A 57,671-nucleotide genomic window follows, 5' to 3' on the forward strand; every position below is an offset into this window, starting at 1 on the left:
AGGGTAAGGCAAGGATGACCAGAAGCACCACAATGACGGCAACAAATGCTGAATAGATTGTTTTGCGATTCACTATTCTCGTAATCATGGTACCCCCTTAATTCTCCCATAAATATCTGATTTCAATGGAGACTTCACGTGCGAATTGCAGGACATGATTCGTCAGGGAGAAGACGAGACCAACCGTTCCCCAGAAGGTGATAAAAGCAAATATAGACAGGAGGAGGACGCCTACCGATTTCTTAAAGGAATAATCGTTCAGCACCTTCAGCTGGATAAAGATAAGCAGCGCGACCCATAACCAGATGATGAGATTGATGCTGTTATATAGACCCAGCTCGCCTCTTGATAACACCAAGGAAATCGCAGCGAGCGGAATCGCAAATACGATATACGGAATGAGGGCGTAGGACATCGCCGTTAAGATTTGGCTGAAATACGCTTCGCCGTCCATAATCGCCGTAATCAGATAACAAGCGATAACCCCCGATATCAGCGGCACTACGAATCGGATGATTTCCAAGTTCAAATCGGCGTATTCGGGCTGCAGGGACGTAATATGGAAGCTTGTCATATAGATCGTTACGATTCGAACACATAAGGTGAGTAGAATGAGCACAAATGCCGACATGAGATGCTTCTTCTTCTGAAGCTCTTCAAAGGCATCCACCGGATGGAAGAGGATGGCTACCCCGAGCCGCAGCGAACGCTGACCGGACTGTTTCACAGCTGATGTATTCAATAGCCATACCTCCTTATGACGGTGTTCGTAATGCGAATCATGAACTTCACGATGAGATAAATAGCATAAATAATGAGAACGGCAGCGATGAGAATCCATCCGAGATATTCGCGCATAAAGTCATGCCTGTACTCGGCAAAGGCCTTGGAATACCCATCCTGATCTTCGCCCAGTTTGAATTCCTTCATGGCCTCTTTCCATTTCTCTTCCTTCATCAGCGCTTTGGCCACGCCGCGATGGGCCAACGGGTAATTCTCATCGATCTTCAAAACTTCCTTCCAAGGGATTAACGCCTCTTGATAACGTCCGTTATAATGCAGCTGACTGGCTTCATGGACGAGCTCCGCAAACCGCGTCGGCTTGAACATCTGAATATTGTTCCGATCTCGGTCAAGCACGTAGATGGTGCCTGCTTGATCGACAACGATACTCGACGGATATTCGAACCTGCTCTTCGCATCGCCTTGACCGCCGAATACGGCCAGCAAGTTCCCCTCTTGATCGTACTGATAGATCTTCCGTGACATGGCATCCAGCGCATTAATAATGCCATACTGATCGATCGCCAGATCGGCGAAATAAGGAAGCTCCAGTGTTCCGCTGTCAATCGACGATTCACCGAAGAACTTCTTCGTATAGATGTTCTCCCCCATGGCATTGAACTTCTTAAGCTGATCGGCGCTGCTCAGCACGGTTGGCGCATAGATGAATCCTTTGCTGTCAATGGTCAGATTGGAATTCTGCTGCGGAACCGCATTGTTGAGCTGCTCCCTCTGCTCGGGCGTTGCCAGTACTCGAATAAGGAGCTTCTTCCAATCGAAAGGAACGCGGTTGGCTCCGATATAACCCCGAAACCGGTTCATGGCGTCGATCATCATAAAGCCGCTGTAGTCGGTCTTATTCAGCACGTACAAATAACCGCGCCGATCCATAATGACTTTATCCGGGGCGAATTCCAAATCCTCGCTTAGCAAGGAAGACTCCGGCTTCACGAATTCTTCGACGAGCTTTCCTTCCGGCGACAAATGGATGACCTTGCCGCTGCCTGTGTCCGCCACGAACATATCGCCAAGCGTATCGACGAATATGCCGCTTGGCTGGTCAAGCTCGACACCTTGCTCCTTGCCATAGATACCCAGCACTTTTCCGTCGTTGCTTAATTTCACGATCCGATTGTTATCCGTATCCGCGACATACAACTGCCCCTTCTCGTCGATAAACAAGTCGCTTGGTTTATTTAAGCCAGGCGTGCCTACATCGAGAATGACATTGTCTACCGTGTACGTGAGCGGAATCGGAATTTTGTAGCCATACATCGGATCAAGGGTATACGACATTTGCGGTAATGCATTGGCGGCGGGTAAAGCTCCAAGCAGAACGAGCAGACAACAGCCGATTATGCTCGCTGATATACGTTTGATCATCGTGTCCGCCCCCTAAGATTTGATCCCGGAATGAACCATCGTGTTCATGATAAGCTTCTGAAACAGAAGGAAGATTAAGATCGGCGGAAGCGTAATCAAGAACGTGCCTGCGGCAAGAGCGCCCGAGCGCGCAACAACCCCCGGTCCCCCGGCAAGCGTTTGGATTGCCAGCGGCAGCGTCTTCATCGTTTCGCTTGTCGTAAAGACAAGCGCGGAGAAATAATCATTCCAGTTCCCGATGAAGGTGAAGATGACCAAGGTTGCCCAGGCCGGCTTGCTGACCGCCATAATGACGCGCCAGAAGATCTTCCATTCCGATGCGCCGTCGATATGCGCGGCTTCGATTAACGCATCGGGGATTTGATCGAAGAACTGCTTCATCAGGAAGATATTGAAGGCAACCGCGACCTTCGGGAGTATTAAAGCCCAGTACGTGTTGACTAAACCCAGCTTCGACACGATCAAGTAAGTCGGGATCTGCGTCACCTGCGGCGAGAACATCAGTGCCGACAGAATAACGGCGAAGATGAAGCCCGCCCCCGGCGGTTTGAATTTGGAGAGCACGTAGGCACCCAAGCTGCAAACGAACAAACTCGCCGCTACGATGGTAATCGAAATAAATACACTGTTGAAGATATAACGAGAGAAGGGAACAATTGAGCTGTCCGTTGCGGTCAGCAAGTCATAGAAGCTGCGCATGGTCGGCTTCTGCACGAAAAATCTTGGCGGGTAAAGAAATAGCTCATCCAGCGGCTTGAAGGCGGTTGAAACCATATAAATGATAGGCATGGCCGTAAAACCAACCAACGCGATCATGACTAGGTACAACAGTCCCCGGTTAAAGCGGGCCGCAAATTTCGCATAGTTTACCGTCACGTCCTTTGGCCCCCCTTATTGTTCTTTGGATGATAGCAGCTTCATCACGATTCGCCCTAATCCGAAGGTTAGGAAGAACAAGAAGACCGCAATGGAAGATGCGTATCCTAGCTCGAACCGAATGAAAGCATAATCAAAGAGATGCGAGATAATGGTATGTCCGGCGTAGTTCGGGCTTGGCATGCCCGCGATGGCCACGGCTATGTCGAATACGCCAAAGGCGGCTACGATGGAATTGACCGCGCCGAACAAGAGCTGCGGTTTCATCAAGGGCAGCGTAATAAACCACAGCTCTTGGAATTTGCTTGATATTCCGTCAATCGAACCCGCTTCATAGAGCTCGGGCGAAACATTCTGCAAGCCTGCAAGGAATACCAGGAAGCCGGTCCCCATGCTCATCCATAACGAAACGATGATGATCACCGGCATGATCGTATCCGGGTCGGTCGTCCACAGGATCGGTTCGCTGATCATTCCCCAGCTGAGCATCCAGTTGTTCAATAATCCGTAACGGTCTCCCGAGAAAATATAGAGCCAGACGATGGATAACGCGATCCCGCTCGTAATCGACGGCACATAGAAAGCGAGCGAGAAGAGCATTTTGGCACGCAGCGTGTTGATTATCCAAGCGAGCAGGAAGGAGAGACAGTAGCTCAGCGGTCCTGCTATGACTGCGAAGATAAACGTATTCTTCAGTGATTTGATGAAGATATCGTCTTCCAAGAACAACACGCTGTAATTCGAGAGACCGACCCACTTCGCCGGTTGAAGCATGTTGTAATAGGTGAAGCTCAGATAGACGGATTGAACGACGGGAACAACCGTAAAGACGATGAACAGAATGAGGAATGGACTCAGAAACAAGTACCCTAGCGCAGCCTTGCGGCCTGCCTGGGATAATTTGAATCGGCTTATCTTCTGTGATTTCAGCTGAAGCGGATTATTCACTTCTACACTGCTTTGCATACCGCTCCTCCTCGTGCCCTCACAATTAATCCGGCGTGAACCCGAACTCTTTTTGTTTGGCTCTAAGCTCTTTGTTAATATCCTTGACTCCCTGCTCCAGCGACTCTCTTATATTCATCCCGCCCAGAACGACACGGTTCCAAGCATTATCGATGTTCCGAGGCGTAAAATATCCGCCAAGCACATACGGCTGTTCCTTGTAATACTTCAACTGCTCCGTCAAAGCCTTCAAGTCATCTTCCGGCCAAGGCAGCTGCGAGAAGGCTTCCATATTGGCCGTATTCCAGCGGGCCTCGACGCCAAGCAACGCTTCCAGCTCTTGCGCGAATTGCACCTGACTGTCCTTGCTCGTCCACCACTTCAGAAACTCCCAAGCTTCCTTCTGATGCTTGGATTGCTTGAAGATAGCTATGGATTGCGCAACCCCGCCGCTCGTACGATCAATCTTGCCTTCTTGATTGATATGCCCCGGCGAAGGCGCTACGCCCCAGCGGCCAATCAGCTCAGGCGCTGCCGTAGAGAGCAGTACGTAGGTCAAATAGTCGCTAATCCCAATCGGCATTTCTCCTGTACGGAACCGGTTGAAGAAGTTCGCGGCAACCGGAAATTTATAATTGGTGTACAGCTCCGTCCATTCCGTAAAGGCTTGAAAGGCTTCCGGAGAATCAAGCGCCGACTTCGCTCCGCTCTCTTGATAGAATTCTCCTCCGTTCTGATAGAGGAACGGCATGAAGCCGAGCGATGAAATCGGATAATACATCTGCATGCCGTTCTGCTGCAGGATCGGCAGCATGGCATACGTGTCTTCCCATGTTTGCGGGACCTTCACGCCTAGCTCCTTCAAGATATCCTTGCGATACACCAATACGTTGAAATCCTGCGTTTCCGGCAGCGCATAATTCCCGCCGTTATAGCCGAACGGAATCAGCGAGCCCGGCAGAAACCGTTTGCTGACTTCCTCGTAATCCGGAAACTGGGCTAAATCAACGGCAGCATCCCTAATCGCAAACTCGACGGGCAAATGGGAGTCCACTCCGGTTGCGACATCCGGTGCTTTACCGGAACTGGCCGCGAGCAGCAGCGTATTGACGGAACCCGAGTTGAGCTGTCCGGCCGGGAGCGTGTTCACGTTGATCCGTATCCCGGTCTTTGGCGTGAACTCTTCCTCCGCCATTTCCTTCATGATCTCCGCCCACTCTTTGCCCCGAGACACCCATACTTCGAGTACCGGACCTGTTTCATGTGCCGGTTGGTCCTTGTCGTAGACGCTGCCAACGCCGGTGTAGTCCTTCGTAAAAGAGGCGATGAAATTCTTCAGCGTACTTACGGACTTTTGAAAGAAATTCGATTTCACCTTCGGATACTTCGTATCCGGGGAGCTGACCAACAGGTAATCCAGCACGAGCGGGACATTCTGCAAGCCCATCAGCAGCGTGCTTAAGTTGGTCTGGCTGTTGCTGAGCTCCGAGATTTGCCTTGGAATCGAATCGGGATTGTGGATCATTTTCTCGAAGGTATGATTCATCATGCGAAGACTGTTTACCGTACTCGGTTCCTTCTCCGATATGGCATTCAGTGCATCCATTTGGACTAGCAAATCATCGGCAATGATCTTCAAATCATCAATAAGCTTAGGAATCTTCTTCCCCAGCTCGTATTCGAAGTTGGGATCCGGTGTCGGTCCGGTGACCATAATAATTCGCCTGTATAGATCGGACAGCTTCTGCGTATCCGCCGTTAAGTTCTCGACAATGGACTGATAAGGCCCGACAACCGCAACCATCGTGAGGGTATGCTCGCCTGCGGTTAGATGCATGAGCAGCGGCTGCGCATCTCCGTCTTCCTTGTCTTTGTGAAGGGTTTCAATTCGCCAGTTTCGGGAGTAGGAGAACGGATACTCAGCCAGCTCTTGAAACGGAACCTTCCCATCTATGAGAATTTGGCGATAAGACGGTAACCCATCGCCCCACCATTGTCCGAATTTCATGCCAATCTTATATAATCCATCCTTCGGGACCGAGAACGTCCATGAAGCCCTCTGTCCGCCTTTTCTCCAGCGCCAGTCGCCGAATGCATTCAGTAGTTTCGTTCCGTCTCCTGCCGGTTCCATTAAGGGGTCGCCATTGGATTCTCGGCGAATCGTCGGATCGGATTTCATCGGATTGTTCTCCGCTTGCACTTTCACGTTCACTTGCCGTACCGGCTCGAAGCCTTGTGATTCGTAGCCCTTCTCGATTTCGCCATAACCGGGCAATTGCTCCGGGGACTTCACTCGTATTTCATCCAGCGCCATCGCTTCAACCAAATAATTCATGCGAATAACATGCTTGCCTGCACCGAAGTAAAACTGAAAGGGCTCTGAGTACAGACCGTTTCCGTCCGTGATCGCGGTTTCCATCCAGATCGGCTTCTCGATTTGTTTCGGCCGAACGTCGTCACCTTGATTGTTCTGAAGCGGCTTGCCTTCATCCATCCAGTTACGGGTGAAATAGATCCGCTGCGCTTCGCGGAAAGGACTCTGCCCGTCAATGAGCAGCTCACGCTGAATCGGCAGCCTCTTCCCGGCTAGCGGATAATAGCTCGCCACGAGGCTGTAAAGCCCGTCCTCCGGAACTTCAATGGTCCACTCCAGCCACTCCGTATCCTTCTCCCATATCAGCGCGGATGAGGTACTCTCGACTGCTTTGGTACTCGGCTTAACGCCTCCGAAGGCTGAATAGTGATCGGCTTTAAGGCTGGCCTCGAAGGATTCGGCGGGCTTATAGCCCTTCTCCTTATACATGCCAAGCGTTTTCCCATAGGTTGGCTTCAGAATATCGTCAACGGACATATCCGTTAAATCCGCTTGCGGAACGCCTTGATTCTGATTGCGATCCCGTAATCGCTCGCTGGCATAAGATTGCAGGTTTTCGCCAAAGGTGACCGAGAAAACAAGAAAGGTGATCGATATAAGCATGACTTTCTTCCAGTTCAAAGCATCAATCCAATGCCATTTCAACAATCCTCACCTCTTTGAATTCAAGTAGGAAGGGGTAGCACTGGCTCCTACCCCTCTCGTTCCTATGTCTCTATTTGGCTGTTAATTTCTTGAGCTCATTATCTACATTCTTCTTCGCTTCATCGAGCAGCTTCTTCGGCTCGCCTTTTCCATTGAGCGCCGCATCCGAAGCCTTGAACGATTCATCCCACAGTTTCTGACCTGCCGGGGTAACAGGACGGGTATGCGCGATTTCCATTAAATCTACAAATACCTTCAACTTTTCTTTTTCCGTAATCTTCAATTCTTCGTTTACTTTCGGCATCGCCGTTATATCGTTGCCGGCATCGGCGCGTTTACCCCAAAGCAGCGTGCCTTCATAACCGGCGATAAATTTAAGGAGCTCCCACGATTCTTTAGGATGTTTAGCTCCCTTAGGCATGACCCACGACCAGCCGCCTGCCCAAGTGGTTTGCGCGTATCCGTCTTCGGAAGGCATCGGAGCGACGCCCCACTCAAAGGTTGGTTTGACCTTGGCGTTACTGGTCAAATCGTTTAAGATCCAGTTGCCGTCGAACACGAAGCCGACTTTACCCGTCCAGAACGGGTTAATTCCCGTTTTGCCCATGACGTCGTTGAACTTGTTGATCTTGGCCATGTCGTATTTCTTCGCATAACCGGCCATCCATTCCAGCGCTTTCACGATTTGCGGATCGTTCGGCGTTAATTCCTCGCCCTTCGCCCATTCTCCGCCAAAGTTCCAGCCCTGCGTATATAAGAAGCCTTGATTCATCCATGGAATAAAGCCGACTTGTTCGTACCCGCTGCTCGTCTTCTTAAAGATCTTCTCCGCTGCCGCATCGAGCTCGCTGATCGTGGTCGGCGGTTTCTCCGGATCAAGGCCCGCCTCTTTCATCAAGGTTTTGTTATAATACATGGCGCGGTTATCCGTGCCGAACGGCATCGCATACAGCTCGCCTTTATAATTCCCTTCGGCCCACACGCTTGGATAATAATCGTCTGCGCTTACATCTGCGTCAATCTCGAGGTAGGGAGTCAAGCTCTCGATCGAGCCTTTGGCCGCCCATGCTCCGGCCATGAAGCGATCCAGCAGCGCCACATCCGGCGGCGTGCCTCCGGCAATCAGCGTCGTTAATTTCTCGATCCCTTGCTCGGCAATGTATTTCACTTTAATATTCGGGTGCAGTTTCTCAAATTCGCTGATTACGATCTTGGTGTAGTCCGTCTGGAACTTGCCACCCCAGCCCCAGAAATCGAGTGTAACTTTCTCACCGCTGTCTTCGCTCGCTGTATTGTCCGGGGTTGCTGTGTTGTCTGGGCTTGCCGTATTGTCTGGACTTGTTGAACTCGATGCGTTATTCGCTTCGGTCGTATTCGTTCCATTCTCGCCATTCGTACCCCCGCAGCCTGTCAATACCAAACTTACCGATAGTGCAGCAATGAAAAACTTAATCATGCCCGGTTTCAAAGCTAGAGCTTCCATACCTTTTCTCCTCCTATTAACTCGTTTTACTGGGTATTCGTCGCTACACGTTCTCAGTGTAAACGCTTTTATTTCTAGTGGTAACGAGACTGCTTTTGCATTTAGTGTACTATTTTGACTTGATATGGTTTTTCTCGTAAAAAAAGAGAGTCTATCTCGTTCGATAGACTCTCTTCTCTATGGTTTATAATGTGTCCGGTGTGGGATGCTCCGTCTTGCTGCGTTCCTCGGACTTCACTTCAATGAGGTGAGCATCGAGTTTCCGCTTCAATTCGTCCAGCAGCGCTTGCGGCTCGCCTTGCAAATTGACAGCCAGCTTCTGCACCCGGTACAGCTCGTCCCACATATATCCGCCTATCGGCGACACCGGACGAATATAAGCATGGTCAAGAAGGTTCACGAATACCTCTAAGTTCTTCTTCTTATCCAAGCCCAGCTGCTTATTCACTTCCGGAATACTGCTCAAATCATAGGTTTCGCCGCGGCCTGCCCAGAGATACGAGCCTTCGATCCCCGCCGCATATTTAATAAATCGCCAGGCTTCTTCTTTATGCTTCGCGCCTTTGGGCATGGCGAACGACCAGCCCCCTGCCCAAGTTACCGATTGACCGCTTTCTTGGGTAGGCATAGGCGCAATTCCCCAATCGAAACTCACGTCATTGATATCATTCAACAGCCAATTCCCTTCATAAATAAATCCGACCTTCCCGGAAGCGAATGGGTTTACCCCGGCCTGCCTGATCGTATCCGAGAAGCTTGCCAGCTTCTTAGGGTCATACTTCTTCGCATAACTCTGCATCCATTCCAGCGCCTGGACGTTCTCCGGATTGTTAGGTGTCAGTTCTCCATGGTTCTCCCATTGACCGCCGAAATTCCATCCATTCGCATATAAGAAACCTTGCGCCATCCAAGGGACGAAGCCCACTTGCTCGTAATTGCCCTCCTTATTGAGGTTGAACATTTTCTCAGCCATCGCGTCTAACTCGGCAATCGTGGTTGGCGGCTTATTGGGATCAAGGCCGGCTTCTTCCATCATCGTTTTATTGTAAAGCATCGCACGGCTGTCTACGTTCCATGGCAAGGCAAATGTTTTATTGTTATATTGCGTTTCCGGCCAAATATTCGGATAGTAGAGGCTAGCCATACCGTCATGAGTCACATCGCTCGACAAGTCCTCTAATGCCCCCATCGATGCCCATTCGCTGATTAGGAAGCGATCAATCATAGCGACATCCGGTGCCCTGCCTCCCGCGATTGCCGTTAAGAGTTTATCTGAAGCCTGCGAATTATCGGAATTCTCGACAAATCTCATTTTGACTTTAATATCGGGGTTTGCTCTCTCGAAAGGTACGACGACCGTATCGTGAAACTCTTTCTGAAATCCCCCTCCCCACGGGAACCAGAAGCTTATCGTTACAGGACTGCTGCCATGCTTCGCCGTGCTCTTGGAATCCTGCTGCAAATCAGTCAAGTCTGTGCTGGCTTCCGAACTCGAACGGGTCCCTTTGATAAATAAGGCACCCGATAACATGATGATGATGATCATGAGGACAAGCATGAACGAAACAAGCTTTTTATTGCTTAAAAGCATTTTCATCGTGACCTACATCCTCTCTTACATTCTCGCGAAATCAGTTGCTTCTACTGCCCTATTGCGTCAGGCGCTCAGCCGGCATGCTTGCTTTGATTTCTCTGTGTAAGCGGGATCGTCATCGTGACTTCGGTGCCAGCGCCATGTTTGCTTTGAATCTCGATTCCATATTGAGTGCCGTAAGCGATATGGATTTGCGAATTAATATTCCGCAGGGCAAAATTATCGTATTCCTCAGGCCCTTTGCCGCCTAGGATAAGCTGCAGATCGGAGAGCTTGTCTGCCGCAATGCCCGCACCATCATCCGTTACCTTAAACTTCAAACAGTCGGCTTCGTGGATAAAAGCTACATCTAGCCGGCCTTTGCCTGACTTTTTCTCCAGACCATGATAAATCGCGTTCTCGACAAGCGGTTGGAAAATATACTTCAATACCGTATACTGCTCGAGCGAATGATCGACATGCAAATGAAGCGAAAACTTATCCTGGTAACGAATCTTCTGAATCATGATGTAGCTGTCAAGCAGTTGTATGACCTCGCTGACGGCAACCTCGTCCCTGCCTTCATTCAAGCTTACCCGCAAATATTTAGACAGCCCGAATATCATCGTACTGATGTCGTCAACCTTGTGAATACGGGCAATCCAATGAATCGAATCCAAGGTATTGTATAGAAAATGGGCATTGATCTGAGAGCCCAGCATCTTGAGCTGAAGCCCCTGTTCAAGCAGCTTCTGCACGTATAGCTCGTTAATCAACTCCTTGATACGAGCGACCATTCGGTTGAAATGACTGAACAGATAACCAAATTCATCCTCGCGCTTGTCTTCGATGCGAGCGTTAAAGTCGCCATTCTCAGCCTTGCGCATGGCTCGAATCATCTTCTGAAGCGGTCGATGGACCGTTGAGGCAATAAAGATCGCAAGCAGTATGCCGATGAAGGCGAAAGCCAGTCCAAGAGAGAGGATGTACCACCGCAGACTGCCTGCTTCCTTCATTAAATCAGCGCCCGGAAGCATACCGACCAGCGTCCAATTACTCGTTTCCAACCGGTTGTAGACAACCAGCATCTGTTCCCCATCCACCCTAGTGCTTACTATTCCCTGACTCTCTTTACCTAGCGGAACACCAAGCTTACTGGACAGACGTACCCCATCCTTATCGCCGATAATCTGCCCTTCATCATCAACGATGACATTCATGCCTGATCCGTTGTAGTCGATTTCCGACAGAATCTCGATGATCTCCGTTGGATCGACTTCATAGACCAGCACGCCAATAATTTCTCCGCGGGTCGTAAAGTTTTTCTCCGCACGGCCAAAGCTGAATACCAAATTGGTGTCTCCGCCTCTAATGAGCGACGGTCGAATGCCAAAATATACGACCTCGCCGTCAGCCTTCCGAATCTGCTTATACCAGGATTCCTGCATAAATTCATTAGCGTAAGCGTTATAGGCGGGAAATGACGTCTTAGGCGAATAATGGAAGGAGAAACCTTCCTCGCCCAGCAGATAGATATCATTGATGTCATTTCTTGAATTTACCAAATTTGACAAGAAAGCTGTATTCGCATCATTATTCTGTATTTCCTCTGTCTCATTGGCGAACTTTCCAATCAGCTGTTTCTGAATCTCCTCGTTGCCAACGACCTGAAGGGAACGATCCTCATAACCTTCCAAGAGAATATCGATCCGCTTGCTCATCTGCTGCACATTCTGAAGAGCCATGCCTCCGATTTTGTTCTCCATCAGCTCAGCGGATTTATCATAGAAGAGATAGCCCATGACCGTAATAATAATCAGCATGCTGGCTACAAAAAGGACAAATACTTTCATACCGACAGTAGGGAGCTTCAGCTTTCCGATAAGTGACGACATGATGGTATCCCTCTCTTCTTATGTGCCGTAGTTTCGAAATTGGGCAGGGGTGATCCCTTCCGATTCCTTAAAGGTTTTGACAAAATGCCGAAAGTCTCTGTACCCTACAGATTCCGCAACCTCATAGATCTTAAGCGGCGTCTGCTCGAGCAGTTCTTTCGCTTTCGCAACTCGAATGCGAATAAGATAGCGGCTCAGCGTCTCCCCAACCTCAGCATGGAATACCCTGCTAAAGTAGGAAGGATTCATATAGATCGTTTCTGCTACTTTATTGAGGCTGATGCCATGATGATAGTTATCGTGAATGTAGCGCAGGGCGATTTCGATCGTACTTCGCTGTCCGGACCCGGCAGCAGCTCGATCTTTCTTCAGAAAAGCACTTATTATTGCGTTCTTCCAATTACCCAGCGTACAGCGGTAAAGCTCAAGCTTCTGTTGATGAGTAACAATGTAGGCTTCTGAATGCTCTCTCACCAAGCACAGCTCTTTCCACTTGGATAGAAGGGTCCCCAGATACATATTCATCTCACATCGAACGGCAAGCGCGGAAGTCTGTTTAACAAGCTCTTCAATAAGCTCCGTCTGCTGGTCAAGCAGATCGGTTAGTTTTCCTTCATCCATCAGCTTGATGGCATGAAGAACTCGATTCATCCACGCCATGTCGAGTGCATCGGCTTTCATCGCAGTGGAGGGTATGCCCGCCGTGAACATAACCGTTTCTTTTCCTTTACAGGCTCCAACAGTTGCATCTGCCGGGCCATACACAAGACCAGGGCCGTTCAATACATATCCCGCACTGTTTGTAAGCGCTTCCCTAAAAGCGACTACCAGTCGTTCCCCCTCTGCCATGCTGCTGATGCCGATGCTAATTTGAATGCCCAGCACTTCAAGCGCACCTTCTATAACCCGCTTCGCGCAGCGGTAGACTTCCATAGCAGGATCGGCTGTCTCCATCTCCCACGAGCTAATAAGCGCTGCATCCGCAAATTCATTCTCATGTAAGAGACATGCCACGCACGATATATCTCCTTCTTGAAAGACCTCCTCCATGAGGTTTCCAAGCGCGTATCTGAGTTGCGAGCAGCCTCTCTCGCTTATGTCCCGCTCACCCCAATCATGGACGACTGCAGACAGGACAATGAGTCGATTCGGGTTCAGCTCAATGCGAAGCGCCTCCCACTTCGACAATAATTCCGGACCGGCAATGGGCTGGGTTAAACACATTTCCAAATGCTTCTGCCTAGCGAGGGGCAGACTCTCTCTAACACGACCCGAAAGCTCCTCTAATCGGAGAGCAAGCTCTCTCTTCTTCGTAATTTCGCAGATGCAGCGCTCAATAATCTCCATGAGGACCTTTTCCTCGATGGGCTTGAGGATATAATCGAAGGCTCCCAGCTTCACGGCTTTCTGCGCATATACGAAATCACTGAACCCGCTGATGAAAATAACCTTGATGTCCAAGCCTCTTCGCTCGATTTCTTCTATTAATTCCATTCCGTCCATAGCGGGCATTCTAATATCCGAGATGACGATGTCCGGAACATTCGCATCGATCAGCTTAAGCGCTGCACATCCATCTTCGGCATCGCCTATGAATGTAATGCCATGCGAGCTCCAGTCAATCGTCTGTTTCAATCCTTCACGAATCCAACGTTCATCATCGACTACCATAAGTTTGATCACATTATTTGCCCCCTTCGATCAAGCATCCCGCAGTAAAGCAGACTTTGACTTTCATATTACCGAAGCAGGGGAAGTTAAATAAGGTTGTTATTTTTGGATTTGGTGTATTATTTTTACCTTGCATGAATCCTCCTCATTGTTTCCTGTAATTGAAGAAATCCCCATCGCACAATTATACATTAATCGAGCAAAGAGGCCGTTCTTTGTCGAACAGTTGAAGTGATCTTTAGCGAAAATTAAGCACAAAAAGGGCCAACCCGTATTATAAGGTTGACCTATGTCGTCTTTAGTTCCTTATGCCTCCTTCAGTCCGAAGGTCTGCAGCGGGCCGAAGGTGGTCATCCGCGTTATCAACAAGGCCATCTCTCTGGGAGAAAGCTGCATGCCGTGTTCTAGCCAGTGCTGGATGACACCTAAATTTGCAGCAGCCAAATAAGCAATGATGTACTCACGCGGCATCGCTGCCTCTTCGGACTGAATCAAGGACAGCTTACTATAGATAAGCTTTTCCATTATTCTTCTTATTTGAATGGGATAAGCCGGATCGCCTTTAGGTCCTAAGAGAACTCTGAAAAATACGGCATGCAGGGTAAAGAAATCGAACAGCTTCAGGAAAGCCGGATCAGGCTCGTTACGCGCGGCATATTTCATGAGGTGAATAGGGTCGATCTCATTCACAATTGATAGAATTTCATTAATCATATCCTCTTTGCTCAACTCTAGTAAATCGTATTTATCCCGGTAGTGTAAATAAAAAGTACTCCGATGCAAACCGGCCTGCTGCATCAAATCCCGGATGGTTATCGCTTCTAATCCTTTCTCCTCCAATAAGTCAATTAAGGCATCTCTAAGCATCAGCTTCGTTCTTATTATTCTAGGATCTGTCTTGTCCTGCATGTTCTTCCACCTCAAAGTGAACTAATTTCTCAACTAATGAACTTCCTTAAGCCGTGTGTCGGATAATCGACTTTTAAGCGCATCTTGATCATTGAATTTATCCTCCATCTCATTATAATAAACTGTGTGACGACTAATCAACACAAAGTCGATTAAATGGGAGGGATTGTATATGAGATCGGAGACGACCCGTATGCAATATACGCGAGAATTTTTAGGCCAGCATCCTATTATGTTTCTCATCTCTGTTGTCTTCATTAGCTGTTGCGGGGTCATAGCAACATTGGGCAGTCTCTGGGCTATTCCGGCCATTTGCGTTGGCGCTGTCGTATTTATCTTAATCGAATATACGGCACACCGATTCGTTCTTCATGAGTGTCCGCAATTTGCTCCCAAATCCTATAAGGGGCATGTTGCTCATCACGAGACGCCTAACGATGTGAAGCATTTATTCGGACCGGTATCAGTCGATGTGTACGGCTATTTGATTATCCTCGCAGCGGCGTATTTGGTAACGGGATTTGACTGGCATCTGTCGCTAGCCGTCGTATTCGGTACATCCAGCTTTCAGATCTATTATCAATGGCAGCATTATATCGCTCATCGCCCTATCGTACCATTGACTCCTTGGGGGAAATGGATGAAGAAAAGACATCTGCTGCATCATCATATGGATGAGAAAGCGATGTACGGCGTAACGAACCCCGTGATGGATATGGTCTTGAAGACAAATCGGCTAAAGCGTAAAAACCGCAGCCCTCAATTTCCTAAAACGAATAAGGGGGATGCTGCACATGAGCGAAATGACAAGAAAATGGCTTAGTTGGATCGGCATCGCAGTAGCAATTATCGGCTGTTTCTTTGCCACTGCCTGGATGGGCAGCATAGCTGTTATCCTCGGACTCATTTGCATGGCAACCGGTCAAACGCCAGTGCGTTGAAATAGAAGCAATTCCAGTCGGGTTGCCATGATGCGACATACCTACCTTACTTTAGTCGAAGCAAACAACTTGCTCATACAAATCTAACTAATGGAGATGTTAACGATGAATGAAACAGCAGCAAAATGGCTTGGCTGGATCGGTATTGTATTGGCTGTAATCGGGTTTTTCTATTCGCCTTTCTTGATGGGCGGAATTGCCGTTATCCTAGGGATCATTTGCTTTGCTAACCCCAAGAAGGCAATTGCATGGTGGACGACCATTCTAGGTGTAATTGCATTGATCGTTCCATTATTTCAATAACTTAAAATAAACGTACGTTAAAAGTCTTTATAAATTAGGTAGGTATGTGGCATCATGGCGACCCCCACGATAGGTGGATTTACGATAAAGGATACCCTATTTTGTGAATAGGCATGCTATTATGGAATATTTGAAAAGACCCGATCATGTGAGCATGATTGGGTCTTAATCTGAGTGGCACTAGTTCTCCGCGTGATCCTTGTTCAACTTCTCGAGAATTCTGCGCTTCCGATACATCATTTTACCGGTTTCAGCGACATCCTGAAGGGTGGATCGGTTCAGATAGGCACCGAACAGCATGCCTGCGATCGGAATCATTTGGAACAGCTTCTTCCATCCGAAATTGTCTCTGTACGTGAGCATGACCTCGCGCCAGCCTTGCAGCTGGGACATGACCTGACCGCTCCGCTCACCGGATTGGAACACAGCCAGATCATCCAGAATCGCTTTCTTTCCGACGATATCAGCGGAGGAGAACTGCAAACATTTGACGATAAAGACCCGCTCCGCCTGTTCCGTCGGGTCATAGCCGTAGCTAATCGCCACCTCCTGCAAAGCTTTAAGTGAAATGCCGAGCAGGAGCGGAATATCAATGGCAAGTGTGAAAATACCCCCGATTCCCGTTGTCGCACCTTGCACCGTCGCCGTCTTGCTGCTTGTTTGGATAATGCGATCGGCGATCTCATCCATTCTACCTAGCGGAAGCTGACCGATTCGCACTAAGTCAGCTGTTTCATCCCGCTCCGCATTCGGAAAGAATTTGCGGTACATCTGATCCTTGCTGATCAGATATCGTCCGCCGCTCTGAACATAATTGCCGAGCTCGTCAAGCGCTGTGCCAATCTTATCCTGAATGAACTTTGGGGTGATTCGGTCCAAGATAGCAAAGGGCAGTCTGCCGAGCTTCTCCCAGAAGAACAGCCCTTTCTGATCTTGCTCCCATCGTTCGATTAGCTTTAATTCTGCTCTTAAATATTCGGTAGTTTCTGTATTCGTCATCATGGCGTGCACACCTCATCTGGAATTTTCCTTTTGCCCTACATACTGTAAAAAGCACCTTTACGTTTCATCTTATTCGAATCGAGGTGTTACTCCTAATTGAACAGAGAAACAGGCTGCCGATTGGCAGCCTCAGCCCGCAGTCTCGACAGCCACTATGTTGCCGAAACAACATGAGCAAAACTTTAGCGGTTGTCAGCGTGGCTATTTCATGAAAATAAGCCCGTTGGAATCGCTAACGGTTGTGACCCTGCCTGCTGATCATTTGTTGCGAAAGGTGGACAAGTACAACCAAAAGAGAAACCCGACGTTTGAAACAACGTTGGGTTTCTCGAGATTCTGACGCTGCTGAATTGGAAGAAGACAGCCGATTTGAAATCAGCTGTCTGTCTCTCTAACCGTTCTCGTATTTATAAATTCGTAGTTGTGTGCGGTGGCGCATGTACGGCAAGCCCGATTACGACAATTCTGCTTCCCTTTTTGTACCGCTGGAGCACCTTGGGAACCTTATTTCCCTTTGCGTTGATAATACTGATGGTAAGTGAAGCATTATTCCTCGTTGCCACATAGACGGCGCGGCCATTCGCGAAAATTCTTCTCCAGTTATGATCAAAATAATAGACCTCGTCTTTCAAATCCGACAAGGTATAGCGCCGGGTCAGAGCCAAGTGTACCACCTCCTTAACGTAAGTTATGTAGAGGCGGCTAATCATTCTTGGGCCTTTGTGCGATGCAGGCTATTGCTCATATCCACCTTAGAAATCGTTTATGAACCAGCAACACATCGTTCTGTACAGCCCATTTCCCTAAATCCGAGATGCCTTGATCTTCATCCTTAGCGAACCTAAAGCACATATGGACGGGGACGATATTGTTCCCATGTGGCTTGATTCCGATGGTTGGTCTGAAATACCCCATAATGAGGATGACTTTCATATCCTTCGCTTGAATGTTGCGTCCGTTTAATACCAGCTGCTCCCCGTGAAAATAGAGTTCAGTCGGTTTCTTACATCCTCTGACCAATGTCGTTAGCAAGACAACTACGCACAGGAGAAGCTCTGCAGCCGTAGCCCATAGGGTAATTACGCTGTCTTGGTCATGTATGGAGTCGATTACATGGTAGATGAATAGAATTATCATCATCGTCATGGCAAATATGATTCTGTTCCCTGAAGGATTTCTAACCGAATACTGCGCAGGTCCCAATCGTGTCTCCTCCTCTCATCGTCATACTCAAATAGTTGAATTTCTTCCATACGGTCACTCAAGGCTCATAACGTTGCCCCGCGATATATATTTCTATTGTCTCGTTCGGCCGAACTGGTTCCTGTATCAATTGCTGTCCCGGTCCGGGTTCCAGTTTCTGTTCCTGTTCCTGAATCACAAAAAGGTACTGATCCTTCTTATACAAAACATAATAAAGCATCATCAACGGATGAAAGTAGTCAATCCCCTTAATGCGGCAGCCAGTAAGGAACAGGAGTTTCTCCCCATCGGCAATCGTAAAAGGCATTCGGGTGCTTCCGCACCAATCAATGGTTAACCGCAGCTCATACTCGCCAGGCTCTATTTCGAACTGCACCTTCCCTCCATCTTCGACAGTCCCGAGCTGGATATCGTTCAGCAGAATAACATAGTCCCGGATTCGATTCACCCATTGGGACGTTCTCGCGATTTCAATGCACGCAGCCATCCACTCTCAACTCCCACCTGTTTATATGCTGATGGAAACCTCTACCTGTATACACCAGAATCTCGTCCCATCAACGGAGAGCGTCTCAATATATGATTAATTGTCCACTCATCTACTAAGATGCCTCTCGTGATATCCCGACAGGCATCTTCAATGAGCCATGCCCACCATACTGGCGTGAGCAGCTCCCACTCCTCAGGGTCAAGCGGGGAAACTTCATCATACGCTTGGACAATCTCATCATGCATGCCCCGCCACGAAAGTGCGAAGTCGGCGACTCGATGGTTCCAATGGGACAAATCAAAGTCAAGGATCCCCGAGAGGCGTCCGTCTAAGAAGCGCAGGTTCCACGGTGTGAAGTCTCCATGGATAACAATACCTGGCCGATCCTGAAGTTTAAGCCCTGCAATCCTCTCCCGTGCTCGATCAAGGTGCCATCGCAGGATACGGATCTCCTCCGGTTGCCTATGCTCTTGCTTGGATAGCATAGTGTCCAATGCCGGGTCATTTAGGATCTCCTCGCAGCGCCGCCAGCCTTCGCGCTGCCCGAACCCGTTAAGTTTCGCCAGATCATCGTGGAATTGAGCCAAAAGTCGTCCTCGAGCACGTTGTTCGAGAACCCGGTTAACTTCGGACGGCGGATCACCGGGGAGATAAGGGAACAGGCACCAATATTGACCGTCTACTTCAATAGGCGCTTCAACCGCAGGCGCGACGGGCCATCCTTGTGCAGCGACGCATGTCAGCAGACGTACTTCGTAGTCGATATTGTCAGTCGATGTGGACCACCACCGTCTCAAGACAAGTCGCTCTCCTAGACGATCTACAAGCCAATGCTGATTATGGGTTCCACCAATCGGATCGACTACTCGAATGCCGAACTTATCCAAAACCTCGTCGTTCGGAGGCATTAACCCGAGCTTGTTATCCATTATCCATTATGCATCCCCTTCCGGAGCAGCTTCATATTGAACACCTTATTTAATATGCTGTGGTACCATGGTAGGTTTTGATAGGATATACTCTTCCAACAGTTGGAAAGTTGCGCTGACCTTTCAGTTGGATGGGAAAACGACAGCCATTTGGCGGCTGAGCTCTTGAAGTTTCAGGTCAACCGGCTGATTGTCGACAATCGGACAATGTTCTAATCACCAGTCGGAAATCATCTTCACATGACAAAAACATGATCCGATAAATAAATAAGCCCGCGGTTTACGCGGACTTCATTCGGATACTGTTCTTGTCTTCCGACACTTGGCGATCTTAATTGTCGATGCGGGAGTATTAATGAGTGAGGTCGTACTCAATATATAATATGGATTTACGCGAACCACCTCTCTTATCAGTAAGCGGTTCGCTCTGTCATCTACAATCTCATCCAACATCTTATCCATTCCTTTCGTATGCGAATAGGCCTCAGCTCTTCAGCTCCACCGTTTTTGTTGCAATCTTCCTCGTGAATTCAATGTCATGTTCTACAAAAATCAAGGTAGGCTGATATTCAAGCAGCACTTCCTCGATCTGCATCCGGGAGATAACGTCTATAAAGTTAAGCGGTTCATCCCAAACATGCAGATGGGCTTTTTCACAAAGGCTTTTGGCGATCAAGACCTTCTTCTTCTGACCTCCACTGAACATAGACATGTCTTTCTCAAACTGTATGCGGGAGAAATCGAGCTTGCGCAAAATCGCCTTAAACAGGCTCTCATCAATCCCCTGCTCCCGGGCATAGTCGGACAAGTCTCCTCTTAAATGCGAAGTATCCTGCGAGACATAGGAGATTTGCAACCCGCTGCCTTTCTGGAAAGCGCCGGTGTACGGAATAGGTTCGCCAAGAATCAGCTTAAGCAGGCTCGATTTTCCCGACCCGTTCGGCCCGGTTAAAGCAATTCGCTCTCCCTGGTTAATGGTGAAGCTGACGTCCTGGCAAATCGTTTTGCCGTCATAGTGTATGGCCACGTCGTCCAGTTCAGCCAGTAGGGACTTGGGATAAACCAGCTGCGAAATTTGCAGGTTCTCCGAAGTTTCTATGTTTTTGAGCAGTTTGGATTTCTCCTCAATCGCGGATTGCTGACGCTGCTCAATCGACTTCGAGCGTTTCATCATTTTGGCGGCTTTGTGCCCGATATATCCTTTGTCTACCTTGGAACCGGAATTGCGTGTTCCGTTTTTGCTTTTCTCCACCTCATGTGACCATTGGCCGGTTCTTTTGGAGGCATCGGACAGTCGTTTGATATCTTTGACGAGTTTTTCGTTTTCGTTCAGCTCAAACTGATCCTGCAAATGCTTGTTTGCCCACCAGCTGGAGAAGGTTCCTTTTTGAATTTCAATATTGGTTTTATTAATCGACAGAATATGATCCACGCAATGATCGAGGAATGCCCGGTCATGCGACACCAGAATATACCCTTTTTTCCCGTTCAAATATTGGCTAACCAGCTTTCTCGCATGTACATCCAAGTGGTTGGTCGGTTCGTCGATCAGCAAGAAATGATTTTCCTTTAAAAATAAGGCGGCTAGCTGCACCTTCGTTTGCTCTCCGTTGGATAACGTGTTATACGGCCGGTACAGCACGTCTTCCGCAACTTTGAGAAGGGAAAGCTCGCGCTCCAGCCTCCAAAGTTCATAATCTGGGTAAATGTCGCTCACAACATCCATGGTCAGATTATCCGGGTCATTAACGGTGAATGGGAAGTAATCAAAGCCGACCGGGGACGAGATGGTTCCGCTGTATTCCATTTCACCGAGGAGCAGCTTCATAAACGTCGTTTTACCGCGCCCGTTTCTACCCGTGAATCCCAGTTTCCAATCGGTATCGATCTGGAAGCTGACCTTCTCGAAAATAGTGTCATAGCTGCCCTCATACGCAAAGGTCAGGTTGGATACTTGAATCGTTGACATGTTTTTCCCTCCTGCTGCTGAAAAAAAATAAATGAGCTGCAAGAAAGTTACTTTTCTCGCAGCTCAAAAATATACATCAGGCCAGCCCGTACGGAGGGCAGAAGCAGTATATAAAAGAGTGAAAGAATAAGTAACTTTCCCGTGGCAATAAAGAACAAAACAACGCAAAATCACCTTTGTTTTATCCCCTAAGACCGGCAAGAAATATTACATTATTCAATCACTCCAATCGTTAAATTTGGTGTCATCATAACACATGGCCGAAGGCATTTCAACCCGTCGCTGGACTCTCCTGCCTATAAGCTTTGCAAATGAAATCGACTCAATTTCATGAAAATCACACCATGCACAAAATGCTGAAATACCATTCGCGCGAATGGCATTTCAGCATTTTTACGTCTTTCCGCTATCTTGCAGAGCACTTTCTAAGCGAAATCAAACGGCTTCATATTAATGCGGTCATCATACATCCGGTCATCTCGGACTAAAGCATTCGTCTCGACAACCTTCCAGTCCTGTTGGTGCAGTCGTTTCAAATAGAGAACAATGTCATAGAACGAGTAGTTGCGATTCGAGTTCAGCAGGTACGTGTTGCTTTCGTAATTCAGTGCGATGCCCACGATCGCTGCTGCGGTGTCTTCTAGAAAGCTGCAGGAAGGATACCACTGCGAGCTGGCCTCGATGCATCCATTGTCCCGGTGGCCTCTGCATAGGAAATCAAACATATTGTTGGAACCTGTTTCGGAACCGATTTGCCACCCTAGCCGAAGAATATAAGCTTCAGGATATACCTCTTTCAGTAGTTTCTCGCATTGAATCTTATAAACGCCGTAGCTATTTTCCGCGTCAGGAATGCTCTCAGGCGTATATGGCCCTGTCTTGTCCTCCGAGTACACCGAAACCGTGCTTGTGAACACAAGTTTTATTCCCAGTTTCTTCGTTGCTTTAGCGATATACTCCAACCATTCAATTGGACCGGTTGCAATGTGGAAGAAAATATCCGGTTTCGTCTCTTCTATGAACCGATATACCTCTTCTTCGTTATCGATGCCTACTAAATCACGGTTCCAGACCGTGACATCAAGATTTCTAGACTTCAATTCTCTGTTCACATACGGCGCCACAGCTCCGTTATTTCCTGTAATCATAGCCTTCATCGTATACAACTTCCTTTGCTAAGTTATTAATTACCCTTTATTAGCTCCTGCCTTCAAGCCTTCCACCATGTACTTCTGAAGCAGCAAGAAAATGATGGTGATAGGAACGGCAACGAGCACGGCTCCGGCAGCAAATGTAGTAAACTCCGTATTCGAGCGATCGCTAATCAATTCAAACAGACCAATTGCGAGTGTCTTGTTCTCGGGCGAGCGTATGACAAGTCTTGCAAATATAAAATCCATCCAAGGACCAATGAAATTACTGACCGCAACGAATACGAGAATCGGCACCGACATCGGCAGCATGATTTTAGTAAACACTTTCGTGTTTGATGCCCCGTCTATCTTGGCTGCTTCCTCCAAACTGCGGGGCAAGCCGTCAAAATACCCTTTTACCAGCCAGGCGTTGAACGGAATAGAGCCGCCGGCATACACGAGAATCAATCCCCACAGATTGTCCAATAAATTGATCTGCAGCAGCAGAATGTAGATGGCGATCATGCCCATAAAGCTAGGAAATATTTGAAGCACAAGCATCGTCATTAAGCCGTAACGGCGGCCGGGAAACCGAAACCTCGAAAATGCGTAGGCGGCGGTCACAATCAGCACCGTAGACAAAATCATATTGAAGAAGGCAATCATCAATGTGTTCTTGAACCAGAGCCAATACGGCGTTTCCGTAAACAAGTGTCTAAAGTGCTCCAATGTAATCCTCTTTGGAATGAACGTGCTAGCATATAAGCTGTCACCGGGATTCAAGGAACCGGAGATAATCCAAGCGACAGGGTAAACAACCAGTACGACGGTAATGGATAAAACAATGTAAATGGCCGACAGTGTTACGACTTCCATAAGCGACGTTTTTCTCGTCATCATGACAGCATATCCTCTTCCTTAAAGACTTTCGTTCTTCGGAAATTCCAAATCGAGAGTGCTGCAATTATTATGAAAACAATAATAGAAACAGCTGAAGCTACATTAAACTTGCTATTGTCTAAGGTCAATTTGTAGATCCAACTGATCAAAATGTCAGTTGAGCCTGCGTAGCTATACTTACTGTCTACCGGACCACCCGTATTAAGCAGGTAAATGATATTGAAATTATTAATATTTCCGGCGAAAGACATGATGAGCAGAGGCAGCGTTGAAAACATGACAAGCGGCAACGTAATGGACTTAAACTTGTTTAGCGTAGATGCTCCATCTATTTCCGCAGCTTCATAGAGTTCCTTGTCAATTCCCGTCAACACGCCCGACATGAGAATGAGCCAGAACGGAAAACCAATCCAAATATTAGTAATGATGATTGCCGTTTTCGTCCATATGGGGTCGGAAAGCCAAGGAATTGGACTGATAGACAACATCTTAAGATATTGGTTCAATGGACCGAATGCTCCGTTGAAGATATTACGGAAAATAAGCAACGAGATGAACGTTGGAATTGCCCACGGAAGAATCAGAATGCCCCGCCAAAGTTTTTTGAATCTTACTTTTCGATAGTTAATCATTAGAGCATATAGCAATCCAACACCGAACGTTGTCACGGTTGAAATGACCGCCCATACAATCGTCCATGCAAATACGCCATAAAAGGTTTGGCTCCATGATTTCAACGTAATCAGATCTTTAAAGGTATCCAGCCCAGTCCAGCTCACAAGGTTTTTGGGAGGAAGATGATCGGGACCGGAATAATTCGTAAACGCGATCAGAACTCCGAACAGTAAGGGCAATATCGTTAAAAATGCCGTAAAAACAATGGAAGGAATCAGCAACATGTATGGAAATCCTTTTTCCCTGATGTTCTGAACCATCTCTTTGAAAGAATTGACGTGCATGCCAGCCTCTCGCCGTTTACCAACTGCATGCGCGTCCCGAATATTCAAATAGTACACGAATAAGAACAGAGCAAGTGTAATGATACAAATGATCCCGGAAATGAGAAGAAAGATGGAATGATCCCCGATTGTAACAATACGCCCTCTGCTTCTAACCTGCGGCTGCTCTCCAAGCGTTATCACGCCTATGATGCCTTTTATAATAGGGTGACTCATTATTAGGATGAAATAAATCTCAAGTAGAAAAAAACCGATTCCCTTTACATATTGACGATTATAAATTTGACCCAAACCCATGAATAGAGTAGAGAGAATTGTTCCCCTGACTACATTTACACGATGTTTTGCTGTTCCTGTTTCTATAGCCTCCATTGGTTGCAAGTTCGTAAATCACCTTCCCGTGTAGATTACGAACTACTGTACAACTACATACAGTAGTTCGCGCACGCTTCCTTTATTTCGCAGCTGCAAGGGAGTCCTTAAGATTGGCAACCGCCTGATCCAACGCCGTCTTGGGATCTGCATTCTTATTCCAAATGAGATTATACGCTTGCTGCATCGGCACCCACATCGAATTGTTCGCAGGAATGTTCGGCATCGGAACGGAATATTTCACCTGCTCCATGAATGGCGCTACGTTAGGATCGTTTTTGATTGCATCGCTCTCCCATAGGCTCTTTAAAGCGGGGATCTGACCAACCATTTCAAAACGCTTACGCAGCATCTCCTCCGATGTGGCAAACTGCGCCAGAAGAGAAGCAGCATCCGGATATTTGCTATAGGCGCTCTGATAAATGGATTTTACATTGGAGAAGCTCTTCGGATGCTCACCTGTTTCAAGCAGAGGGAATGGTACGATTCCGAAATCCACACCCGCTTCTCGAATGCTCTTTAAGTCCGGTGGAGCACCAATCCGAAACATCAGCTTACCTTCATTGAACATGGAAGTGATAATATCAAACGTCATGTCCTCTACGCTTAATGGCAATATTTCTTTGTGTATGCGTTGCAGCAAGTTGCCGGCCTTTATCGCACCTTCACTATTCAATCCCGATAGGTCGGTTGGGTCTGTATTGTTACTGCCAAACACATAACCACCATAACCCGCAAGGAAGGCATGGACATAATAGAAGTCATCCGCTTGCATCATAAAACCGAATTTATTTTGCTTCGCATCCGTGAAAGACTTTGATTGTTCAATCAATTCATCCATCGTCGTAGGAACTTCCTTGACCAAGTCTTTATTGTATAACAGCGCATAAGTCTCAATACTTAACGGATAGCCATAAAGAATGTCCTTATAGGAAGTGCCGTCTATCGCTTCCTTAACAAACATTTCTTTATACTCATCAGTAAAATAATTTTCCATAAGTACACCTGATGCTGCTAGCGTTCCTGTGTTGTTATGGGCGGAGGTAAATAAATCCGGTCCCAACCCGGCTGGCCCATCAGTCTGAAGTTTTTGAAACGCATCAACCGTAGATTGATCTGTATATTCAATTGCCACACCATATTGTTTTGTAAATGCATCCCCTACGAATTTCATCCATTCCAAATCTTCTTTATTTCCCCACCACCGAATCGTTGCGCCTTCCTCTGGTTTCAAGCTTTTTTCATTCTCCGCCGACTGATCGGCGGCCGATGCCGGCTCGCTGGCAGATGTGCCGCCATTGTTTTTGGAAGCACTTTCATTATTGCCATTGCCACAAGCCGCCAAAGTAAGCATAACAATCATCGCAAGAATGAGACTTGATATCTTTTTCATGTTAACCTCCAAATATCGATTTTTTCATTCAACCCACCTGATCATTTTCACGAAAACAACGGATACCGGCTAACTCTGCACACCTCCTTGTCCATAAAATGGATCATCGCAGTGATCGATTTGAATCTTGGTCCATCATAACAACCCTCTATAATATTGTCAATTATTTATCGATAAATTATCGATAAATAATTGAGTTTTATGTTCGCATCCATTGCGAAAAAAAAGCACAATGAAAGGATCAGACGCCTGGACTTTCAGGTGTCTCATCCTTCATTGTGCTGCTGTAAATTTCATCACTATTCACATGAAAAAAAATCCGCCGAACCCGTTCGGCAGAAAAGTTGGCGCGATATCATGTCCGTTTCTGTCATCATAAGGGAATAGCTAGCCGCTCCGGCTATCCAGCTATTCAACTTTGCTATTAACGGTTGCCGTAGATTCCCTAACCACCAGGTACGAAGGCTGCAACGACATATCCAGTCGGTTGTCTTTCATTAGCAGCTCCAAAACAATAAAGAGCTTCTCTCCCATATTACCGAGATCCGTATGAATCGTGGTCAATTTCGGCGTGATGTAGCTTGATAATTTGATATCATCAAATCCGACTACGCTGATGTCTCGCGGAACGTTAAGGCCCATCCCCTTTAATTCCTTAATCGCACCGATAGCGAGCATGTCGTTGCAGCACATAATCGCTGTCACGCCCATACTGACTAAATGACGTGCTAAGGGAGCCGCCGATTCCTCCGTAAAGTTCCCATTGCATACAAGTTCAGGGTCATATGCAATTCCGCGTAACGCGATACTGCTGATATACCCCCCCAGCCTTTCCTTGCATACATAGGCATCATTCTGACCGTTAATAAAACCGATGCGAGTGTGGCCCAGATCAACCAGATGATCGATCGCCAGTTTCATGCCTTTCATGTTGTCGCAGCATACGCTGGCAACCATTTGGTTTTCCAGAAAGTTATCTAGAATGACCACAGGATGGCTTGTCGTTTTCAACTGTTCGAAATAAGGATTGAAATTGCTTAAACCTAATATGACGGCACCGTCGAATTGATATTCATTCATCAATTCATCGAAGGATTTCGAATGATTCAGCGTATAATCCAGTGACATTATAGATACTTCATGCCCGCTATGAATCGCATTACGCTTGAAAGCCATCATGACCTCATAATCGAAATACTGCACATGATTATCCTCCGGCTGGTCGATGAAGACGCAAATCCGTTTGTGATTATCTCCTTTCCGCTTGGCTACATAGCCCATGTTAATCGCCGTTTTCAATATTTTCTTTTTCGTTTCCGGATTTACGTCCTCTGCGTCGCTTAAAGCTTTATATACCGTGCTTACTGATATGTTCATTTTCTCTGCAATTTCTTTGATTTTAGCCACAGTAGCAGCACTTCTCTTTCTCCTTGAAGTCATGATTTCACAACATTAAACAGAATTTTCAATATCACTATAACAAAAGCCAAAAGCTACTCTCAGTTGCTTAACTAAGTTCTTTCAGCATGTCCTTAGGCCTATTATTCGTATTATATCATATGGAGGAATACACCAAAACTTCATGAATATTACCCTGTAGCGATTTCTCCCCTGCCGCCATTATAACAAGAGTCTATAATACTGTCAAAAATTATCGAAAATTTATCGATAATTTTTTAGTTATCTGTCTGTTTGCATTCCTAACATTTTCGGATCGAAAAAAGGAGCAACTACCGTTGGCAAACTGCTCCATGCTGCGTTCAAACTATCGTTCCCCGTTAAGACTGAGCCCCAAAAACGTCTCCAGATAGTTCAATCATGTATGAGTTCCACCGAAGAGATTTTCAATAATTCTAAAGTTCTCCTGTAGAGTTTTACTGCCATCTACTTCTATTACATTTAACTGTAAATCAAATGCATTTTTTTGGACTAACTCTGAAAATAATGCATCCCTAAACATCCAATTGTTAAAAGCTACAGTGGGATTTTCAGTGCTTTGCAATATACCTTGTATCCATTCCCTTTTGGAATATTGTGCTTTCTGAAATTGCTCTGTCGGAATAATCCAGATGGCCTTATGATGTTCATATAAATGTGCTGATACAAGCGAAGGTAATAATTGATTGCCTTCAACAACAACAGGTCTATCGCTATTCTTCGCAAGGTCTTTTATAACAAACGAAAAGTCCTCAACAAAAGCTTGTATATATACACTTAACTGTTCCTGGACTTTCCTTGTATAGAAAGCTTCATTAGGGTTCATCGTAGAAACTTTATGCATCGCTGGGTACTCATTAGTTGAAACATCCTGCAAATGTCTATCAAAATGTTCATCACATGAATATAGCTCCAATCCATACTTTTCTGCATACATTTTTGCTAATGTGCTTTTACCCGCACAGGAGGAGCCACCTATCCAATAAATAACTTGATTTTTGAGCACTCTTTCCACCTCAAAATTTCAACTACTTCTGCCGCTTAGTTACTTCGGCAAGCTTAAACTTAAATTATATTCGCTAGATGATATGAATTCCCCTCTATATTAAGGTTTTACCATGCTATCCTGCCCGTTACTTCAATGAAAAACAGCAGCCGATAATCAATCCTGCTGCCATCATGCTATATTGAGCTATTGAAACGCCTCAGCCATTTCTACTGCACAACCAACTTCAAGAACTAGCCTTGACTATTGCAACGTAAAGGGATCGCTCACCAAATCAATTTGCGGGCTTTCCGCATCTGTGCCAAGACGTATACGTTTCACAACCCGGTACTCACCTGCTGGCAACAATAAACAACAACGAAGGCTACCGACATTTTGATTCGGTAGCCTTCGTTACGTTAACGGGCAGGATAGTTGAATTCAATTCACGAATACCTCAAAGATAACGTTCACGTCGGCGTAACGCACATTAATTTAATTAACAGTAGTTTCATTCCAGCTGTATTCCATATTGCGTGCTGTTTCTAGTGCCCTATTCCGTCCATAGATCTTCTCAACTACATATAATGACATGTCGATACCTGCACATACTCCAGCGGAAATTATGATTTTCCCATTATCAATATACCGCTTATTTCTTTCAACTGTTGTTGACAATGGTACAATATTCTCTAAAACGTCAAATACGTTATGATGCGTTGTTACCTTAAGTCCTTCAAGGAGATCGGCTTTAGCTAATAACAAAGCACCAGAACATACCGATAATAGTTGTTCAACTTCATTATGCATGCCTTTGATCCACTCTAATAAACGATTATTGTCCATCTCTCTCCTTGTTCCTATACCACCGGGAATTAATAAGATGTCGAGCTTTGGACAGTTGGAAAAACAGTAGTTGGGAATAATGCTTAGGTTTCCATTGCTAGTTATAGGCTTTAATTCTTCTGCCACAGTAAATATATTGATATCATTATTTCGCTTAGCTTCACTAAAAACTTCAAAAGGACCAGCAAAATCAAGTAAAGTAATGTCGTCAAATAATAAAATAGCTATGTTTTTCATAAGTAATCACCTCAACGTTTTTCTTGAAGTCTATCAGTTGAGGCAGATGCTATACATGGACTCCTAGTATATTCTTATGTACTTTAACACTATACCACGCAATTCTACCCGTTACTTCAACAAAACAAGGAGCAGATGCCGCCGGCAAACTGCTCCTTGTTTATTCAGCTAACGTCTCCCGTTACTTCAACGGTCACCATATTCGTGGCAACCTCGTCAGTTTCCTGTTAAAGATTGAAATCAATGGTGCCGACATGTGCCGGCACCATTGATTTACTGATTATTTTCAGGCATCCGGTCCCGTTTAGATGGACGTATTTAATAAAATCAGCAATTATGGAGGTAGTGGAATTATGAATAGGAAGAACAAGATGAAACCCGCAATGGCGCTTGCATTAGGAATCGCCCTTGGTGTAGCCATTGGCGTGGCAATGGATAATATCTCTGTTGGTATCGGTCTTGGAATAGCGTTTAGCGTAGTATTCGGTGGATTTAGAATAAAAAAGAATCGGTTTCAATATTACTCAGTTTTGTCAATGTAATCGTTCGTTAGAAGCCCGTACTGTCAATTTTCTAAGGACATCCTGTTTGCCAAACAAATATTCTTTATGAACTTCCCAAATTATTAAGCTATCGTGCCCATTAGTTGAACGCAACTATTTCAATTTCGATAGTAAACCGCTAGCGCAAAGGACATAACGTCCTATTTTTTCATAGTGTATTCATAAGTCGTCTTTTTGCCGCCGTTAAAACGATCCGTAAATTCAAATACGAAGACATTCTGCCAACGTTTAACGAACCGGAGTTGGTCTCCCGGATAATCGGCATCGCTTTGCGACCAGTCTTCGAGGATCTTCTGCCATTCCTTCGTCAGCAGTTCCTTGTAGAGTAAGGTCGTCTCCTTCGACTCGAGATTTACCATCGTTAACAGGGAGTTATTGTAAGACCTAATTAGCAAGATATCGTCCGAAATGTACTCAAGCACATACCTGTTCTCCGATTTTCCGCCGGTTAATGTCGCCAGATCGTAGGATTTCGCCACTTTACCCGTGTTCGGGTCGACCAGCTTGGCGACATGTCCGTCGATCATAACAAGATACCCTTGATCGACCTTAACGTTGTTATGAGGTTGGAACCCGTAATAGTCGGTTTTCGTTTCAACGATTAAACGATTTTTCTGCAGCAGCGCTTTATAAATGACGTCGTGCAGATGAGGTTCTCCGTAAGTGTCGCTTATTGTAAACATCAGCGAATTCTGTCCGACTTTTTCGACGTAAAGTCCCCCCAAGTCTAGAATTTTCATATCAAGCTTCCCGATCCGTTTCGGTGGGATTGTTTCGTTGGAATAATACAGTACGCCGTCGGTTTTGTTCATCCAATAGGTTTCGTTGCCGAGTTGGCCTTTGATGTAAAGGTTCTTGAAGCTAATGTAGTAGGCGGTATCTCTCTTGCCGAATGTATAGCCGAACGCTTGAGCAAAGAAACGGAACGGAACATAGGTGCGTCCCTTCATTATTTTCGGTGCAGCGTCCAGTTGCACTTTCTTTCCATTCACAATAGCGGTTTTACTACCCGTTTGAAAGGTTATTTTGTGGTCGTAACTAAGCAATGTCACCGTCTTTGTTTTAGGGTTCGTATACAAGCCCATCTGAAACCTCGACGATGCATCGCGGACCGGAACCATGATTCTTCCCTGCTCAATGATAAAATCGCCTTTACTAGCCATGTCAATCCCCCATGAATACGTCGGTACGTAAACTTCATTTGCGGCGGCTGCCGTCGTATTCGGCAATTTCAACGGACCAACGGCCTGTGTCCCGAGCAGTAGCAATAATGTCAATCCTGTTTTCAATCCGAATGATTTCCAATCCATTTTCATATGCATGTCTCCTTCTACTCTACCCTCCGGTTCTTATAAAGTTAGACGGGGTGAACGGGAGGAATGTTACGTACTGCCCATTAGTTAAGAAAACGGCAGCCATGCCGGCTGCCGCGTTTTCCATTCTATCCCTCAACCCTATACCATAGTTCACAATACTCGTGTCCCGTTAACGGAATGTACTAACCAATACGTCTTCTTTTTCTTCTCCATATGATGATCCATGTTAAAAATACACCCAAGAAACTGATAACTGACAGTGTTACAACCGTGCTTACTGCAATGTTATCCTTGGTTGTAACAGGAAGTGGTCCATTTGGGGATGCCTTGTAATATTTATCATCTACTTTAACTGCGATTACATCATGTGTATCTACCTCATTAATTTCAAACAACAGGCTTCCGACGGGCTTGTCATTAGATTCTCCGTTCTTCCTTGGCATAGGTGTCCTTAGACGCTCGATTCTTCCAATCTGATTGCCAATGTCTTTACTATCAACTTCCTCTGTGGAGAGTCCGTATAAGTAATTATTCCAAGCAACAGCACTTGGATAGCTAGTAGCCATTGCTCCTTCTGTAAATGAGAAAATACCTGTTATAACACTGATAAACACGAAAAGGAGTTTAATAGGCTTCATTAACCATGCCTCCTATTTGTTGATGAATTCTGCCCGCCCGTTACTAATGACCAAATTTAGCAAATAGGCCGTGGACAATTTGTAACCTCTCGTCTATTCATTCATCTAACGTCATTTTCCAAAATGAGATCCGATCCCGCTTCCACGTATAGGTAAGATATAGTTCATTATCTTTGGATACTATTGCCGGATAGGAGTATTCACCCGGTTCGTTCTCTAACATTACCTCGTCGCCCCAAGTAAGGCCGTTATCGCTCGAAAATCGAACCACTAGCGGTGTACGAGGGCTATCCGTTGCATATCCCGTAACCGGATTAAAAATAAGTGCTAACTTGCCATTGTCCATCAAGGTCACATCAACTCCGCTATTGTTATTCGGTAGCGAGGTTGGGTATGCTTGGCACCAAGTCTGCCCATTATCACGCGAGTCGCTGCGGAATATCATGCCTTCCGTGCTGCGAAGAAGCATATGCACTCGTTCTCCGCCTGAAGACCATAGGGTTGGCTGAATGAGACCTTTTGCGAACCAATGGTTTGCGCCTACATATTTATCTAAATTCATGGGCACAAGCTCGCTCTTTGTCCAAGTTAGCCCATTGTCACGCGATATATCAACAAATGCTTCCCAGATCTGTTTTCCTGCAGCAGAAGGATCGTGCCGCTCCACCGATGACGGGGCCAATATCGTTCCATCCTTCAATGCAATTGGTTTATTTCTCACAGGCCCACGCCCCCCAACATCCCCTGGAACTAATTCGCGCGGCTCCGTCCAAGTTCGCCCGGCATCTTCAGAATAGGTGACTCGCGTATACCAATCCGTGATTTCATGGCCGACCTTATAGAACAAAACTAAAGTGTCTCCCTGAACAAATAATACAGGGTTCCAATGGGCAATCCCCTCCTCATCTGCCGCCTTATACGGAACTGCCCAGCTACCTCCAATACGTGTGGACATCCAAATTGCCACATCGCTGGATTTCTCGTGCTTGCCGGCAAACCATGCTGCAACCACATTACCATTCGGCAGTACTGCAACCGTCGAGGCATGGCTGCTTTGAAAAGGCTGCCCTTCGCCAAAAATATATTCCTTCTCGGTACTTATCAGTTTCAGTTTCTCCACGTTCTACTCACACTCCATCATAGTTATATTGTAATGCTCCTTATTTCACGGAGATCCCATCTTATCTGCGATATTTGCAAGCGGATCGTTTTCGGACGGCTTTTTAGTGTGAAAACTTCACTCGATATCCTCTTTCTTCTTCATGAATAAAAGTCTTTGTTTCATTGAACCAATCGCTAATATACGAACGAATGGATAATATCTCACTTTCTCGAAATACAAATACGGGGAAATGCTTTCGGATGAAATGATAGAGTAACGTGAAAAACGCCTTAATCTCACCATCGGTCGTTTCATTTCCACGATCTATTACGATACCGTACGAACCGTTATCCGATGGTCGTTGACATAATGTTGGAACTCCGAACCTGCACCTTCCCAAACCTCTAGTTCGTGTCCTTCTTCTTTTAAAAGAATTGAAACCCTTGTTGCCATTGACAACCTCCTGCCCCTTGATGATATCTCCCACTAGCGTAACCTCCCGCAAGTAAATTGGGAAATCCTTTTCGTCTGACCTTCTCAGACGTTTAGACTCAATTAAGCTATAATAAGAACAATGAACCAAGAATTTGTTAAACGAGGAGAACTTATGAACCAGCCCAATTTTCTACCCATCATACTTGGCAGCGATGAGAACGCCTACGGTAATGTCAGACTTATCCACGAAACCTACAAGGTAAAACCGCTCCTACTCTGTACGCGGCTGTTGATTCCAACCATGCACAGCAATTTGTTCGAACTCGTCCAAATCGACCACTTCGACCAAGAGGACGTATTCCCCAACGCTTTGTTGTCCATCTTGGAGAAGCATGCTGAACCAAATAAGAAATTGATCGTTATTCCTTGTTCAGATTATTATGCGGGTATGTTATCGCGACATTATGACAAGTTCAAAGGTCTGATTGCGAATCACTTCTTATCGGACAAGTTGCTGGAAACGCTCGATACCAAAGACAAGTTCTATGCCTTGTGCGAACGATTCGGTTTAGACTACCCTAAGACAGTCGTTTGCGAACCGAACGAGCGTGAAAACGCGTTAGAGCGCATGGATTTTCAATTTCCGATCGTAGTAAAGCCCGAGAATAGCAATGCTTATGAATACCTTCATTGTCACTTTGAAGGTAAGAAGAAGGTCTTCTTTTTTGACAAGCGAGAAGACTATTTAGCAATGATTCGCAATATGAATAGATCCGATTATAACGGGAAATTGATCATCCAAGAGTTTATCCCCGGCGGCGACAGTGCGATGCGTGTAATCAACAGCTACTCCGATGATAATGGGAACGTTAAAATGATGTGTCTCGGCCAGCCCGTACTCGAAGAGTATGCGCCGAAAACACTCGGTAACTATGCCGCTATTATTAGCCGCTTCGATAAGGATATTTATGCCAAAATCAAGGCATTCTTGGAAAACATCGGTTATGTCGGTTTTTCCAATATCGACATGAAGTTCGACAACAGGACGGGCAAATACATGATGTTTGAAATCAACCCGCGATTAGGTAGAAGTAGTTTGTTTGTCCGGGCAGCAGGTTTGAACATGATTGCAGCGCTCGTGGACCAAGTCGTTTACGGCAAAGAAACCGATTGCGTGTACGGACAAGCTTCTGCGCTGTGGACGAATGTTCCGAAAATGGTATTAAGGCGTTACATCACCGATCCGGCGTTATCGGCTGAGATCGATCAGCATTATAAACAGAAGAATGTGATTCGTTCGATTTGGTACAAGAAAGATCTGAATGTGAAGCGATTTATCAGCGTCACTCGCTATTTTTTCGGTCACGTCAGCAACTATCGACGCTATTATTTCGATAAAGAACACGCCTCATTTGCAAATTTGCAAGACGAATAAATAGAATAAAGGCACCCGATCGTTTCTAAACGGCTACCATCGTGTTTGTGCCACTTTCTATTACGGTAGTATTGCATTTACTTAAATAAACATGAAGCTATACTGCCCGTTTAATGAAAAATGGAGCAGCTGCCACCGGCAAACCGCTCCATGATTCGTTGAACTAACGTTCTCCGTTAGCTCAATTTCAAACAGTATATGGGTCCATCATGGAAACCTTTTTCAATTTCACCTGCTCATTTTGTTCGCTCTACAGAATACATAAAAAATTCCATATCTATATTTATCTTCCTCCGCTGACAGTGATGGTCTCCCCCAACACATAATTCGCCGCATCCGAAGCAAGGAAACAGATCACTTCCGCAATTTCCACAGGAGTTGCAGCGCGTTGAAGAGGAACTGAAGCGACTAGCCGTTCAAGACGATTCTCATCGGGAGCAAATTTTTCATGAAATGGCGTATCAACCATTCCGGGGGCTACCCCGTTAACGATAATCCCATATTCGATAAGTTCTCTGGACATACCGACCGTCAAGGTATTTACGGCCCCTTTCGCTGAGGCGTAATGGATACTTTCGCCTGCGCCTCCAAGACGGGCCGCTGCTGAAGATAGATTTATTATTTTGCCTGATTTTCGCGGGATCATATGATTTAATGCTGCCTGGGAACAAAAAAGGATGCTTTTAACGTTTAACGCATAGGTCTCCTCCCATAGTTGTTCCGTCATATCCAAGAATGTGCTCTTCTTGATGCCCCCTCCGGCGTTATTTACCAGTATCTCTACGGCCCCATAAATGGAAACAACCTCTTGAACCATTTTCTCTACTTGATCTTTTTGGGTTACATCGGCTTGAACAGCAATACAATCGCCACCCGATTCTCGAATAGCCATAAGCACTTCCGTGGCCCCTTTTATGTTATCGCGATAATGGATAGCAACCTTAGCGCCTCTTGATGCCATTAATTCCGCAGTAGCTCGGCCGATTCCCGAACTAGCCCCTGTTACAAGTGCAACCTTCCCGAATAAATTCTGCACAGATGTGCCCCTCCCCTGACGACCAATCTCCAATAATACCATATAGTTACATCTGACCCTGCTTGCGCTCTTAAACTATTCTGCCTAGCTCAACAAGGTACAGACCAACCGGTCGCTTGTCGGCAATCGGACAATGTTCTTGTCAACCGACAGAAATATAGTACTTGCAATATTAAACCTCTCCCGCCAAAAGCTTGTACAATGCTTGAGTGCCGCTGTTCTCTTCTCCTTTGCTCGCAAGCTCATCATATAATGATTTGGCTAATTCAAGCCCGGGTGTTACTAATCCCATTTCTTTGGCAGCATCAAGAGCAATCCCCATATCTTTGATGAAGTGTTTAACATAAAAGCCGGGCTCGAAGTTCCCGTTGATCATTCGCGGTCCCAGATTACTTAATGACCAGCTCCCGGCTGCTCCGGTTTCTATGCTTTTCAATACGGTAGCAGGATCAAGTCCTGCTTTTTCAGCATATACAATCGCTTCACAGACACCAATCATATTGGATGCTATTGCAATTTGGTTGCACATCTTTGTATGTTGTCCGGCGCCTGAATCGCCTTGTAATTGGATATTCTTGCCGATTATTTGAAAAATCGGAAGCAGTGCTTCGAAAGCAGAAGCGTCTCCACCAACCATGATCGCTAATCTGGCTTCTCTTGCACCAATATCACCGCCGGAAACCGGTGCGTCAACTGCGTAAATTCCATTATTTTTCGATTCCATATAAATTCTTCTCGCCAATGATGGTGTAGATGTTGTCATATCTATTACATATGTGCCTGCTTTTGCATTAGATATGATTCCGTCTTGTCCAAAATAGATTTCTTCCACATCTTTAGGATATCCCACCATAGTAATAACAACATTTGCTTGGGAAGCTACCTCCGCTACAGTATCATTCCAAACTGCGCCTTGAGTGACCAGTTCATCTGACCGACCTTTTGTCCGATTATAAACGATTACAGGATATCCTGCCTTCAACAAATGACTGGCCATGCTTTTACCCATTACGCCAGTACCAATAAAACCAATTACAGTATTATCTTTTTTAAGCATCAAAAGTGCGCTCCTTTAAATTAGAGAATATTAAAACGTCCCTTAGTTTTCTTTATTTTATCATTTCTGTCTGATGTGCTTATGAAAGTAATTTGTCATTTCGTTTCTCCTTAAGAGTCTTTCGTATAAAATCATTTACAAATGTCGTGAATTCACTACGAATGAGGTATTCGAGAAGCGATTAAACAATCCTCCCGTTAGCGGAACAAAGGCAACCAATCATTACTGGTCGGCTGACGTTTATTCTTGCCTATTCCGCTAACGTATCCGTTAGTTGAGCAGGCTGTTGCATTGAGAGATATTTTCAACTGCGGGTAACAATACAAGTTCTTGTCCAAATTCGGCTAACGATATATGTTCTTGTCACTGACTTTTGACAAGAACATATATCGTTAAAAAGAAAAAAGCCGCAACCACGCGGCTTTTAAACATATATGATCTTGTCATCCGAAAAAAATATAAAAGCCGCAATTTAAGCGGCTTTCGTTGTATATATGTTCTTGTTGTCCGACAACTGTTGTGACTAGGAATTGCCATCGGCCTCTCGCCTGGGAAGGACCCAGTTATGGCGAGGGAAGTGGCAGGTGTAACCGCTCGGATAGCGCTCCAGATAGTCCTGGTGCTCCGGCTCTGCTTCCCAGAAGTCGCCGACAGGCGTCACTTCGGTGACGACCTTGCCCGGCCACAGATCCGACGCGTTCACGTCGGCGATCGTCTCTTCCGCCATCTTTCTCTGCTCGTCGCTCGCATAGTAGATCGCCGAACGGTAGCTTGTGCCGATATCGTTGCCCTGACGGTTCCGTGTTGTAGGATCGTGGATTTGAAAAAAATACTCCAGGATGCGACGGTAGCTCGTCTCCGCTGTATCGAAGACGATTTCGATCCCCTCCGCATGAGTGCCATGGTTGCGATAGGTCGCGTTCGGAATGTCACCGCCAGTATAGCCGACGCGAGTCGAGACGACGCCCGGAAGCTTGCGGATCAAGTCTTGCATTCCCCAGAAGCATCCCCCAGCGAGTACAGCGCGCTGATGCATGTTAAACCTCCTCAACCAGATCGAGATATTTGCCGAAGCCCTCGCTCTCCATGTCGTCGCGATAAACGATCGGCATCGTGAAATCATCAACCATTATACCCGCGGTATGCGTGACTCAAACCTGTTGTTTTATTGTTCAACTAAGCCGTACAATTGCTGCGTCCGGACTTACCGGATCAGAGAGTCATGAAGTTTGTTTGCATAGTGGTGCAATCATGTCCGGCTGCCTTCATGTTTGTGCTATCGTACCCGTTAGTTTAGTCTCACATAAAGTCCAGTTTATTGTTATTTCTTAATCTGATAATTTTCTCATTGTATAGTTTTAACTTTGCTTCAAAACTGTTTCTGTTTTGTTCAAAATCCAATGTCCATCTATACATCATCTTTAACATCAAAAAGTCTGGCTTATAATGACACTCTTCGATACCTAGTCTTTGCTTAAGGAATCGGGTTAGAATCCTAATCCTGCGTTTCCACAATGGAGTATCGAGAAATATAATTTTATCTGCCATCTGATATAAACATTGATAAGATGCTCTATCTGTTCCTTCAAATATCCAGGCACCATTTTTATCTATTTCCTTTAACACAGCAATTTGTTCTTCTGTTGTACGCTTATATCGCCCTTTTGGCGTTTGATGATGGACTATAGCATCGAGTTCATACCAAGGTATATTTATTTTCTTTGATAAGCGTTTTGCCAATGTCGTCTTACCACTAGCTACAATTCCAATGATAAGTATCTTTTTCATTTACCTGGGCTCCCTGTTACTACGATTATGGGACATATTATTTTTCGGCATTACCGATGGGATTCCCTTTAAAGTGTGTTATACCGTAGAAAACTGCCCGTTAGGGAATAGGCTGCCGAATCGATTCGGCAGCCTATTCCTTGTAGCGCTATCGTTCCCAGTTAGCTTAACAATGTATGTCAGTTGAGAACTGTCCAAACCGAGCGGGAAGGGCGGGTCATAGTAAGGACGGAAGCCGCGTTGTCCGCGCAAGCTTCCGTCCTGATCTTCCGGACGATTATCTCAAGTAACGATTTCGGATGACCCCCATGTGATGAAGTTCGTGTCCTGCGATGCCGTACGCGAGGGCGCGCGCCGTAATGTTTACGTCGTTGGCAGTGCCCTTACGGGACCACGCCTCCACCGGTAACCCGCGCAACAGTGTGATCGTCGATTGCCTTACCGCCCGATAGTCTTCGGCCGATTGCGCGATTGTCCAGCTTCCGAAAGGAGGCATGAATACTTCCTGGTCGAATCCGGGCAGTGGCGTCTGGTCCCCTCTTGCGAACCGGAGCAGGCGGTAGGTCATGACGCGTTCCGCGTCCGCGATGTGGCCCACGACTTCCTTCAGAGTCCATTTCCCTTCCGCATACCGATACGCGCCTTGGCTTTCGGACAAAGATGCTAGCAGCTCGGTCATTTGCTTTTCCTGGGCAAGCAGAATGTCGATGATGTTGCCTTCCGGCACCAACCGGATATACTCGCCGGAGTCCCCGGCGTATTCTTCTTCTGTCGGTCTTTGGTTCATGTGTAGTCACCTCTCTATGGAGATAGAAATTATAGCTCTTCATAACTTTAGAAGCATATTGTTGCCCTGCCTAGATTAATACATTAGTTTGAAGTGTTTTGGTAGCCGTTCAAGTATCGTTCCCCGACAGCTTAACGGTATATATGGATTTGTCCCCCATTAGTAAGGCATCCGGCGTAGTCAAGAACTTGTTCAATGCTGACATATTGCCACGGCTGAAACCAAAACTGTCCCATTTTGTTAAACACAAATCGATCCGTTACAGCATATGCAGCGTGAATAGCGGCTCCTTTTGAATCCTCCCAAATGAGAACATCATGGGGTCTGAGACGTCCGCAGTGCGACAACTGAGATATTTCTTCAGCTTTGGTTAAGCCTTCTTTCATCAAGAAGACAAAGAACTGTTCAATATTGAGCCACTTCTCAATTTAATCACTCGACCCAATCGAACTTGAATATTTGCCCGCGTCCACCTGAAAGCCCAATGAGTTGAGCTGGTCCAGGAGATCATTATTGCCATCAATATAGAAAGGTTCTTGCTTTGGAAAAAACGTGTCCATCCACAAATTCATTTGGTCTGAGGTAATATTGCAGCCACAAGCCTCGAACATGTTTATTTCCCCTTTACGCTTGTATGGTTCTTGATTATATTCGTGCTGTTGAAATATAAACCAGCCAGTTAACGTAATGAAGCCACCCATCGTACCAGTAGCTTCATCATAGTTGTTTCCCAGTTAACGTAACCATGATATCTTTGATCGAACGTACATTGATACATCCACTAAAACCTTTTCTACAACTTCTATCGTAAGATTGTATTCATTTCCATTAATATACTTTTGCACGTTTTCAATCCCATAGAGATTTGTATGTGTTTCAAGGAATTTTCTAAGGACATCCTGTTTGCCAAACAAATATTCTTTATGAACTTCCCAAATAAATAATCTAAGCTCATATACAAGGGTGTTAATAGTTGCATCAATTGTTCTTGCTTCTTCAGGACGTAAATCAATAAAATTGGTTCTTAACCACGGATAAAAACTACGAGCATATGCCTTAAAGTCCTCATCACTCGGTTCAGTAATACCCTTTAGGTCGAAATCACCTAAAATATTAATCCCCTGTTTTATTAGGCGTAGTATTTCAGGAACTAACTCCCTGGTAGGATCATATGGAGGCAGAAGCTCTTGCTCCTCAATAAATACCGCTCCAAACTCTTTGGGAATGCCATACTTAATGCCAAACAATGCAGCTGTTCTTTTAATGAGCATTTTCTGTACTTCCGAACAATCGGCTTCTACAATTACTACCGTGTCAATATCACTTTTCCCTGGTCTATAATTCCCACCCGCTAATGAACCAACGACAACAACGGCTTTTAGCTGGTCATTTAATATATTAGAGGCTTCAAATGCAAACTCCCTCGCTATTTCCCAGGCTGCATTCTCACTGATCACTACTAGCACCACCTAATTTAATTACGCCATCGTTTCCTTATGTCTTCGATCTTTCAAAGGCAATGCCTGCTCCTTACGCAAATCTGCCCGTTAACGTAATGAAGCCGCCTATCGTGCAGGCAGCTTCCTCATAGGTATGTAATTGAACTATCGTTCCCAGTTAGTTCAATAAGCTACGAAATGCAGGGAGTAAAATTATTAAAATAGATACTAAAAGTAGAAGTTGGGTTGCCCCTCTTGAGAGTTTTTCTCTTCCCTTTCCTTTATACCATCCACTGAATTGCATTTTATTTCTATATAAAATGAAAATCAAAATGAAAACTCCCAATATTACAGTCCAGCCATATTCATCAATGTTTATGCCTATTTCTGAGTATACTTTTCTAATTAAATAACCCAAAAATCCTTCAAGAAGTATGACTATAACAATTATACGAAGCAATTCAAGTATAACCTTCAACGAATCTCCTCCTTAAACTCGAGTGACCGTAACCTTATACGATTCAAATACTTGGAAGTTGCGCTAAACTGCCCGTTACTTCCATGAAAAACAGCAGCCGATATCTTAACCAGCTGCCGTCGTTTTCTGTTGAGCAATAATACCTGTTAGTTCAAACAATTTTGCCAAAATACCAACTGATGCAGGTTTCTGGTCCGCATATTACCGATTCCCATCCCTTTTTCTCGATGATCTTTTCAATATTCTTTTCCTTAGAGAGAAACAAGGTAATAAACGAGTCATAAACACTTAAAAATGCAAAATCCTTACTTTCGTCTGTTATTACAATCTCGGTGGGTGCCAGTTCACACATTTGCAGTTCGGTGACATTTAGAATTTGTAATTCACCAGACTGATCGAGAATTGGATCTGAGTAAATAAAAGAATCTGCTCCATTAGAACTTAAGATATCGAGAATATCCGATATGAAAAATTCGGATATTTTGTCTTCGCGAGGATAATAAAGGTCTGTGGATAGATTGTTATTTAATTGCGTTGCTAAATCCGGGCGAGCAAATTCTTTATTTAATGCTGAGATAGATGTCTTGAGAGCAACAGCAAGCTCTTCATAAGAAAGTATCCCCGTATCTTGCATGACCTCTCTCCAGGGCTTTGGTTTTCCAAGATGCAGGGACTCCTCTAATTCTGGATAAACATGCTCATATTCGCTTTTTTGTTTTTCGTCTGTCCATCCTTTTGGCATTTGAATAAACGGATTTAGTAATATTGCAGCTTGCAGCCGATCATTCTGGCCAGCTGCTTCAGAGTTTTGATTTATCGTCTCTATTCTATATGTTGAAAAAGGCGCCTTAATAGGCGCCTCGATTATTCTTATGATGCTTCCGTATAACGTTTGAAACTATCCATAATCGCTTGCCAACCCGCCTGTTGGAATTCAACGGGGTGAGTGCTCTCGGGGTCGAAGATTTCAACGACCTTAGTGGACTCGCCTTGATCGACGAACGCAATATCCACTTTCCGTCCGTCTCCCAATGTGTAGGCAATCGTCTCATGCAGCTTCACTTCGTCGTAAATTCCGCTAAAATCAAAACCCATGCTGCCATCCTTCGCTTCCAACCTTGTCAGGAATTCGCCTCCGGCCCGCAAGTCGTTCTCCGCTCTTGGCGCATGCCATTCCTCGGAAGGTTGATTCCACTTCGTAATGTGGTCAGGCTCGGTCCAATAGCTCCATACTTTTGCTACAGGGGCTTGAACGACGGTCTCTACGGTTACTTTCGTTGGATTGCTTGTTTCCATTGTGAAGGACACCTCTTTACGGGAATTTTGTTTCTCACTAATATAGACGAATGCCAATCTCCGAATTCATCGGTCTATTTGTTCCGGAAGCCCTAATCGAGAAAATAATTTTGCATTTATGAAATTTTGAACATGGAAGATCCGATTATCTTTCTCTTCAATCACGTGAATGCCCCAAGGCACCAGGACGGATGCCTCCTTACCTGGCACATACTGCGCCAGAGCGGGATAACCACCATTCACTGTAGTTGGCAAAAATTTGGAGCCCTCGCAATGCCAGCGCGTAAGCGCAAAAAACGCGGACAAATCTTCTTGCCCGCTTATCCACATGGCGAAAGGCGGCATGGACATACAACCTTCCTCATGGAACAACGACACAAGCGCTTGGATATCGAATTGCTCAAACGCTTCCACATACCGCGAGAGAAGATTTTGGTCAGGATTGACATCCATCTTGCTAAATTCGTCGGACCGAAGCCGCGTTCGGTCCATCGTCTCCCTGGCTCGTTGCAGGGCGCTGTTCGCCGCTGCCGGCGACATTCCCAACGTTTCCGCAATTTGTTTCGAAGACCATTCAAAGACATCCCTCAGAATAAGAACCGCGCGTTGACGAGGCGGCAAGGTTTGCAAGAGTGCGATAAAGCAGAACTGAAGGGTATCCTTGCGAACGAGAGCATCTTCCGGATTTTCTCCGAATTCAGGTGAGGGCCAAATCCAGGACGAATCTGGCAGCGTTTCGTTCGGTTCGACAATCTTGACCGCCGGGTCGGACAGGTCAACGGGAAGCGTACGGCGCTTCGCTTGTCTCAGCTTGTCCAGGCATAAGTTCGACGCTATGCGGTAGATCCATGTTTTAATGGATGAGTCCTGTCTGAATAGATCCCAGCTCTGCCAAGCCCGAATATAGGTTTCCTGTACAGCATCGTCTGCATCATCAATGGATCCCAACATTCGATAACAATACGAGGTTAACCCCGGCTTGTAGCTCTCAAATAACTTCATATCAAAAGCGGCTTCGTTCATCTTCGCCTCCTAAGGTCGATCTACTTGAAACGTCCTCCATCCATCATATTCGAACCACCCGGCAGCCACAAGGCGATACGGCTACGCCGTCTGTCGTTAGTTGAGAAAACGGCAACCTAAGCATTCCTTTAGTTAAATCCAGTTTGTTAAATAAGAATTTCTTGCCGAACCTATCAATGTACACTACTATCATAACAGTGCAATACTAAAGGTGGTGACTTCCTTGAAGTTGGAGAGATTGATATCAATTATCTATATGCTGCTTAATAATGATGTGGTGTCTGCATCTGAATTGTCGTGCAAGTACGGTGTTTCGCAAAGAACAATTTACAGGGACATTGAGGCGATCTGTGCGGCGGGCATTCCTGTTGTCTCCTACCAAGGCGTACACGGCGGGTATGGAATCATGAAGGAATACAAGATGGATAAAAGCCTACTTAGCTCCGACGATATTGCCTCCTTAATCACCTTACTCAAGTCCACGACAACCGTATTTGAAGATGTGCGGGCACATGATACGATACAACGGCTGAAGACCGTTCAGACTGAGAATAGCAGAGCGCCGAGCCTGACGATGGATCTCGGCAGTTGGAGATCCTATACTTCCCATCTCCGTACTCTGCACTCTGCCATTAATGCCCGCCAGCTTGTCCACTTTCATTATATGAATGCCAAGGACGAACGTCAGGATCGCATAGTCGAGCCTGTCAGTCTTCTGCTAAAATACGACGCCTGGTATTTGTATGGCTACTGCCGCTCCAGGGACGATTATCGGGTGTTCAAATTAACGAGAATGTCGAAGCTTGCTGTCTTACCGGAATTGTTCGAGCGGCATCATAATATCCACACCGAGGATATTTTATCCGGCGGCGGCAAGAATCAAGAGCAAACCGAATATGCCGTCATTCATTTCACTGCTGGTTCGCTTGCAACTGTGTTGGATGAATTTTATTTGGATGAGAAGCAGTTTAATGAAGACGGTTCTCTTTTGTTAACAATTGTTAAGGCAATTGACACGGATTGGCTAATTGAGAAATTGCTCAGTTTTGGCGAGGACGCAGTTGTACTTGAACCTCAATCACTCAGGCAAAAGATAAAAGATAAAATTGGGAAAATGTTAAATCGCTATGAAGAAGTGTGACACTATGCTGTCATACTTCTTTTTTTATAATAAAACCGTTCAATCGATCACCATTTATTTTAAAGGGAAGTGATATAGTTGTTAGATCATTCTTTTTTTTATGAAGAACAGACTAGACTGAGAAATTGGGAGCTTAAAAAAATCGATAAACATGCTTGGAAGTATTTTCGGATTGAACAGAAGACGCCTAAGCTACCTCTGTTTCATATGATTTCGTTGCTGGCTTTCTTTCAAAAGCGGAAATTATAGTGGTAGCCGGGGATCGAATGTTCCATCCCGTGGGACTCGGATTCCGAGAGCTATTCTTCTTTAGCTTGGCTTACGGTTTGGTAACGGATAAATTCGGTGCGACATTCCAAATCTTTACTCGGAGATAAAGAGTGTGGAGTTTATCGCCGTTTCCCGTCGTATTATGAGGTCAGCCAGTATCTTCGCCATTTAACACGGCAGTTTGAATCTCTAACGCAAATGTATGTGCAGATAAAGCTACAGTTCCAAGCAGTCTTAGATCAGGTTTTCCCTGAATATAGAGGTATCTTTGGTGACCTTTACTCCAAATTTCTTTGCTGCTGCTAAAGCAGTTTACGACTCCTGCGGCTTTTCAAGCAGCCGGCGAATCAACTGTTTCTCACGCTATTACTTGCCTCTGTCCCAGTCGTTCTGAATGCTGGGCCAGTGACAAAGCTAGCAGTATTATGGCGGCTGCAGCAAACAATCCGTTTCTTAAAGTAAGCTTTAGCAGCCATCTCATCAGCTTGAATATGTTCATTGAGATACTCATTCAGTACCAAGAGCACCTTTCCCACCTACAAAGTCAGATCGATGCCCTTGCTGAAGAAGTTGAAGCTTATCAGATTATCCAATAGATCCCCGGTATTGGTAGCAAAATCGCTGCAACGATTCTGTCTGAGATCGGGGAAATCAATCGGTTTAATCACGCAAAGAAACTGGTTGCTTTCGCAGGAATTGATCCTAGTGTTTACTCTTCGGGTAAGTTTACAGCAACAACAAATCGGATTACAAAACGTGGATCAAGGAAGCTGCGTCATGCCTTATATCTCGCCGTATTATGCGGTCTTAGAAAGACCGGGAGCAAGAAACTGCGAGAGTTTTATGACAAGAAACGCGAAGCTGGAAAGCCTTATCGTGTTGCCCTCATCGCTTGTGTTAATAAGCTTATTCACTGGATTTTCGCTCTACTTGTTAAGCAAGAACGGTTTGTCGACTTAGCTTAGTTACCACATTTATAATCAAATAGAAAAACCTTCCAGCATGTGCGAAGAAGGTTCTTTAGTGCACCTATTTTTCAGTATACCTCGGTCAGAGTCTAATATTAAGAGAAAAATGTTGACAAGATATTAGCTGGTTTTAGTTCAATCATTTAGCTACAGAAAAAGCCATTTGGATAGTTCTCGTCTTCTTCTGTATCTACATCAGGGTACCGGTTAAAGACTGATTGAAATTCATCGTTTTTGATCAGATAGTCAATAAGTTGTTCAATTCTCTGCCTGCTGATAACGTCAATTATCACCATATCACTGGACCAAAAATACAAACCATTCATACATTCACCGGTTTGTATGTTCTTTTTCCTTAACGACTCGATATTTTTGTATGTAAAAAGGCTTGCAATCCATTTGGAGCGATCCGGATAAACAACAATAACATCTGTATTTGCATCGTTACAATCCCATGATTCCACTGGCCATATTTCAGCTTCTATCCATAAATGACGCTTCGAATTATTCATGTCAGTCTCCTATAAAGTAACCAATACAAGAAAAACCTTCCAACGTACTTTCGGAGGGTTCTTTGTCTTGCTCAGATTCTAGTATAGCAGTAATTTTTCGAGCTTCTAATGAAAAATGTTGACAAGATATTAACTGGTTTAGCTTAATCGACCAAAGCATTGTCATCGAACCAAATATCTTGTTCTTTTTCTGATATACATATCTATATCCATAAGGTAAAGCGAAATTTCGGATTCTCTCTAAATGCTACATGGTGATAATGAACCGTCATCAAAGATTCCACGTTATCGTCATACAGATGACCCGTATTCCGGAAAGAGTTAGGAACCAAGAATAAAATGAATGAAAGGGGAAGCGACCTTAATAGTCGCTCCCCCTTTCATTTTTGCGTTGCTCTTTCGTGAAAATAAGTATTAGGTTTGTTGAGGTAATATGGTCCGATATTTCAAGCAGTTATTACGACAGTATCGATCCAGCAAAAAATATCGCATTATTATCTACAATTAAAGTTCCACTTTGATCACTTGATAGAGTAATATCTACTTGATCTCCAACTACTAAATTGCAAATAGTCGATAAATTAAATTGTGCTGCACCACTTATAGCACTTATATGCTGAGTAACAGTAGCAATAGGACTAAGGTTCTTTCTGAAACTAACGGGTATATATGATGGTACATCATCTAGACCAATTCCTACACTTGCAGTGAATAGATAAACACCAGCTATCGGAGAAGTGAACCTATTAGTAACTGAAGAATAACCACCACCCTGATTAAAAATAATATTCCCGTATGATACTACAAGAGGAGTACTAGCAAAAACCTGCTGACTAACATTTTTTTCTGCACGAAAATTAATCGGCACCACACTAGCCCCAGTAGATCCAGTAGATCCAGTAGATCCAGTAGATCCAGTAGCCCCAGTAGCCCCAGTAGCCCCAGTAGCCCCCTGAGGCCCAGTTCCTGATCCCAAAAGTTCATCTGATACAAGCCGATGGGCGGTTACTAATTGTCCGGATAAATCTTTTCCCCAGAAAGAAATTTCAGTGTCATTTGCTGCTGGACCACTTGTTGTAAAAACAAATTGGAATGTGTTAACATTAGCTGGATAATTTTTTGTAATAACTGCATCAGGTTGGATGGAGAACAATTCCTGTACATACAATGACCTTGTACCGTTTAAAACATAACCCTCTAGTAGAACGATAGAATAATTATCAGGGTCGCGATTATCCACTTTTATCGTGACTTTTTGAGTTGGTCTTATCCCAACTGCAGGTTCGTTTAAAATTGGACCGGTTGATAATAATGCCATTTATTCTTCCCTTCTTCACGTTAGACTTGAAGTTCATTTGATACAAGACGATGGGCTGCTACTAACTGTCCGGATAAATCTTTTCCCCAAAAAGAGATTTCAGTACTATCTGCTGCTGGACCACTTGATGTAAAAACGAATTGGAATGCGTCATAATTTACTGGATAATTTTTTGTAACAACTGCATCAGGTTGAATGGAGAACAATTCCTGTACATACAATGACCAGGTACTGAATAAAGCATAACCCTCTAGTAGAACGATAGAATAATTAACGGGATCACGGTTATCCACTATTATCTTAACTTGTTGAGTTGGTCTCATCCCATCTGCAGGTTCATTTGAAAATGGACCAGTTGATGATAATACCATTCATTCATCCCCTCTTTACGTTACATTTCCCCTTTTTATGAAAGTACATAATAGATATCATATGAATAACTCATTCTATAGCTTGGACTCATTGCCAGGAAAAAAGACTCAAGATGATCAGTTCATCCTATTCGATGGCTTTGATCACGAATATAAGCACTCCAACTTGGATTTCATAGAAATATTCGACGATAAATTTCAATTATAGATAAAATCAATCCGGGTATGAGTAAAAGAGGGGTTATTATACGAGTTCCCTGCGGTTGCAACTACAATGCGAGGTTGAAATAAGAACTGATATGTTTGATTTAGGAAGAGCAGATTACAAATACGTTAGGCTTGGATTCTGGAATAAACGATAAACCCCACCAGGTAAACGCCAGCGGGGTTACTTTGTTAAGGTATGTTAACTCCTCTATGTTGATATATGACTCAAATGAAGTCCTTTGTAATAGGCGGTTTCTTCAGCTAGAGTACCCGTTAGTTTAATCAACGTGTCACGTCAATTGTGAAGTAATACGATCCCAATATATAACTAAACCTGCATGTACTTGGTGATCTCCTTGAATTACCCTATTGAAATGTCTTTTAGCCGACTCCAAAGAACGGATATTTTGAAATATTGGGATCAATTCCAGTTCAATATCCGATAAAGTGATTATGGACTGGTACCCATTCAGAAACCAAGATGACATGAACTCCTCATATCCCTCACCTTCCTGCAAAGAAAGCAAAAATGTGGATAAATCATATAATCTCGGCGCCCATCGACAGCACTCAAAATCGATAATACCTGCTACTTTATCTTCGAATGTTAAAAGATTAGCAGGCGCATAATCTCCATGGCACGGAAGATGAGATAGAGAAATATATGGCTCCTCATTCAATTGCTTATAGATCTTTTTCATCCGAGGCAATAGGTTTTCTACAGCATTCCAAAATCTTGGGTATTCAGATACCGATTGTTCATTTATACTGGCTCTTAATTCTCCAATGTCTACCGTTTCAAGACCGAATGACCCGGATAACGCCTTCAATGGCAATTTATTCTTATAGCCCTCAACAGAGAGATGATATTCAGCTAAAGCCTTGCCTGCTCTGCACATCAATTGTTCATTATGTAAGTCAAACTTAGGGGCAGCATCAATGAATGGAAATATACTTATGTGCATACCGTTAGTAAGTGTAAACAGATGAAGTAAAGGAACGATGATATTACTTTTTTCTGTTGCCCATTTCAAAATCATTTGTTCGGCTAACAGTTGGTCTAAATTATTAGAAAATTGAGGTACTCTAAGTCTATATTCCCCTAGACTGGTCGTGAGCAAGTAATTATCATTACTAAATCCGATATATATTCTTGTAAGTGTTTTCGGAGTTCCTACAAGTATTCCTAATGACCCTAGATGCGCTAGAGATAATTCCATTGATGCCACCAGTAAATCCCCCCAAAAATCTTGTTTACCTATCGAATCCATTGATTAATATTAACATCAGATGGTACAAACAAAATAGTGAAACTTCCTACATAATAATATTCTCTATCGTTACGTTACGCTATTCTGCACGTTACTTCAATGAGAAACAGCAGCCGATATCTTAACCAGCTGCCGTCGTTTTCTGTTGAGCTATAGTGCCCGTTAGCTTAATGAACCTTGCTAAATTGATCAAAGCGTGAATATGGTGTCATCGGAAGTTCTTGACTATATCGAGAACTCATTTTCATTCACTAAATAACTTATAAATGATTCAAAATCTTTGGCTAAAAAGGTGATTTTAGGTCCATTTAATGACTCAACATCTACGTGTATTACTTTTGGTTCTCCGTCCTTCCCACATTCCGAGTAATCTAACATAACAGCGTCATGACCACTGGAAGGACAGGAGCAAATAACAATACCTATATCTGGATATCCCCAGTCTTCAATCATAAATTTGCTTCCATATTCTTTTGAATCTATTCCTGAGGGTTCTCCAATGCCGTGTATGGCTGTAATTGCAATATGATCCTCCGCCCATGAAGTTGCTTTTGTTGTGCGAAAACATGTATTGATTGGTGTTCCACCATTCTTAGATCTGATTAATTCAATATAAGAACTAGGTAATTTATAGCCGAGTTCTTTCTCAGCTTCAGTTATTGTTTCGTCTGAAACAGGATTAGATATTGTGTAGTAATCTGAGTCGTCCCAAAATTGATTATTCATGTTTTCACGCCTTTTGAATAGATTTTCAAGAATTTCCGATTAGCGTATTTGCGTACTTTGTGTACTTTGTGTATTCGACATATCTAAAAGTTTTCGGCAAAGTGATTAAACTATCCTGCCCATTAACGTAATGAAGCCACCGAATATATCGGCAGCTTCGTCATAGGTGTTTTGAGGAGTCCCGTTAGCTCAACTGATTCACCAATTTAACCAAATCTTTTTCACTTCGATTCCAATCATAACTAACTTTCCAATCATTATTTACTTTTTGCATAGTCAAGACACCATTTATTTTAATCTCCTTCGATTCCTCTTTGTCATTTGTTAATACTAAAGTCATGTCGTATCTTAAAAGTTTATTTGCTTCATTTTTAATATCTTCTTTCCTACTAGGAAAAATGTGTACTTTTTCAACTTTGATACTTGACTGCTCCGCTTGAGCTACTTGTAGTGGCAGTTCAATAACATGGCTCTCGGGTTCCATCTTACTAACAGTGATAAAATCATCGGTTATTAGTGGCGACAATTTGTCCACTTTCAATTGAATACTGTTGGGAAAAATTACAGTATTATCATTTACACTGTATTGAGTTTCAGCGTACTCTTTTGCAACTTGAAGTGCCCCGCTATAACTATTTTCGCATCCTACAAGAACAAACAACAACATAGCAGATAAAAAGGCTAAAAACTCCCTTTTCAAGAGGAACACCCCATATACTGGTATTTAACCCACATAATGTATACGACCATATTTGAACAAAGGTTGCATTAACCTGCCCGTTAGTTTAACGAAGTGCAGTCGGTCATTTCTGGCTTGCTGCTTCATTTATACGACCTTCAAGCTTTTCGTGGGAATGAGATCAAGTTCTTGTCAATTTCGGTAATGGGATTAACTTTTTGTCATTTGGTTTTGATAAGAACTTGATCCGATAATTACAAAAAGCCGCGATTTTCGCGGCCATTAATGAGATAATGTTCTTGTCACCCGACAGTTGAACTTGTCGTTGAATGAAGAATGATGAGTTTTTTTACATTAAATTTAATTGGACGTCTATATTGCCGCGAGTCGCCCTAGAGTACGGACACACGTCATGAGCCGTTTCGACGAGCTCCTGCGCCGCGTCCCGTTCCACGCCAGCTAAGGTGATGTCAAGCTTGACTGCAAGCTTAAAATGGTCTGTTTCATCTTTACCAAGGATTACGTGCGCCGTCACTTCCGTACTGTCTGGATTGATTTTCCTTTCTCGACATACTACATTCAGCGCGCTCTCGAAGCATGCCGCGTATCCGCCTGCAAACAGCTGCTCTGGATTGGTTGCCCCTCCTGGCCCTCCCAGCTCCTTCGGATGTACTACATTAAGGATCAACATGCCGTCGCTCGACTCCAGCCTGCCGTCCCTCCCTCCTATCGCTTTGACGCTCGTCGAATAAAGCTCCTTCATTGTTTTAAATTCCTCCAGTAAGTTCGAATAAAGTTAATCCTACATTACATGTTTCCCTTTTTCTTCTTCAAATTAACATAAAGCGGAGCTTTTTAGGTGTCCACTGAAAATAACGTGTAAAACCCAATTCGTTGATAAGTGTCAGCGACTAATAATATCTCACGGCCTCATAAATAAAACCAGCATCTGCCTTGGACCGGAAAAAAAGTCCTAAACTGCTGGTTGAACTATCGTGCCCGTTAGCTTAGTGATTAATAATGCCTCGAAGCGTAAATTCGGTTTTTAACTGACGTGCGCCATTTCTGAGAATTACTTGCATAAATGTGTTCTTAAAAAATCAACAACATTTTGAAATGCACTTTGAACCATCGGATCATGAAAATTTCGATCAAAATCATGATCCGCTCCTTCAATCGTTATCAACTCAGTATATACTCCATGTTCTTGAAGCTTCTTATACATCATCACCGATTGCTCATATGGCGTTATTTTATCTTTATCTCCATGTAGAAATAACGTAGGCGGATACTCCGCAGTGATATTATGAATAGGGCTATATTGTGTTAATTTATTATAATCATTAGCCGGATCGAATCCTGTCACTTCATTAACCCAAACACCTTGCTGAAAACAATAAAATAATAAATTGCCCCGTTCTTCCCACTGACCATTCGTTATTTCTTTTTCCCCTATGAATTGATAGGCGCTTTGCTTATCAACGATTTCATATTGTTGGCGGAAATGTTCACTCGGTTTCGTCGCCCATTCCCCTAGAATATCATGTCCAAAACAAGAAACTATCGCTTTTGGTTTAATGTCCATAGTGCCTATTAACAAGCTTAGATAACCACCAGAGGCTTTACCAAATAGAGCAATGTTATTTGTATCAAAATCATACCATTCCGTTGCTTTTGTTCGAGCCCATTCAAGTGCATCTCTAATATCTTCTACAATCGATTCCAATTTTGTTTCAGGAGCCAGTCGGTGATCAATATTCACAACACTAAATCCAGCCTGACAAAAATACTCAATTTGTTCTAAAGACATCCAAGCCCTAGTTCCAGCAATTAAGCCACCACCATGAATGTAAATAATGACAGGCGAATTTCTCCCTTGGTAATAGATGTCAGCGTTAATAGAACAATTATTCACTTGTTTAAAAATCTTTGTTTCTTTCATCTTCTTTGTCTCCTTCCGAACCTTGCCTCATTAATGCTTTACTTAAAGGTATTCACAAAGTACAAAGTGATTACATATCCTGCCCGTTAGCACAACAGGCTACCAGTTGTCGGCAGCCTGTTCTTAGTTGTGGAATCGTACCCGTTGGATCAGAATAAATTTCCGCATAGCGGAGTATGCAAATCTAGCATTTGAATAGGATACTTATATACTTTATAGGAGGCTGAAAAGTAAAATGGGCAGGTTTCTTGATGCAGGAGGTTCGCAAAATGCTAGTTATGCAAATTCCATACAAATTGCACTCCCGGGGGCTACCAGATACCATTTAATTGGAGTTGTAGGACTCAATATTGTTAATCCAACTGGCGCTCTCAGTGTCCATTTGCATGCTTCAGCAACAATCCGCTTTGATGTTCCAGCTTTTATCCGATTAATGATTGTCCGCGGAGAGCAACCAACAGATCTACTCATTTATTCAACCATAGTTCACAATGAAATTTTTATTACTAGCTCTCCGCCACCATTAATTATTAAACCATTAATTGCAACAGCTTTTGATTACAATGTCCCATATCCTGAATCTGGACTACTGATTTATACCGCTTGGCTTACAGTGGTTGATGTGACTCCTCCAGCCTATATAGGAGTTAGGTATGGACCAGAATCATTCCAAGCAATTGCTTATTGCGACTAATATTCCTTTGCAGATTTTTGCATATAACTGCCCGTTACTTCAACGAAACAAGAAGCAGCTGCCGGTGGCAAACTGCTCCTTGTTCGTTCAGCTATCGTGCCCGTTAGCTTAACGTCGTGTTTCGCAAACTCCAATAAATTTCAATTTTGTCATCACAAAAGAAGCCCGCGATTTACACGCGGACTTCATTCGGATAATGTTTCTTGTCAACCGACATTAAAAATATGTTAGTTGTCACCCGACTTCAATTTACTAAAATGGTATTTACTCTAGTGCCTTTCATTCAAATATGCCATCACTTTGCTAATCGCTTCGATCGCATCCAGACAGTCTTCGTTTGTCATATTTTGATGAATCGCAATGCTGATCGCCCGGCCAAGCAGCTCCAGCGATCGTGGACACATATTTTTGTCATATTGCACATTGCCTTTGTAGCTCGCGCAATTCCAAGGAGTATCTTGAGACGTAGCTCCACGCTTCTCCAGCACGTAATCCCAGTTCACGTAGATATGACGGTCCGCAAAGCCATTGTTATGGATTGTACCGTTCGGAATGCCTTCACCGGCCAGCAGTTCAGAAAACTCGGCAGCTTTCTCGCTGTCCGGCAAATAAAGCACAAGACTGTACGATACGTCTCCGTCTGCATCCGGCACACGCTGTAGCTCAATGCCTTCAACCGATCGGATACCTGCTAGAATCTTCCGTTTCGCCTGCCTTAACCGTTCTACCACCGAATCAATCTTGCCGGACTGAGCCAAGCCAAGCGCTGCCTGGATCTCGCTCATCCGGTAATTTTCCCCTGCGAATGATTGAACCGCTGCAGACTGCTCGACACCCCAGAATGAGACCGCGCAATCATGATACATGCTTGCCCGGGCGTGCAGCTCGGCATTGCTCGTAACAACCATGCCGCCTTCACCGGAAGTGACGACCTTATATTGCTGGAAACTGAAACAACCGGCGTCACCAATGCCGCCCAGCGGTCGGCCTTTATACGAGCCTCCGTTTGCCTGCGCCACATCCTCAATGACAAGCAGCTTATGCTTGCGGGCAATCGCAATAATTTCGTCCATTTGGCAAGGTGTTCCCCGCATATGAACCGGGATGACCGCTTTCGTATAAGGCGTGATCGCCGCTTCGAATGCAGCAGGGTCCATTGTCAGCGAGTCGTCGATCTCTACGATGACCGGCACTGCCCGTGCGATCAATACCGCCGCTGCCGTCGCAATGTATGTATACGCCGGTATGATCACCTCATCGCCCGGACCGATGCCGGATCCAACAATGGCGCTTACGAGCGCTGACGTACCTGCGTTTACCGCTAGCGCGTGTCTCGAATGCGTTCGCTCCCTATAAAGCTGCTCCAGCTTCGCCGCTTCTGAGTCTTCTAGCCCGTTCTCATAGAAACGGAACACGCGCTTTTTCTCCAGCACGTTCAGCACATAGTTTTTTTCTGTCTCATCGAATTGTTCCGTACTAATAAAGGTCGGCACCCAAGGCTTCGTCCGCACAGGTGTGCCACCGTGATTTGCTAACATTCGGCTCATCCCCCCTTTTTTTATACATATTCTTCATGCTCCTTCTTCTACCTTTTTATCATGGACGGCCAAACGCAGTAAACTCCCATACACCCATACGCATGCCGCGAGGCGCAGCAAGGATGAACAGCCGGACATAACGGGCACGCTGCGGATCCCAGGTATCATACACAATATGCTGATCGACCGTATTATCGGATTTATCGATCAACGTGAACCATTCATCACCGTCGAGTGAGCCTTCGATCCGGTACCTGTAAGGACCTGGAATAACACCCGCGTCGTAATCCAATCCTCTGTCGGCAAACAAAGTGCGGGCCGAGCAGACTTCATATTCTCGTCCAAGCTCAACGGCTATCCACTGCGCCGTGCTGGAGTCCGCAGCCTCCCACCACGTGCGAATATAGTTATCGATTGCATAAACCGGCTCATGTCCTGGCGCATAGCTGGATGCCTTCACCGATTCGTTTACGGTAAGCGGCAGCAGGCCGCTTTCGTTCCCCGCCCAAGGGCGCTCTTGCACGCCTGGTGCAAACTGAGGCGTTTCGCTAGGACCGGCAATGAATATTCGGCCTTCCTCGTCAAAGCCGACCGGGTCCATCGCAATGCGGCGTTCGAATTTATATTCAATGCGGACGAGAATGGTATAGAAGCACCATAGATTACCGTCGGGTCCTTCCACAATCGAATGGTGACCGGAACCGTTGATCAGCCCCCCCTTGTCATGCAGAATTGGGCTGTTATCTTGATACGTAAAGGGTCCCATGGGCCCATCGCTCGTGTAGCAGCCAAGCGAATAGCGCTTATATTCTGTACCTGGCGCACTGTACAGCAAATAGTAGCGGCCATTATGCTTGGTCATCCAGGAGCCTTCAATATAGCTGATGCCCGGATCTTGATTGCTTTCGCCGAACCGCTCCCACACATGGTTTGGGTTAAATGCAAAGCAGTGCACCTTCGGTCCGTCAAACCGGGTATAATCGTCCTCTCTCAGCTTCACGACATAGATGCCGTCGGCGCCAAGCCCATGATAGCAATACATGCTGCCGTCATCGTCCACGAACAGCATCGGATCCTTCCAGTTTGTCGGATTACCGTTCTCATCCTTGAGTGTACCTACCAGCTCCCACGCTCCGAGCGGATCTGTCGTACGCCACAGCTCATCGCTGCAGGCAGCCATGTACAAATAGCCGTCCTTCTCAACCGCTGTCGGTGCAACGAGATCAAGCGATTTTACGAAAGGCTCCACCGGCCGATAGTGCCAGTTCAGCATATCGTCCGAGTACCAGATCAGACCATACGAAGGAAATAAATACCAGAGGCCCTTGAACCGGACAACCGATGGATCAGCCATTTCGCGAAAATCGCGGTGTACATCGTGGAGCCACTTGCTGTCCTTGCTCCCCTTATGCCGAGATGCCGGACCTCTCTGATAATCAGGAAGCGGCAGCGGATTGCAGTATGTTGCATTTGGTTTCACGTGGTTAGACCTCCAAGAAGAATAGGGGTGAATGCAGGTTCACCCCTATCATGCCTATAATCGATTTATTTGCCTACGCTTGTTTGATAATCGGTGACTAGCTTTGTTAAATCGGTAATCGCCTTATCGAGTCCCAGATCCTTCAGACGCTTCATGCCTGCTTCGTAATACTTCTCGAAATCGGCATCGTTATCTGCAACAATCGCTTTCGCCCACTCATTCTTCATATTGCCGATAACGCCGTCTTCACCGGTGAGCTTGCCCCACTCCGGCACTTGGTTAATGAACATGCCGGTCAAATCCATCTTGATCGGACGAACCGTTGCTTGTGTAATGGCGTTCCACTCTTCTCCGTACGGATTGTCCACATTTTTCGGAGTTTCATAGACGGACTTATAGCCGCGGATCGTATCATGCGTATAAATCAGTCTGCCCAGATCGATTTGATTCACGTTGCCGCCGCTGAGGCCGTAGTAGGCCAAGTCTTTATCCGTCTGCGTGCCGAGCAGCGCGTTCTGATCAAGC

Annotated in this window: 55 protein-coding genes and 1 pseudogene (2 of these 56 running past the window's edge); 8 read left to right on the plus strand and 48 right to left on the minus strand. The window is 45.0% G+C overall.

Features of this window, described 5'->3' with window-relative positions; genetic code table 11:
- The 11 genes from AC0YNS_RS29210 to AC0YNS_RS29260 all read right to left on the minus strand — a co-directional run.
- Window positions 1-88, minus strand: partial view of a DUF5696 domain-containing protein gene (locus AC0YNS_RS29210; protein ID WP_475784439.1) — the 5' end (the start) only. It extends 2,156 nt beyond the left edge of the window; the window shows 88 of its 2,244 coding nt (coding positions 1-88); the start codon lies at window positions 86-88; the stop codon falls past the left edge of the window.
- Between the two features lie 9 nt (window positions 89-97).
- Window positions 98-742: a Yip1 family protein gene (locus tag AC0YNS_RS29215; protein WP_475784440.1), complete on the minus strand. Its 645-nt coding sequence runs from the start codon at window positions 740-742 to the stop codon at window positions 98-100.
- Window positions 739-2,166, minus strand: a complete 1,428-nt coding sequence (locus tag AC0YNS_RS29220) for an SMP-30/gluconolactonase/LRE family protein (protein WP_475784441.1) — start codon at window positions 2,164-2,166, stop codon at window positions 739-741. The genes AC0YNS_RS29215 and AC0YNS_RS29220 overlap by 4 nt, the downstream gene beginning before the upstream one ends.
- A gap of 12 nt (window positions 2,167-2,178) precedes the next feature.
- On the minus strand, window positions 2,179-3,042 hold the full coding sequence (locus tag AC0YNS_RS29225) for a carbohydrate ABC transporter permease (RefSeq protein WP_475784442.1): 864 nt from the start codon (window positions 3,040-3,042) through the stop codon (window positions 2,179-2,181).
- 15 nt (window positions 3,043-3,057) lie between these two features.
- A complete protein-coding gene (locus AC0YNS_RS29230; RefSeq protein WP_475784443.1) occupies window positions 3,058-4,008 on the minus strand; it encodes a carbohydrate ABC transporter permease in 951 nt (316 codons plus the stop codon).
- A gap of 25 nt (window positions 4,009-4,033) precedes the next feature.
- Entirely contained in the window at window positions 4,034-7,006 is a 2,973-nt protein-coding gene (locus AC0YNS_RS29235; RefSeq protein ID WP_475784444.1) for an extracellular solute-binding protein, read from the minus strand.
- Window positions 7,007-7,076: 70 nt separating this feature from the next.
- Complete coding sequence (locus tag AC0YNS_RS29240; RefSeq protein WP_475784445.1) at window positions 7,077-8,489, minus strand: ABC transporter substrate-binding protein; 1,413 nt, start codon at window positions 8,487-8,489, stop codon at window positions 7,077-7,079.
- Window positions 8,490-8,673: 184 nt separating this feature from the next.
- On the minus strand, window positions 8,674-10,086 hold the full coding sequence (locus tag AC0YNS_RS29245; protein ID WP_475784446.1) for an ABC transporter substrate-binding protein: 1,413 nt from the start codon (window positions 10,084-10,086) through the stop codon (window positions 8,674-8,676).
- A gap of 68 nt (window positions 10,087-10,154) precedes the next feature.
- Window positions 10,155-11,957: a cache domain-containing sensor histidine kinase gene (locus AC0YNS_RS29250; RefSeq protein ID WP_475784447.1), complete on the minus strand. Its 1,803-nt coding sequence runs from the start codon at window positions 11,955-11,957 to the stop codon at window positions 10,155-10,157.
- An 18-nt stretch (window positions 11,958-11,975) separates the two neighbouring features.
- Window positions 11,976-13,640: a response regulator transcription factor gene (locus AC0YNS_RS29255; protein ID WP_475784448.1), complete on the minus strand. Its 1,665-nt coding sequence runs from the start codon at window positions 13,638-13,640 to the stop codon at window positions 11,976-11,978.
- Window positions 13,641-13,934: 294 nt separating this feature from the next.
- Window positions 13,935-14,537, minus strand: coding sequence for a TetR/AcrR family transcriptional regulator (locus AC0YNS_RS29260; RefSeq protein WP_475784449.1), 603 nt, complete (start codon window positions 14,535-14,537; stop codon window positions 13,935-13,937).
- 172 nt (window positions 14,538-14,709) lie between these two features.
- Here AC0YNS_RS29260 and AC0YNS_RS29265 point away from each other — a divergent pair, with 172 nt between their 5' ends.
- The 3 genes from AC0YNS_RS29265 (at window position 14,710) to AC0YNS_RS29275 (ending at window position 15,781) form a co-directional block, all read left to right on the plus strand.
- A complete protein-coding gene (locus tag AC0YNS_RS29265; RefSeq protein ID WP_475784450.1) occupies window positions 14,710-15,360 on the plus strand; it encodes a sterol desaturase family protein in 651 nt (216 codons plus the stop codon).
- Complete coding sequence (locus AC0YNS_RS29270; RefSeq protein ID WP_475784451.1) at window positions 15,332-15,478, plus strand: hypothetical protein; 147 nt, start codon at window positions 15,332-15,334, stop codon at window positions 15,476-15,478. The genes AC0YNS_RS29265 and AC0YNS_RS29270 overlap by 29 nt, the downstream gene beginning before the upstream one ends.
- Before the next feature lie 105 nt (window positions 15,479-15,583).
- The gene (locus tag AC0YNS_RS29275; RefSeq protein ID WP_475784452.1) at window positions 15,584-15,781 is read left to right on the plus strand and encodes a hypothetical protein; all 198 of its coding nucleotides are present in this window, start codon (window positions 15,584-15,586) and stop codon (window positions 15,779-15,781) included.
- A 180-nt stretch (window positions 15,782-15,961) separates the two neighbouring features.
- Here the strand turns inward: AC0YNS_RS29275 and AC0YNS_RS29280 are convergent, their stop codons facing one another.
- From AC0YNS_RS29280 to AC0YNS_RS29340, 13 genes are all read right to left on the minus strand, one after another.
- Window positions 15,962-16,780, minus strand: a complete 819-nt coding sequence (locus AC0YNS_RS29280) for an EcsC family protein (protein ID WP_475784497.1) — start codon at window positions 16,778-16,780, stop codon at window positions 15,962-15,964.
- Between the two features lie 410 nt (window positions 16,781-17,190).
- A complete protein-coding gene (locus AC0YNS_RS29285; RefSeq protein WP_475784453.1) occupies window positions 17,191-17,448 on the minus strand; it encodes a hypothetical protein in 258 nt (85 codons plus the stop codon).
- A 76-nt stretch (window positions 17,449-17,524) separates the two neighbouring features.
- On the minus strand, window positions 17,525-17,929 hold the full coding sequence (locus tag AC0YNS_RS29290; RefSeq protein WP_475784454.1) for a hypothetical protein: 405 nt from the start codon (window positions 17,927-17,929) through the stop codon (window positions 17,525-17,527).
- Window positions 17,930-18,044: 115 nt separating this feature from the next.
- Window positions 18,045-18,473 (minus strand): hypothetical protein, encoded by a 429-nt coding sequence (locus AC0YNS_RS29295; protein WP_475784455.1) that lies wholly within the window; start codon window positions 18,471-18,473, stop codon window positions 18,045-18,047.
- A gap of 41 nt (window positions 18,474-18,514) precedes the next feature.
- Window positions 18,515-19,405: a phosphotransferase enzyme family protein gene (locus tag AC0YNS_RS29300; RefSeq protein ID WP_475784456.1), complete on the minus strand. Its 891-nt coding sequence runs from the start codon at window positions 19,403-19,405 to the stop codon at window positions 18,515-18,517.
- A 484-nt stretch (window positions 19,406-19,889) separates the two neighbouring features.
- Window positions 19,890-21,374 (minus strand): Lsa family ABC-F type ribosomal protection protein, encoded by a 1,485-nt coding sequence (locus AC0YNS_RS29305; RefSeq protein WP_475784457.1) that lies wholly within the window; start codon window positions 21,372-21,374, stop codon window positions 19,890-19,892.
- 425 nt (window positions 21,375-21,799) lie between these two features.
- Complete coding sequence (locus tag AC0YNS_RS29310; RefSeq protein ID WP_475784458.1) at window positions 21,800-22,531, minus strand: sugar nucleotide-binding protein; 732 nt, start codon at window positions 22,529-22,531, stop codon at window positions 21,800-21,802.
- Window positions 22,532-22,561: 30 nt separating this feature from the next.
- Window positions 22,562-23,404, minus strand: a complete 843-nt coding sequence (locus AC0YNS_RS29315) for a sugar ABC transporter permease (protein WP_475784498.1) — start codon at window positions 23,402-23,404, stop codon at window positions 22,562-22,564.
- A complete protein-coding gene (locus AC0YNS_RS29320) occupies window positions 23,404-24,738 on the minus strand; it encodes a carbohydrate ABC transporter permease (RefSeq protein ID WP_475784499.1) in 1,335 nt (444 codons plus the stop codon). Before AC0YNS_RS29320 ends, AC0YNS_RS29315 begins: the two co-directional genes overlap by 1 nt.
- Before the next feature lie 82 nt (window positions 24,739-24,820).
- Window positions 24,821-26,131 (minus strand): sugar ABC transporter substrate-binding protein, encoded by a 1,311-nt coding sequence (locus AC0YNS_RS29325; protein WP_475784459.1) that lies wholly within the window; start codon window positions 26,129-26,131, stop codon window positions 24,821-24,823.
- 408 nt (window positions 26,132-26,539) lie between these two features.
- The gene (locus AC0YNS_RS29330) at window positions 26,540-27,538 is read right to left on the minus strand and encodes a LacI family DNA-binding transcriptional regulator (RefSeq protein WP_475784460.1); all 999 of its coding nucleotides are present in this window, start codon (window positions 27,536-27,538) and stop codon (window positions 26,540-26,542) included.
- A gap of 409 nt (window positions 27,539-27,947) precedes the next feature.
- Window positions 27,948-28,574, minus strand: a complete 627-nt coding sequence (locus tag AC0YNS_RS29335; RefSeq protein ID WP_475784461.1) for a hypothetical protein — start codon at window positions 28,572-28,574, stop codon at window positions 27,948-27,950.
- Window positions 28,575-29,048: 474 nt separating this feature from the next.
- Window positions 29,049-29,636: a DJ-1/PfpI family protein gene (locus tag AC0YNS_RS29340; protein WP_475784462.1), complete on the minus strand. Its 588-nt coding sequence runs from the start codon at window positions 29,634-29,636 to the stop codon at window positions 29,049-29,051.
- 353 nt (window positions 29,637-29,989) lie between these two features.
- Here AC0YNS_RS29340 and AC0YNS_RS29345 point away from each other — a divergent pair, with 353 nt between their 5' ends.
- Window positions 29,990-30,178: a glycine zipper domain-containing protein gene (locus tag AC0YNS_RS29345; RefSeq protein WP_475784463.1), complete on the plus strand. Its 189-nt coding sequence runs from the start codon at window positions 29,990-29,992 to the stop codon at window positions 30,176-30,178.
- 161 nt (window positions 30,179-30,339) lie between these two features.
- Here AC0YNS_RS29345 and AC0YNS_RS29350 read toward each other — a convergent pair whose 3' ends face one another.
- The 3 genes from AC0YNS_RS29350 to AC0YNS_RS29360 form a co-directional block, all read right to left on the minus strand.
- Complete coding sequence (locus tag AC0YNS_RS29350; RefSeq protein WP_475784464.1) at window positions 30,340-31,515, minus strand: copper amine oxidase N-terminal domain-containing protein; 1,176 nt, start codon at window positions 31,513-31,515, stop codon at window positions 30,340-30,342.
- 182 nt (window positions 31,516-31,697) lie between these two features.
- A complete protein-coding gene (locus AC0YNS_RS29355; protein ID WP_475784465.1) occupies window positions 31,698-32,153 on the minus strand; it encodes a hypothetical protein in 456 nt (151 codons plus the stop codon).
- Window positions 32,154-32,250: 97 nt separating this feature from the next.
- Window positions 32,251-33,273 carry a sialidase family protein gene (locus tag AC0YNS_RS29360; RefSeq protein ID WP_475784466.1) on the minus strand — a complete coding sequence of 341 codons (1,023 nt, stop codon included), beginning with the start codon at window positions 33,271-33,273 and terminating at the stop codon, window positions 32,251-32,253.
- 589 nt (window positions 33,274-33,862) lie between these two features.
- Between AC0YNS_RS29360 and AC0YNS_RS29365 the strand changes: the two genes are divergently transcribed.
- Entirely contained in the window at window positions 33,863-35,125 is a 1,263-nt protein-coding gene (locus AC0YNS_RS29365) for a carboxylate--amine ligase (protein ID WP_475784467.1), read from the plus strand.
- A gap of 283 nt (window positions 35,126-35,408) precedes the next feature.
- Here the strand turns inward: AC0YNS_RS29365 and AC0YNS_RS29370 are convergent, their stop codons facing one another.
- The 10 genes from AC0YNS_RS29370 to AC0YNS_RS29415 all read right to left on the minus strand — a co-directional run bounded on the left by AC0YNS_RS29370 (window position 35,409) and on the right by AC0YNS_RS29415 (window position 44,029).
- Window positions 35,409-36,161: an SDR family NAD(P)-dependent oxidoreductase gene (locus AC0YNS_RS29370; protein ID WP_475784468.1), complete on the minus strand. Its 753-nt coding sequence runs from the start codon at window positions 36,159-36,161 to the stop codon at window positions 35,409-35,411.
- A gap of 172 nt (window positions 36,162-36,333) precedes the next feature.
- Window positions 36,334-37,218 (minus strand): NAD(P)-dependent oxidoreductase, encoded by an 885-nt coding sequence (locus tag AC0YNS_RS29375; protein ID WP_475784469.1) that lies wholly within the window; start codon window positions 37,216-37,218, stop codon window positions 36,334-36,336.
- Between the two features lie 523 nt (window positions 37,219-37,741).
- Window positions 37,742-38,341, minus strand: a complete 600-nt coding sequence (msrA, locus tag AC0YNS_RS29380) for a peptide-methionine (S)-S-oxide reductase MsrA (protein ID WP_475784470.1) — start codon at window positions 38,339-38,341, stop codon at window positions 37,742-37,744.
- Between the two features lie 176 nt (window positions 38,342-38,517).
- Window positions 38,518-39,006, minus strand: a complete 489-nt coding sequence (locus tag AC0YNS_RS29385; RefSeq protein ID WP_475784471.1) for a P-loop NTPase family protein — start codon at window positions 39,004-39,006, stop codon at window positions 38,518-38,520.
- Window positions 39,007-39,283: 277 nt separating this feature from the next.
- Window positions 39,284-39,793 (minus strand): DinB family protein, encoded by a 510-nt coding sequence (locus tag AC0YNS_RS29390; protein ID WP_475784472.1) that lies wholly within the window; start codon window positions 39,791-39,793, stop codon window positions 39,284-39,286.
- A gap of 734 nt (window positions 39,794-40,527) precedes the next feature.
- Window positions 40,528-41,250, minus strand: coding sequence for a nucleotidyltransferase domain-containing protein (locus AC0YNS_RS29395; RefSeq protein ID WP_475784473.1), 723 nt, complete (start codon window positions 41,248-41,250; stop codon window positions 40,528-40,530).
- Window positions 41,251-41,410: 160 nt separating this feature from the next.
- Window positions 41,411-41,710: a hypothetical protein gene (locus tag AC0YNS_RS29400; RefSeq protein WP_475784474.1), complete on the minus strand. Its 300-nt coding sequence runs from the start codon at window positions 41,708-41,710 to the stop codon at window positions 41,411-41,413.
- A 151-nt stretch (window positions 41,711-41,861) separates the two neighbouring features.
- The gene (locus AC0YNS_RS29405) at window positions 41,862-42,587 is read right to left on the minus strand and encodes a DUF2711 family protein (protein ID WP_475784500.1); all 726 of its coding nucleotides are present in this window, start codon (window positions 42,585-42,587) and stop codon (window positions 41,862-41,864) included.
- Window positions 42,581-43,006: an SRPBCC family protein gene (locus AC0YNS_RS29410; RefSeq protein ID WP_475784475.1), complete on the minus strand. Its 426-nt coding sequence runs from the start codon at window positions 43,004-43,006 to the stop codon at window positions 42,581-42,583. Before AC0YNS_RS29410 ends, AC0YNS_RS29405 begins: the two co-directional genes overlap by 7 nt.
- Window positions 43,007-43,072: 66 nt before the next feature.
- Complete coding sequence (locus AC0YNS_RS29415; protein ID WP_475784476.1) at window positions 43,073-44,029, minus strand: sigma-70 family RNA polymerase sigma factor; 957 nt, start codon at window positions 44,027-44,029, stop codon at window positions 43,073-43,075.
- 223 nt (window positions 44,030-44,252) lie between these two features.
- Between AC0YNS_RS29415 and AC0YNS_RS29420 the strand changes: the two genes are divergently transcribed.
- Window positions 44,253-45,170, plus strand: a complete 918-nt coding sequence (locus tag AC0YNS_RS29420) for a helix-turn-helix transcriptional regulator (protein WP_475784477.1) — start codon at window positions 44,253-44,255, stop codon at window positions 45,168-45,170.
- A 429-nt stretch (window positions 45,171-45,599) separates the two neighbouring features.
- Window positions 45,600-46,405 (plus strand): annotated as a pseudogene (locus AC0YNS_RS29425) (IS110 family RNA-guided transposase); the annotation flags it as partial.
- 146 nt (window positions 46,406-46,551) lie between these two features.
- On the opposite strand, the gene AC0YNS_RS29430 reads toward AC0YNS_RS29425, so the two are convergent.
- From AC0YNS_RS29430 to AC0YNS_RS29465, 8 genes are all read right to left on the minus strand, one after another.
- On the minus strand, window positions 46,552-46,920 hold the full coding sequence (locus AC0YNS_RS29430) for a hypothetical protein (RefSeq protein ID WP_475784478.1): 369 nt from the start codon (window positions 46,918-46,920) through the stop codon (window positions 46,552-46,554).
- Between the two features lie 457 nt (window positions 46,921-47,377).
- Window positions 47,378-48,238 carry a C1q-like domain-containing protein gene (locus AC0YNS_RS29435; protein ID WP_475784479.1) on the minus strand — a complete coding sequence of 287 codons (861 nt, stop codon included), beginning with the start codon at window positions 48,236-48,238 and terminating at the stop codon, window positions 47,378-47,380.
- Window positions 48,239-48,258: 20 nt separating this feature from the next.
- On the minus strand, window positions 48,259-48,609 hold the full coding sequence (locus AC0YNS_RS29440; RefSeq protein WP_475784480.1) for a hypothetical protein: 351 nt from the start codon (window positions 48,607-48,609) through the stop codon (window positions 48,259-48,261).
- Window positions 48,610-49,106: 497 nt separating this feature from the next.
- A complete protein-coding gene (locus tag AC0YNS_RS29445; protein WP_475784501.1) occupies window positions 49,107-50,036 on the minus strand; it encodes a phosphotransferase in 930 nt (309 codons plus the stop codon).
- Between the two features lie 276 nt (window positions 50,037-50,312).
- Complete coding sequence (locus AC0YNS_RS29450) at window positions 50,313-50,813, minus strand: SMI1/KNR4 family protein (protein WP_475784481.1); 501 nt, start codon at window positions 50,811-50,813, stop codon at window positions 50,313-50,315.
- A 184-nt stretch (window positions 50,814-50,997) separates the two neighbouring features.
- Window positions 50,998-51,513, minus strand: coding sequence for a hypothetical protein (locus AC0YNS_RS29455; protein WP_475784482.1), 516 nt, complete (start codon window positions 51,511-51,513; stop codon window positions 50,998-51,000).
- Window positions 51,514-51,841: 328 nt separating this feature from the next.
- Window positions 51,842-52,255 carry an organic hydroperoxide resistance protein gene (locus AC0YNS_RS29460; protein WP_475784483.1) on the minus strand — a complete coding sequence of 138 codons (414 nt, stop codon included), beginning with the start codon at window positions 52,253-52,255 and terminating at the stop codon, window positions 51,842-51,844.
- Window positions 52,256-52,564: 309 nt separating this feature from the next.
- Entirely contained in the window at window positions 52,565-53,434 is an 870-nt protein-coding gene (locus AC0YNS_RS29465; RefSeq protein WP_475784484.1) for an alpha/beta hydrolase fold domain-containing protein, read from the minus strand.
- A gap of 235 nt (window positions 53,435-53,669) precedes the next feature.
- Between AC0YNS_RS29465 and AC0YNS_RS29470 the strand changes: the two genes are divergently transcribed.
- A complete protein-coding gene (locus AC0YNS_RS29470) occupies window positions 53,670-54,128 on the plus strand; it encodes a hypothetical protein (RefSeq protein WP_475784485.1) in 459 nt (152 codons plus the stop codon).
- Window positions 54,129-54,397: 269 nt separating this feature from the next.
- On the opposite strand, the gene AC0YNS_RS29475 is transcribed toward AC0YNS_RS29470, so the two are convergent.
- The 3 genes from AC0YNS_RS29475 to AC0YNS_RS29485 all read right to left on the minus strand — a co-directional run.
- A complete protein-coding gene (locus AC0YNS_RS29475) occupies window positions 54,398-55,666 on the minus strand; it encodes a DegT/DnrJ/EryC1/StrS family aminotransferase (RefSeq protein WP_475784486.1) in 1,269 nt (422 codons plus the stop codon).
- Window positions 55,667-55,724: 58 nt separating this feature from the next.
- Window positions 55,725-57,146 carry a family 43 glycosylhydrolase gene (locus AC0YNS_RS29480; RefSeq protein WP_475784487.1) on the minus strand — a complete coding sequence of 474 codons (1,422 nt, stop codon included), beginning with the start codon at window positions 57,144-57,146 and terminating at the stop codon, window positions 55,725-55,727.
- Window positions 57,147-57,211: 65 nt separating this feature from the next.
- Window positions 57,212-57,671 carry the 3' end of a type 2 periplasmic-binding domain-containing protein gene (locus AC0YNS_RS29485; RefSeq protein ID WP_475784488.1) on the minus strand. The gene runs 1,406 nt beyond the window's last position, so the window shows 460 of its 1,866 coding nt (coding positions 1,407-1,866); its start codon lies off the right edge, out of view; it ends in the stop codon at window positions 57,212-57,214.

The organism is Paenibacillus sp. J22FR21, from assembly GCF_056269135.1.

What these genes read in the sequence shown, in the direction of transcription:
- AC0YNS_RS29220 (WP_475784441.1), bottom strand. Translation starts at nt 2,166, where the DNA reads ATGATCAAACGTATATCAGCGAGCATAATCGGCTGTTGTCTGCTCGTT.
- AC0YNS_RS29230 (WP_475784443.1), bottom strand. Translation starts at nt 4,008, where the DNA reads ATGCAAAGCAGTGTAGAAGTGAATAATCCGCTTCAGCTGAAATCACAG.
- AC0YNS_RS29240 (WP_475784445.1), bottom strand. Translation starts at nt 8,489, where the DNA reads ATGGAAGCTCTAGCTTTGAAACCGGGCATGATTAAGTTTTTCATTGCT.
- AC0YNS_RS29245 (WP_475784446.1), bottom strand. Translation starts at nt 10,086, where the DNA reads ATGAAAATGCTTTTAAGCAATAAAAAGCTTGTTTCGTTCATGCTTGTC.
- AC0YNS_RS29250 (WP_475784447.1), bottom strand. Translation starts at nt 11,957, where the DNA reads ATGTCGTCACTTATCGGAAAGCTGAAGCTCCCTACTGTCGGTATGAAA.
- AC0YNS_RS29260 (WP_475784449.1), bottom strand. Translation starts at nt 14,537, where the DNA reads ATGCAGGACAAGACAGATCCTAGAATAATAAGAACGAAGCTGATGCTT.
- AC0YNS_RS29265 (WP_475784450.1), top strand. Translation starts at nt 14,710, where the DNA reads ATGAGATCGGAGACGACCCGTATGCAATATACGCGAGAATTTTTAGGC.
- AC0YNS_RS29270 (WP_475784451.1), top strand. Translation starts at nt 15,332, where the DNA reads ATGAGCGAAATGACAAGAAAATGGCTTAGTTGGATCGGCATCGCAGTA.
- AC0YNS_RS29275 (WP_475784452.1), top strand. Translation starts at nt 15,584, where the DNA reads ATGAATGAAACAGCAGCAAAATGGCTTGGCTGGATCGGTATTGTATTG.
- AC0YNS_RS29280 (WP_475784497.1), bottom strand. Translation starts at nt 16,780, where the DNA reads ATGACGAATACAGAAACTACCGAATATTTAAGAGCAGAATTAAAGCTA.
- AC0YNS_RS29290 (WP_475784454.1), bottom strand. Translation starts at nt 17,929, where the DNA reads ATGACGATGATGATAATTCTATTCATCTACCATGTAATCGACTCCATA.
- AC0YNS_RS29295 (WP_475784455.1), bottom strand. Translation starts at nt 18,473, where the DNA reads ATGGCTGCGTGCATTGAAATCGCGAGAACGTCCCAATGGGTGAATCGA.
- AC0YNS_RS29300 (WP_475784456.1), bottom strand. Translation starts at nt 19,405, where the DNA reads ATGGATAACAAGCTCGGGTTAATGCCTCCGAACGACGAGGTTTTGGAT.
- AC0YNS_RS29305 (WP_475784457.1), bottom strand. Translation starts at nt 21,374, where the DNA reads ATGTCAACGATTCAAGTATCCAACCTGACCTTTGCGTATGAGGGCAGC.
- AC0YNS_RS29310 (WP_475784458.1), bottom strand. Translation starts at nt 22,531, where the DNA reads ATGAAGGCTATGATTACAGGAAATAACGGAGCTGTGGCGCCGTATGTG.
- AC0YNS_RS29315 (WP_475784498.1), bottom strand. Translation starts at nt 23,404, where the DNA reads ATGACGAGAAAAACGTCGCTTATGGAAGTCGTAACACTGTCGGCCATT.
- AC0YNS_RS29320 (WP_475784499.1), bottom strand. Translation starts at nt 24,738, where the DNA reads ATGGAGGCTATAGAAACAGGAACAGCAAAACATCGTGTAAATGTAGTC.
- AC0YNS_RS29325 (WP_475784459.1), bottom strand. Translation starts at nt 26,131, where the DNA reads ATGAAAAAGATATCAAGTCTCATTCTTGCGATGATTGTTATGCTTACT.
- AC0YNS_RS29340 (WP_475784462.1), bottom strand. Translation starts at nt 29,636, where the DNA reads ATGAAAAACATAGCTATTTTATTATTTGACGACATTACTTTACTTGAT.
- AC0YNS_RS29345 (WP_475784463.1), top strand. Translation starts at nt 29,990, where the DNA reads ATGAATAGGAAGAACAAGATGAAACCCGCAATGGCGCTTGCATTAGGA.
- AC0YNS_RS29350 (WP_475784464.1), bottom strand. Translation starts at nt 31,515, where the DNA reads ATGAAAATGGATTGGAAATCATTCGGATTGAAAACAGGATTGACATTA.
- AC0YNS_RS29355 (WP_475784465.1), bottom strand. Translation starts at nt 32,153, where the DNA reads ATGAAGCCTATTAAACTCCTTTTCGTGTTTATCAGTGTTATAACAGGT.
- AC0YNS_RS29365 (WP_475784467.1), top strand. Translation starts at nt 33,863, where the DNA reads ATGAACCAGCCCAATTTTCTACCCATCATACTTGGCAGCGATGAGAAC.
- AC0YNS_RS29375 (WP_475784469.1), bottom strand. Translation starts at nt 37,218, where the DNA reads ATGCTTAAAAAAGATAATACTGTAATTGGTTTTATTGGTACTGGCGTA.
- msrA (WP_475784470.1), bottom strand. Translation starts at nt 38,341, where the DNA reads ATGATTTCACGATGCCGATCGTTTATCGCGACGACATGGAGAGCGAGG.
- AC0YNS_RS29385 (WP_475784471.1), bottom strand. Translation starts at nt 39,006, where the DNA reads ATGAAAAAGATACTTATCATTGGAATTGTAGCTAGTGGTAAGACGACA.
- AC0YNS_RS29390 (WP_475784472.1), bottom strand. Translation starts at nt 39,793, where the DNA reads ATGAACCAAAGACCGACAGAAGAAGAATACGCCGGGGACTCCGGCGAG.
- AC0YNS_RS29410 (WP_475784475.1), bottom strand. Translation starts at nt 43,006, where the DNA reads ATGGAAACAAGCAATCCAACGAAAGTAACCGTAGAGACCGTCGTTCAA.
- AC0YNS_RS29415 (WP_475784476.1), bottom strand. Translation starts at nt 44,029, where the DNA reads ATGAACGAAGCCGCTTTTGATATGAAGTTATTTGAGAGCTACAAGCCG.
- AC0YNS_RS29430 (WP_475784478.1), bottom strand. Translation starts at nt 46,920, where the DNA reads ATGAATAATTCGAAGCGTCATTTATGGATAGAAGCTGAAATATGGCCA.
- AC0YNS_RS29435 (WP_475784479.1), bottom strand. Translation starts at nt 48,238, where the DNA reads ATGGCATTATTATCAACCGGTCCAATTTTAAACGAACCTGCAGTTGGG.
- AC0YNS_RS29440 (WP_475784480.1), bottom strand. Translation starts at nt 48,609, where the DNA reads ATGGTATTATCATCAACTGGTCCATTTTCAAATGAACCTGCAGATGGG.
- AC0YNS_RS29445 (WP_475784501.1), bottom strand. Translation starts at nt 50,036, where the DNA reads ATGGAATTATCTCTAGCGCATCTAGGGTCATTAGGAATACTTGTAGGA.
- AC0YNS_RS29450 (WP_475784481.1), bottom strand. Translation starts at nt 50,813, where the DNA reads ATGAATAATCAATTTTGGGACGACTCAGATTACTACACAATATCTAAT.
- AC0YNS_RS29460 (WP_475784483.1), bottom strand. Translation starts at nt 52,255, where the DNA reads ATGAAGGAGCTTTATTCGACGAGCGTCAAAGCGATAGGAGGGAGGGAC.
- AC0YNS_RS29465 (WP_475784484.1), bottom strand. Translation starts at nt 53,434, where the DNA reads ATGAAAGAAACAAAGATTTTTAAACAAGTGAATAATTGTTCTATTAAC.
- AC0YNS_RS29470 (WP_475784485.1), top strand. Translation starts at nt 53,670, where the DNA reads ATGGGCAGGTTTCTTGATGCAGGAGGTTCGCAAAATGCTAGTTATGCA.
- AC0YNS_RS29475 (WP_475784486.1), bottom strand. Translation starts at nt 55,666, where the DNA reads ATGTTAGCAAATCACGGTGGCACACCTGTGCGGACGAAGCCTTGGGTG.